The sequence below is a fragment of the Rhodanobacter spathiphylli B39 genome (assembly GCF_000264295.1).
GTDB classification, from domain to species: Bacteria; Pseudomonadota; Gammaproteobacteria; order Xanthomonadales; family Rhodanobacteraceae; genus Rhodanobacter; species Rhodanobacter spathiphylli.
Genome location: NZ_AJXT01000022.1, coordinates 1 through 49,401, shown reverse-complemented (window position 1 = coordinate 49,401; position 49,401 = coordinate 1). Strand labels below are relative to the sequence as shown.

Genomic DNA, 49,401 nt, shown 5'->3' with positions numbered 1-49,401 from the left:
TCGTTCAGCGGTGTCGTCGGTGTTCGGGGATCGGCCGAAACACGTTTGGACGTCCAGAATGTTAGTCAGGTTCTCTCCGGGTGGGTCTGACCCGTTGTTGCCGCGTTGCGCTGACGGTGAATCGAAAACAGGGGTTCCTCAAGCGAGCTGAGTTAGGCGGTGCATGGGATGCCGCTGGCTGGCACACGGGTCGTAGTCCACGTCGTGGGCCAGCATCACCCACAGCTGGCGCGCATGCTTGTTGGCGATGGCGACCAGTACCTTGCCGAACGACAGCCGCGCTGCCAGAGACCGAATCCACCGTTGTTCGGGCGTGGCCTTTTCCGTGGCGACCGCCTTGGCACGCTGCAGGCTGCTGCGCGCGCCCTGGATCAGCAGCGTGCGCAGGTAGCCATCACCGCGGCAGCTGATCGCGCCCAAACGTTGCCAGGATGCATTTCCCTGGACGGTATTGTTGAACCGATGTTGCCGTCTCGGACCAGGATACAGACCGCTCCCGGGACCTCAGTCGTTCAGCGGTGTCGTCGGTGCTCGGGGGTCGGCCGAAACGCGTCTGGACGTCCAGAATGCCAGTCGGGTTCGCTCCGGGCGGGTCCGACCCGTGGTTGCCGCGTGGCGCGGACGTGGAACGAAACGGTGTGGCGAAGGCACGCAGCTCAGGCCATGCCGGCCTGCCGATGCATGGGATTGTCCTGCGCGTCTATCTCGCACGCCGAAAACACGCTCTTCGCCCGCTCCACGCCGATGGTTATAGTGCTCGTGGAGACTGCCTCTTCCGTTGACGCTGGCGTTGCAACACCATCATGGCCGTCGGGGCCGAAAGGGCAGCAAGTCGCTTTCTTCTCGTTCGAGCGGATGCCGTACCGGCGTCGCTTGACTCAATTGTTCACGCACACTGGACACTTTGGAGGCACAGTGAAGGTTCGTCGGATTGTCACCAACATCGCCAGCACGGAATTGAACAAGGCCAACGTGTTCTACGGGAAGTTCCTTGGCCTCGACACGCTGATGGATCACGGCTGGATCAGGACTTTCGGCTCCGATGAAAAGATGACACTGCAGGTCAGCGTGGCTTCGGAGGGCGGATCGGGCACCTCGGTCCCCGACCTGTCCATCGAGGTTGATGATCTGTCTGCCGCACTGGAAAGAGCGAAGGAACTTGGCATCTCCGTGGAGTACGGTCCGGCAGACGAGCCCTGGGGCGTGCGCCGTTTCTACGTTCGCGACCCGTTTGGCAAGCTCGTCAATGTCCTTCAGCATCAATAGCCCTTCATCGGACATCCAGGGCCAGCGGAACCCCTGGACGGCCTTTCCAGTGCATCTTCCCGGTTGCGCTTGCCCGAAGCCCACCGGTTGATATGCGCATCCGTCGGAATCGGGCGGATCAGCCGCTGCGCATTTCCTTGTCGCTCGAACGTTCCGCCTGCTGTTCTGGTGGCGCCTTTTCGCCGCGGGCGGCGGACAGACCGTGGGTGAGTTCGGCGCCCATCAGCACGATAGTCGAGGCGTAGTAGACCCAGGTGAGCAGCACCACCAGCGCGCCCGCCGGTCCGTAGGCGCCGCCCACGCTGGCGTGGCGGATGTACAGGTCGATCGCGTACTTGCCGGCGATGAACAGCACGGTGGTCAGCAAGGCGCCGCGCCAGGCATCCGCCCACGCGATGCGCGCATCGGGCAGGACGCGATACATCGCGCCGAACGCCGCGATGAACACCAGCAGCGAAATCACCTGCTCGGCGATGCTCCAGATCCACGAATCCACCGGCACGAAGAAGCGGATCAGCGTGCTGACCACGAACGACACGATCAGCAGGAAGGTGACGCCGACCAGCAGCGCGATCGCCCGGGCGCGCGCCCACAGCCAGGCGGTGATGGCCTTGCCGGGCCTGGCCTGGACATCCCAGATGACGTTGAGCGCGCCCTGCAGCTGGGCGAAAACCACCGAGGCACTGAACAGCGTGATCAGCAGGCCCACCACCCCGGCGACGTTGCCGAGCGTCGGCCTGGACTTCGCGTTCTGCAGCACCAGGGTGATCGCGCCGGCGGCCTTTTCGCCCAGTATCCCGGCCAGCCCGTCGGTCAGCTGTTGCTGCCACTCCGGCCGCAACGCGGCCAGCAGCCACAGCAGCAACACGATCAGCGGCGCGAACGACAACGCAGAGTAGAACGCGATGGCCGCCGCGCGGGTCAGCAGCGCATCGTCGCCGATCCCTCCGATCGTCTTGCGCAGGATGCTGGCCAGTCGCGACAGCTGCATGGACTTCCCCGGTGGTTGATCGTTGGCGGCACGTCTACGAGGACCGCTTCTTCTTCAGCACGCTGAAGGAGCCGTCGCTTTCCAGGTACATCGCCCTGACCTCGTCGAGCCGCTCGACGTCGGACAGCCGCAACTGGGCGTCGATCTCCTGCTCGGTGAGGTTTTCCCGGCGCATGTTGCCGCGCTGCAGGCGACCGTGGCGGATCATGAGCACCGGCGGCGCATCGGTCAGTCGCGAGATCAGCGCGTAACGGCAGCCCAGGTAATCCAGCAGATAGTTCCAGCAGACCAGGGTGGCGATCAGGGTCGCGCCGTCGGCCACCGTCTGGCCGTCGCCGATCATGGCGTTCTGCGCCGCGTCGCCCAGCAGCACCACGAACAGGATGTCCGCGATCCCGGCCGATCCCGCGTTGCGGCGCAGGACGAAGCGGAAGATCACGAACAGGAACCAGTACATCAGGCTGCCCCGCACCAGAATCTCCAGGGGCGACATGCTGAACGCGAGAAAGGACATGTTCATCGGTCTGTCCACGGCTTGCCGCGCATTCGTGCGGACCCGAGCGAGCATCCGGCGGCGATGGTCACGGCGGGACAGCCGAGGCGGATGCCGGCGGGCATCGACGGATCAACCCGCACCCGTCTTGCGGCGGGACTCACTGTCGATGTCCTGCTGGTCTTCGCGCAGCTCGCGGTCGCGCTCTTTCCGGTGGGTGGCGTCCTTCTTCGCGACATCGTTGTCGTTGCGGTCGCCGTCGCCATGCCTGTGGTTTCCAAGCGGCCGACCATGTCTGCGCTCTCTTGTCGAAAGCTGCACCTTGCACGCGGTTGCATCAAGAAAGGGTGACCACAGACCCACCCGATCCGGCACCGGCACCGCCCGTCAAACCACGGCCGGCGCGGTAGCGTCATCGCCCATCGCCGACCGGGGAAAACTCCCTTCCCCGCCATGGCGCATAACGCCAGCCGGAAATGCCGATGCGCAGTCTGGCCATGGAAGTCGCGCGACGTGTGCAACGTGTATGGCTACTTCGACAACGACGCCAAGGTGAAGGCGCCGTTCGACGCGATGAAGCTGCGCCGGCGCCTGCAGGCCTGACAGCCGCCGACCGGGCTTCAGCGGACCGTGAACCGCTCGCCGTACTTGTCGGCGTGGGCGATCAGATAGGCGTTGAAGAACTCCTGGTCGCTGTAGCCCTCGCCCCGCAGCCGCTCCAGCAGGTCCGGGTCCATCTGGGAGCGGATTTGTGCCAGGTCATGGCGGCGTCCTTCATGGATGATGCCGCGACCTTCGGTGGCGCCCGTCGCCTCGACCTCGGGCACCTTCGCCGGCACGAAGGGCGAAACCGGATCGCTGGCCGGGAAGGTCTCTTCCAGCGCCTCGTCCTGGTTGTCGCTTTCCCTGGCCTTGCGTTGCGCACGCATGGCCGGCGTTTCCGGCGCGGCCGGAGCGCCCTTGCCGTCGGGATGTGCGGAGTCTTTGCGGTCATGAGCTGACATGGGGCGTCTCTGCCTGGGGAGGAGCTCGCAGCGTGCCGACCGCGCGGTTAAATCCCCATGTGCATTCCGTCGAGGGGCCGTGTCGTGCATCGGCTGCAATGGAACGTCCATGCCGGGCGTGACGTCGTCTGCGCAAACCTTGCACGACCCATTCACCGGCGCGCGGGCATTGTCCCCACTCCCCCAACCGGAGTTCCCCATGGACGCGATCACCCTGCTCAAGAACGACCACGATGCGGTGGAAAAACTGCTCGAGGAACTGGCGCAAAGCACGCCCCGCGCCGTCAAGAAGCGCACCGAACTGCTGGAGAAGATCCGGGTGGAGCTGAAGGCCCACACCACCATCGAGGAAGAGATCTTCTACCCCGCATTCAAGGCCAGTGGCAACCAGTCGGACGATGACAAGATGTATTTCGAGGCGTTGGAGGAACATCGCGCCGCCGGCGACCTGGTGCTGCCCGACCTGCTGGCCACGCCCGTGGGCAACGAGAAGTTTTCCGGACGCGCCAAGGTGCTCAAGGAATTGGTGACCCACCACGCGGACGAGGAAGAGAAGGAGATGTTCCCCCGCGCGAAGAAGTTGCTCGACAAGGCGACCCTGGCGTCGCTGGGCGAGAAGATGGCGATGCGCAAGGCCGAACTGGTCAAGCAGTTGAAGTCGGATCGGGGGTGAAACCCTGGCTTGGCGCGCCCGACGGACCGACTGGTGCGTGGTGGTGGCCGCTGGCGACGTTCCGCCCGCTTTCCCAGGGCCGTGCGGCAATCCGGTGACCGCGGCGGCGCACGCCGGTCCGCCCATTCTGCTGGCGTGATCGGCATTCCGTTTTCCTCAGGAAGGCTTACACTCGTCCGGGATTGCACGAGCACCGGGGCCAGGAAAGATGTCGTTCGAAAAGGGAAAGCGGGTCCTCGTGGTCGAGGACGATCCCGTCGTTGCCATGGTGGTGGAAGACAGCTTGCGCGACATGGGACTGGAGGTCTTCGTCGACCTCTCGCTCATCGATGCGCTGGGTGACATCGAAAGCGGCGATTTCGATGCAGCCCTGCTCGACGTGGGGTTGCGTGGCGAGACCGCGCATCCGGTGATGGTGGCGCTGCAGGCGCGAAACGTGCCGTTCATGGTGATGTCGGGCGGCGACCTGCAGGCTCTGGCGGCGGAGTTCCCCGGCGTCCGGATGATGTCGAAGCCACTGGACATGGCGTCGCTGTGCAACGCCGTGCGCGACCTGCTGGCCTGATTTGCCGGCCTGATTTGCCGGCCTGGCCTGCTGGCTGGAGCCGCCGGCGAACCGCTGACCGCCGGTGCGGCTCACGCGCTCACGAAAAGTCCCCGCCCCTGGCATTCCCCAGCATCCGGCGCAGCCGGTTGGCCAGCGCCTCGACGGTGAATGGCTTGGTGATCAGCTCCATGCCCGCGGCAAACCCTTCCGATGCCGAAGCATCGGACGCGTAGCCGGTCATCAGCAGGACCTTGAGGTCGGGCCGCAGGGCCCGCGACGCATCGGCCAGGGCCCGGCCATTCATGCCGGGCAGGCCGATGTCGGAAATCAGCAGGTGGACATCTTCGCAGGAGCGCAATGCCGCCAGCCCCGCCTCGCCGTCAGCGGCCTCCAGCACCACGTAGCCCAGTTGATGCAGCACCTCGACCACCACGTGCCGCACCACCTCTTCATCCTCCACCACCAGCACGATCTCGCCCTGGCCGGGCGCCTCCAGCGCGTGCCTCGCTGCACGCTCGGCATCCTGCCCCGGCTCGTCCAGGTGATACGGCAGATACAGCACCACGGTGCTGCCTTTGCCCGGCGTGCTGCGGATGTCGCAGTAGCCGTTCGACTGCCGCGCAAAGCCGTACACCATCGACAGTCCCAGGCCCGTGCCCTGGCCCACCGCCTTGGTGGTGAAGAACGGCTCGAACGCGTGGTCGATCACCTCGGGGGTCATCCCGACGCCGGTGTCGACGACCTCGATGCAGATGTAGCGGTCGCTGCTCACCTCGTGCCACTGGCGCGTCTTGACGTCGTCGGCGTTCACGTTGCGCGAGCGGATGATCAGCCGGCCGCCGCCGGGCATCGCGTCGCGCGCATTGATCGACAGGTTGAGCACGGCGCTTTCGAGCTGGTTGGGGTCGCACAGCGTCGGCCACAGGTCGGGCGCCAGATCGAACTCCAGGGTGATCTGCTCGCCCAGTGTGCGTTGCAGCAGGTCGGCCATCGACAGCATCAGCGGGTTGGCCTGCAGCGGTCGCGGGTCCAGCGGCTGGCGGCGCGAGAAGGCCAGCAGTCGATGGGTCATCGCCGCGGCGCGGCTGGCCGAGTTCAGCGCACCGTCGACGAAGCGCGCCACGTCGCCCGTCCTGCCCGCATCCACCCGCAGCTGGATCAGGTCGAGCGAGCCGATGATGCCTTGCAGGAGGTTGTTGAAATCGTGGGCAAGCCCGCCGGTCAGCTGGCCGACCGCCTCCATCTTCTGCGCCTGGCGCAGCTGTGCCTCGATCAGCACCTTCTCGCTGAGGTCGCGGATGAAGATGTTGGTGCGGTAGCCCTGATGCAGGGACAGCGTGCTGATGCTGATCTCCACCGGCATCCTGCGGCCGTCGCGGCTGACCATCTCGATCGACCGCACCGCGGCGCGCGGAGCTTCCTGCGCCGGCAGCAGGCGCAGGCTGTCCTCGAAGCGCTGACGGTCCTGCTCCGACACCACCAGCGCGGACAGCGGCTGACCGATGGCCTGTTCGCGCTCCCAGCCGAACAGGGTTTCCGCGCGCGGGTTCCAGCGGACGATCAGGCCACCCTCGTCCAGCTGCGCAAAGCCGTCCAGCGCGGTGTCGATCACGCCGCGGGCCAGGTATTCGCTTTCCACCAGCGCCGTCTCGGCCTGCATCCGCTCGGTGACGTCGCGGGTGATCTTGGCAAAACCGATCAGCCTGCCGCCATCGTGGATCGGGTCGACCACCACGCTGGCCCAGAAGCGGCTGCCGTCCTTGCGCACGCGCCAGCCTTCCGCGCTGTAGCGCCCTTCGCGGCGCGCGGTTTCCAGGGCCGCCGCCGGCATGCCGGCGGCGCAGTCCTCGGGTGTGTAGAAGCGCGAGAAATGGGTGCCGATGACATCCTCGGCGGTGTACCCCTTGATGCGTTCGGCCCCGGCGTTCCAGTTGGTGATCACGCCCTGCGGATCAAGCATGTAGATCGCGTAGTCGATCACGCTGCTCACCAGCAGGGCGAAATTGCGTTCGCTGCGATGCAGGTTCATCGACGTCGCTTCCGCCACGCGGATGCGTTCGGACACGCGCTGTTCCAGCCGCGCGTTGCGCCCCTGCAGGGCCTGCTCGGCTTCCTTCTGCTCGGTGAGGTCGAGCAGCATGTTCACGCCGCCACTGAGGCTGCCGTCGTCATCGAACAGCGGCGTGGGATATGTGGCCAGCGTGACCCGGCTGCCATCGGGCCGTTCGGCCACCACCATCTCCCCATGCAACGGCCGCGCCTCGCGGATCGCGATGGCCATCGGGTACTGCTCGCGTGGCAGCGGGTTGCCGTCGGGTCCGAGCAGCTTCCACGAGGCCGCCCAGTTCTCGCCCAGCGATGGGCGCCGTCCGGCGAGATCGACCGCCGCCTCGTTGAAGAAGGTGAGCCTGCCTTCGGCATCGGTGGTGTAGATCGCCACCGGCAGGGCCTGCAGCACCTGCCCGGACAACTGCTCGCGCTTGCGGATCGCGCGGCTCAAGCGGTTCTGCTCGGACACGTCGACGGTAAAGCAGCGCGAATGGACTAACTGGCCATCGACAAACCGGCCGCTGGAGCTGATCTGCACATGCCGCACGCGACCGTCCCCGCCCACCAGGCGGGCCGGATACCGGTCCACCGATTCCCCGCCGCGGATGCGTTCCAGCAACCGCGTCAGGCGGTCGCCGTCGGCGTCGAACTCGCCCAGCTTGTGGCCCACGTATTCGTCGCGCCGGTAGCCCAGCAGATCCAGTTCCGCCTGGTTCGCACGCAGGATCGTGCCGTCCGCCGCCACCAGGCGCAGTCCCACCGCGCCATTCTCGAAGAAGTCCTCCGCCTCGTCGCGCGCGCGGTCCAGCTGGAAACACTTCAGCAGCACGCCGGAAGGCAGCTCGCCCTCCATCAGGGCGGAGACGCTCACGGATGCGCGCAACTGCTCGCCCGTCGCGCTTTGCAGCACGATGTCGATGTCATCCGCCGCATCGCCGGGCCGTGCCGCACGCGGCGCGGCCCCGGCGACGGTCCACAGCGCGTGGTCACTGGCGCCGATCTGCAGCGCATCGCCCCACAGCCGGGCTGCCTTCGCGTTGCGGGCGAGCACCAGGCCGTTGCCGTCGCACAGATAGGCCGGCATCGGCATCGCCTCCAGCAAGGCCGGGAAAGATCCGGAGAAACCTCCCGCGCCAAACGTCCCCGCCATCCGACCCACCCCCATATCCTGTCTGTCGACCCGATTCGAAGGACTGGCTTCGAAGCGTCGCGGGATGCATTCACGACCCTCTCACGCGGCGTCTTCAATCTTCGATCTTCAACTATAACAACGCCTGCCCTCCACACCCCGCCAAGCATGCTGCCGTGATTGTCCACGCGATGTGTCGACCCGAACTGCTGATCGGTTGCGCCGGCTGGTCGATCCCCGCCGCCCAGGCCGATCGCTTCCCCGAGGGGAGCAGCCATCTCGAACGCTATGCACGGCGCTTCAACTGCGTGGAGATCAATTCATCGTTCTATCGCCCGCATCGACCGGCCACCTGGCAACGCTGGGCGGCCAGCGTGCCGCGGGATTTCCGTTTCGCGGTGAAGATGCCCCGCGCCATCAGCCATGAGGCGCGCCTGCGCCATGCCGAACCGGCGTTGCGGGACTTCCTGGCTCAGGTCGAGGAGCTCGGGACGAAGCTGGGTTGCCTGCTGCTGCAGTTGCCGCCGAGCCTCGCCTACCGGCCGCCGGAAGTGCTGCCCTTCCTCGATCAGCTGAGGCGCCTGCACGCGGGTTCGGTGGCGTGCGAGCCGCGGCATCCGTCTTGGTTCCATCCTGCCGTGGGCCGTGCGTTGCGTGAACGCGGCATCGCGCGGGTGGCCGCCGATCCTGCCCGGCAACCCCGGGCCGCCGTGCCGGCGGGCGACCACCATCTGCAGTATTTCCGTCTGCACGGCTCGCCGCGGATCTATTACGACGCGTACTCCGGAGCCGCCCTGCGCCGGATCGAGCGCCGCCTGCGACGCCCCGACCCGGCGCCGTCCAGGCACTGGTGCATCTTCGACAACACGGCACTGGGCCACGCGGTGGCCAACGCACTGGAACTGGCATCGCGTGTGGGCGATGTCACCGACGTCTGAGAGGTTGTGATTTTTTCAACCTCGAAGCCCGGCCACGGCGAGGGCATGGCGAGGGCATGGCGAGGGCATGGCGAGGGCATGGATGCCCGAGTTGAGGTAACGCAGGGAGCAGTTGCCCGATGCCCGAGTTGAGGCAACGCAGGGAGCAGTTGCCCGATGCCCGCGTTGAGGCAACGCAGGAGCAGTTGCGCGATGGCCGGCCGCGGATCGGTCACCCAGGTGACTGATTCGCGTGACCACGTCCGGGCACGTAGCGGACGTGCGATGGAAGAAAACCACAGGAAACGATTTTCTTCGCAGGCTCTGGGCGCTTCACCTTTCGTGCTCGTTGCCCGTTGCACGATGGCCATCCCCCATCTGCGGAAGCATCGATGCCGGAAGGCCCTTCCATCGTCATCCTGCGCGAACAGGCGGCCGCCTTCGCCGGGCGCACCATCCGCCGCGCCTCCGGCAACGCGAAGATCGACCTGCAGCGCCTGCCCGGTCGCCGGGTGCTGGCCTTGCGCAGCTTCGGCAAGCAGTTCCTCGTCGAGCTGTCCGGCGAGCTGAACGTGCGCGTCCACCTGCTGATGTTCGGCAGCTACCGCATCGACGAAGCACGGGACATCGCGCCGCGACTCGGCCTGGGTTTCGACGAGGGCGAGCTGAACTTCTACAACTGTTCGGTGCGTCTGCTGGAAGGTCGGCTCGACGAGCTGTACGACTGGCGTGGCGACGTGATGTCGGAACAATGGGATCCGAAACTGGCCAGGGCGAAGCTGCGCGCCATGCCGCACACCCTGGTGTGCGACGCCCTGCTCGACCAGACCGTGTTCGCCGGCGTCGGCAACATCATCAAGAACGAGGTGCTGTTCCGCATCCGCGTCCATCCGCTTTCCACCATCGGCGCGCTGTCGCCGTACAAGCTGGCCCAGCTGGTGGAGCAGGCCCGCGTCTACGCGTTCGAATTCCTGGCATGGAAAAAGGCTTTCGTGCTGGCCAGGCACTGGCTGGTGCACAACCGCGGGCGTTGCCCGCGCCACGACATTCCGCTGCAGCGCGGGTACCTGGGCAAGACCCATCGTCGCAGTTTCTTCTGCCCGCGCTGCCAGAAGCTGTACACGGACGACTGACCGGTGGCCGCATCCGGTTCGCACAAGGTGGTCCTTGTCGCCCTGGGCGGCAACCTGATGATCGCGATCGCCAAGTTCGTGGCCGCCGGGATCACCGGCAGCTCGGCGATGCTCAGCGAAGGCGTGCATTCACTGGTCGACACGGTCAACGAATTGCTGCTCCTCTACGGCTTGCGCCGCGCGGCGCGGCCACCGGATCGCACCCACCCGTTCGGCTATGGCAGGGAGCTGTATTTCTGGAGTTTCATCGTGGCCCTGCTGGTGCTGGCGATGGGCGCCGGCGTGTCGTTCTACGAGGGCGTGATGCACGTCCGCCAACCCGAACCGGTCGCACGGCCGCTGATGAATTACCTGGTGCTGGCGGTGTCGTTCGTGTTCGAAGGCAGCTCGTGGTGGGTGGCGCTGCGCGAGTTCCGCGCGCGCAAGGGCAGGCTGGGCTACTTCGAGGCGTTTCGTCTCAGCAAGGACCCCACCACGTTCACCGTCCTGCTGGAAGACAGCGCGGCCTTGCTGGGCCTGCTGGTGGCGCTGGCCGGGCTGGTCAGCGCGCAACTGCTCGATCAGCCCGCGCTGGACGGCGTCGCCTCGATCGGCATCGCCGCCGTGCTGTCGCTGTCGGCGATGCTGCTGGCCCGCGAGACCAAGGGACTGCTTATCGGCGAACCCGCCCATCCGGTGGTGGGCGAGGCGATTCTCGCCATCGCGGCGGGCGACGCCGGGGTGCGTTGCGCCAACGGCGTTCTCACCGTGCAGATGGGACCGAGCCAGGTGGTCGCCACGCTGAGCGCCGAGTTCGAGGACGCCCTGACCACGCCGCAGATCGAAGCCTGCATCAACCGCATCGAGAAGCAGGCCAAGCAGGCCCACCCCGAAATCGTCTCGCTGTTCATCAAGCCGCAGACCGCCGAGACCTGGCGCGCGCGGCGCCACATGATCGAGGCCGAAGGCCGGCACCGGGCCCCGTGAAGCAGCGGCGAAGTTCGTCCCGCTCTCGCCGGGCGCCACGCGTCGCCTGACCGTGCGTGCCAGGCTCCCGCGGCGCGTGCTGCACGTCGACCTGGAAGCCGGCAGCCTGTGGTGGTGAGCCGGGACACGCGACGGCGCACGGCCGCGCGATTCCCAGGCAACGCGCTCCGCTGGAGCCGCGAACCGGCCGGGCTCTGCGCGTCTAGCGTTCGCCCTGCTTCTTGGCCGGGCGCCCCCGCGGGATGCGGCGCGAGGCATCCGCATCCGCCGCAGCGGGCAGGTGCTTCTGCCATTCGAGCGGCTCGGGAACCGGCGGATGATGGCCGTCCAGCACCGGCGGAACCGATGAGGACGGAGGGCTGCGGGTGGGCTCGGCTTTCATGTCGATGCTCTGCGTGGCAAGGCTGCGAAGTTGCAAGACCTGGAAAGTTGCAGGACCTGGAAAGTTGCCGGGCCGGGAAACCCGGGGCCAGGCAACCGTCGACGCGCCACCCCGAAGAAAATGGCGCCGGCCCGACGGGATCACGCGCGGGTGGGTGGTTGCGGCGGATCGGCCGGTGGATCGGGCGGCGGCACTTCGGGCTCGGCCGGGGCCTGCGGCGAGGGTTCGCCGGGATCGGGATAGGTCGGCGGCGGCGGATCGGGTGGCCGGTACTCGGGATCGCCTGCGGATGCGCTGGCGGCCACGGCCACGGCGGGACAGTATGGATGCATGATCGGCTCTCGTGCGAGGTGCTGCCGATCCTCGCCCCTTGCGCGCCCAGCCCGCGTGATATTCGTGCAATGCCTTCGTGAGTGCCGTCGCCCGGGCCGGCCTCACGGCTGGATCGAAACCCGGGCATCAGCGCTGAGGACCCATCGGTGACCCCGCTGAACAAACGTCTGCGGCGCGAACGGGTGATCGACGATCGCCGTTGCACGCTGAGCATCGATCCCGCCGGTCTGAAACTGGTGGAGAAGGGCCACCGCAGGGACATGACGCTCGGCTGGAGGGAACTGCTCAACGGGGATGCCGCGCTCGCGGCGGCGTTGAAGGCGTCGCTGTCGTAGCAGCGGCTCCGTCCGCGCCCGCGCTTGCCGCGAATTTCATGGCGGGGAAGACATGCTCGCGCGACACCTTCGAACGGCCGCTCCATGAACCTGCTTGGCTGGACCGCATCCATCGGATTCCTCCTGCTGCTGATGTCGCTGGCGTCGGGCTGGATCAGGCATCTGCCGGTGACCACCTTCAGCCTCTATCTCGCTGCCGGCGTCGTGGCCGGCCCCTGGTGCCTGAAGCTGCTGGACATCGAACTCACCGCGCACGCACATGGCATCGCCCGGCTGACCGAGATCGCGCTGGTGGTGTCGTTGTTCATGACCGGGCTGAAGCTGCGCCTGGACTTTTCCGATCCGTCCTGGCGCACCGCCGCGCGACTGGCCCTGCCCGCGATGGTGCTGACCGTGGCAGGCGCTGGCGTGGTGGCGCACTGGCTGTTCGCGCTGTCGTGGCCGCTGGCCATGCTGATTGGCGCCATCCTCGCGCCCACCGATCCGGTGCTGGCCAGCATGGTCGCGGTGGACGACGCCAGCGATCGCGATCGCCTGCGCCTCGCGCTGTCCGGAGAGGCCGGCCTGAACGACGGCACCGCCCTGCCTTTCGTGGTGCTGGCCCTGCTGTTGCTGGGCGACCATGGCTCGGCCACCGCGCTGGGAAGATGGCTGGGCCTGGACTTCGCCTGGCCGCTGGTCGGCGGCCTGGGCATCGGTTTCGCACTGGGCTGGATGATCGGCTGGATCGGCGTGCGCATGAAGACCGCCAGCGCGGATGTCACGCCGAACGATTTTCTGGCGCTGGCCCTGATGGCGCTGTCGTATGCCGCGGCCACGGCGCTGTCGGCCTCCGGTTTCCTGGCCGCGTTCGCCGCCGGGCTCGGCCTGCGCCACGTGGAGCTGCACGTGGTCAGGCGCCACCCGAACCCGGACCTCGACCAGGACGACCAGCGCGGCACGGCAACCCATCCGCCAGCCGAAGTGCTCATCGATCCCCGCCGCCGCAATCCGGAACAGGCGCGCAAGCCGGTCGCGTCGATGGGCATGGTGGTCTCGGATGCGCTCTCCTTCGGCGACGCGCTTGAGCGGCTGATCGCTGCCGCGCTGGTCTTCCTGCTCGGCGCCGCGTTCGCCAACCACTGGCACCCCGCCGCCACGCTGCTGGCGCTGCTGCTGTTTGCCGTGGTGCGACCGCTGGCGATCTGGCTGGCGACGATCGGCTCGCAGATCCCCCGCTCGCGACGCCTGCTGCTCGGGTGGTTCGGCATCCGCGGCATCGGCAGCCTGAACTACCTGGCCTACGCCGCCACGCATGGCCTGGGCTCCGCAGCGACATCGGTGGTGGCGGAATTCGTGATCACCACGGTGGTGCTGAGCATCGTCCTGCATGGCATCACCACGCCGCCACTGATGGCGTGGCGACAGGCCGGCCTGCATCGGCGCAGCGCCTCGAGGTCCGTGAACACCGCGCGCAAGCCCTGAGTGCGGGCCCTCATTCACCTTCCTGCGACGCTGCCGATGCGATCTTCATGCGAGCTTGACAACAGGGGCCAGCTCGATGCTTGCCAACCGGGTTCTTCTGGTCGAAGACGACGCCGACACTCGCGAACTGACGGCGCTGTTGCTGGATCACGCCGGCTACGAGGTGATCGTGGCTGCCGATCTCGCCTCCGGCATCGCGATATCGCGGCAGCAGCCGGACATCAGCGTGCTGATGGCGGACATGTACCTGGGCCGCGGCCAGACCGGAACCTCGCTCATCCGCACCCTGCGTGACGACGGCCTGCGCATGCCCATCGTGCTCACGTCGGCCAACAGCGAGGCGTTCGCCGAGGCGCGCGAGCTGAACGTGACATTCCTGCCCAAGCCCTACGGCCGACAGACCCTGCTGTCGGTGGTGGCCAAGGCCAGCGCCGGCGAACTCTGAGGCAGCCGCCGAGCGTCGTCATCCTCATTGCACGCAGGCATCACGCGCGCTTCCCGTGGCGCGCGGTTTCATCAGCGCTCCCCGGCCACAGAGAACAACCATCATGTCGATGCGACCCTTGATGCGAGCGGCGGCTGGCCTGCTGCTGTCCGGCCTTGCCTTCGCCGCCTGTGCACAGTCCGGCCACGACAGGGCCCCGCTGGTGGCCAACGCCGCCGACAGCAAGTTCGTGGCAAGCGCGGCCAGCGATGGCCTGGCCGAAGTGGGGATGGGGCAGCTGGCGCTGGAAAAGTCCTCCGAGGCCCGGGTGAAACGGCTGGCCCGACGTATCGTGGACGACCACACCAGGGCCAATGAGCGGCTGCGGGCGCTGGCGCAGGCCAGGCAGGTCAGCCTGCCCGCGGCGCCCGGCGAAGAAGCACAAGAGTCGGCCAGCACCATGAAGGCGCTCGACGCAAGGAAGTTCGACAAGGCCTGGGCCGCGGCGATGGTCAGGGATCATCAGAAAGCCATCGCGCTGTTCACCACGGAAGCCGGGCGGACGGAGGACCCGGAGGTGCGCGCGTTTGCCCAGGCCACCCTGCCCACGCTGAAGACGCACCTGGAGCTGGCGCGTCAGTTGCAGGACCAGCTGGACATGTCCGCCAGCCGGGACGAAGCGATGAGCCATCACGCCACCATGGACGCCAGCTTCGACCACACTCGTCCCGCCGGTGCCGCCACGGCGGCCACACCTGCGCCGGCCGGTTCGATGTCGACCGGCGCCAATGGGAGCCACTGAATGAACACCACCGAAAAGCAGCGCTGCGCGCATCCCGCCTGTACCTGCGCGATTCCCGCCGGTGACGCCTATTGCAGCGAGCACTGCCGCAAGCGGGTGGAATCACCCACTTCCGACCAGGCCTCGGGCTGCCACTGCGGCCATGCCGATTGCCGGGGCGGCCAGGCGACGCCGTCGGCTCAGCGCGAGCCGAAGTAGTCGGCGCTGCGATACCAGTCCAGCACCTGGGCAGGCACCAGCGCGGACAGATCCATGCCGAGCGCCGCACAGGTGTCCAGCGCATCGCGCAACGCCGCGGCGCCGCGGCTGCTTGCCGCCATGGCCGGCGCGTTGAAGTAGGCGTACTCCAGCGCATCGAGCATCCGCGCGGACCAGCCGAACAGTGCTTCGGCGCGTTCGTCCAGGCGTGTCCGCAGCCACGTGCCCAGCGGTGCGTGCAAGGTGTAGCCCTGCTCGTCGCGCAGCCGGTGCGCCAGCGCCTCGGCTTCGGGCGCGATGCCGCGAAACCATTCGGTATGCCCCGCCGCGGCCTGGCGCACCACCAGCGGCGCCGGCGCCCGCTGTGCGGCGAACGTGGTGATGAACAGGCGCTCGACCTGGCGGGCCTCGCGCAGGCGTTCGGTGTCGATCAGCAGGCCGCGATCCAGATCGAAGAACTCGAAGAAGCGCCGGTGCAGGGTGCGGAAGCGCTCCAGCGGATCGCGCGAGTAGCCGACCTTGAGAATGTCCTCGTGGCGGCACGGCAGCAGGTAGACGAAGGTGCGTCCGCGGCTGACATGACGGGTGGGGGGCGCTTCGTCTTCCAGGGGAGGTCCTGTTCGCGTTCATCGGAGCGTGACAACGCCCGCCCCAGTCTCGATCGTTGTCACCCGGGCTGCAAGGCAACGCCGTGACGGCTCCGCTGCGCGGCGGCGTTGCTCAGGTGGCATCCGAGGGTGAATGACCCGTGTTGGCGTGACCCGTATAGGCGGACATGTCGGCGTCCCGGCCCGCTTTCACGGGCGGGTCTTTCGGCCGGTCCGGTGGCGTGAGCTCCTGACCGGTGTCGCCTTCCTTCCGCTGCCGATCCGTGAGCTGAGCGTTTCCGCTGCGGGTATCCCTGCTGTTGTCGGTGTCCGCAGCGCCGGCCTGCGGAAGGTTCGTGTTGCCCATCGTGTTTCTCCATGCATCTCATGGCCAGGGTCCGAAGTATTCCGCGATGGCCGTCGCCGGAGCGTGCATGCCGGGGGTGCATCCCGGCCGGATGGACCGACGCTTCGTCGGCACGCACAGAAGTCTCCACGCGGGCCCGCGGCGGCGCTCAACCCGCCTTGCGGGTCGCGGCACGCTTCTTGGCGGCCGCCTTCTTTGCGGTGGACTTCTTCCCTGCCGTCGACTTGTCCGCCGGCTTGTCCGTGCCCTTGCCGCGGGCGGCTTTGCCGGCGGATTTCGCGGCGGTCTTCCTGGCGGGCGTGCGCTTGTTGCTGGCCAGGCTCTTCTGCAGCAGCGACATGAAGTCGACCACGTTGGTGGTGGCGTTCTCCGGCATGTCGGCTTCGTCTTCCGATTCGGTGGTCACCACGCCCTTCGACTTCATCCGCTGCTCGATCACCTTGCGCAGGCGGTCGCGGAATTCGTCGCGGTACTCGGCCGGGTTCCACTCGTCGCTCATCGATTCGATCAGCTGTTCGGCCATCTGGATCTCCTTGGGCGAGATCCGGTATTCCGACGCGGCACCTTCGGGAATCCTGTAATCCTCCGCGTCGACCAGTTCCTGCGGATAGCGCAGCAGCATCAGCACCAGCGCGTTGCCGCGCGGCATCACCGCGGAAAGGTATTCGCGGGTGCGGATGACCACCCGCGCGATGCCGATGCGACCGGTGCGCTTGAGCACTTCACGCAGCAGCACGTAGCCCTTCTCCGCCTTTTTTCCCGGCACCAGGAAGTACGGCTTCTCGAAGTATTCCGGGCCGATCGAACCGGCCTCGACGAAGGCCTTCACGTCGACCACCTCGCGTCCGTCGGCCGCGGCGGACTTGATGTCCTCCGGCTCCAGCACGACGTAGCTGCCCTTGGCGTATTCGAAGGCCTTGACGATCTCCTTCCACGGCACCTCCTCGCCGGTTTCGGCATTGACGCGCTCGTAGCGCACCGGCGTGTTGCTGCGGCTGTCCAGCATGCGGAAATGCAGGTCGACGCTGCGTTCGCCGGACATCAGCGACACGGGGACGTTGAGCAGGCCGAATGAAAGGGTTCCGGTCCAGATGGGACGTGCCATGCGGGCGCTCTCCGGCAAGGGTTGGTCGGACCAGAACGCCGGCGCGTCGCGTTCTCACGCCGACGGCGGCACGCTCTGGCATTGTGCGCGGACTATCGCGGGGCCGGCGTGGACACGCTGTCAAATGCGCCCTGACCCTTGCTTCACCTGTGGCGTACGCGGCGACCGCTAGCGTGGCTTGCATCCCCACGCAACGGAGTACCGGACCATGGCAGCAACCAGGCGCACCGCCAAGACGGCCAGGGCGACGCTCGAGCGCCAGCGCGCGATCCAGGCCGCGACCGATCGCGACGACCAGCGCAAGAAGGCGTCCAGAAGTCCGGCGTCGAACAAGGCGGCCGCGAAAAAACCGGCAGCCGCAACGAAGAAGCCGGCAAACCCGCTGCCCCGGCAGCACCAGAAGAAGCCCGGCAGCGAACGGGATCTCGACCCGCGCCCCCAGTTCATGGCGCCCAACTACGCCGGCTCGGGCAAGCTGGCCGGGATGTCCGCCCTGATCACCGGCGGCGACTCCGGCATCGGCCGCGCGGTCGCCGTGCTGTTCGCCCGCGAAGGCGCCGACGTGGCCATCGTCTACCTCAGCGAGCATGCCGACGCCGAGGAAACCCGCGACTACGTCGAGGGCGAAGGCCAGCGTTGCCTGCTGATTCCGGGCGACGTCAGGGACCCGGCGTTCTGCCGCAAGGCGGTGGCGAAGACGGTGAAAGCGTTCGGCAAGCTGTCCGTGCTGGTCAACAACGCCGCCTTCCAAGAACACGCCGATTCGATCGAGGAGATCACCGACGCCCATTTCGACGAGACCCTGCGCACCAATCTGTACGGCTATTTCCAGATGGCCAGGGCCGCCTCGCCGCACCTGGGCAGCGGCTGCTCGATCATCAACACCGGCTCGGAGACCGGGCTGTTCGGCAACGACAAGCTGCTCGACTATTCGATGACCAAGGGCGGCATCCATGCGTTCACCAGGGCGCTGGCCGCGAACATGGTGTCGCGCGGCATCCGGGTGAATGCGGTCGCGCCCGGGCCGGTGTGGACGCCGCTGAATCCCGCCGACCAGCCGGCCGAACGCGTGCGCGAGTTCGGCAAGTCCAGCGCGATGGGTCGCCCCGCGCAACCGGAGGAACTCGCCCCCGCCTACGTGTTCCTCGCCGCGCCCTCGTGCGCCAGCTACATCTCCGGCGCGGTGCTGCCGGTGATGGGCGGACCGACCAGCTGACCCGGAGCGATCATGGGCAACCTGCGGGATTACCAGCGCAAGCGTGATTTTTCGAAGACGCGCGAACCGGCCGACAACGCACCGGGCAAGGCCAGCGGCCGGGCCATCTTCGTGGTGCAACTGCATCACGCCAGCCGCCGCCATTTCGATTTCCGCCTGCAAGTCGGCGATACGCTGAAGAGCTGGGCAGTGCCCAAGGGACCCAGCTACGACCCCGAGGTGAAACGCCTCGCGGTGGAGGTGGAAGATCACCCGATTTCCTACGCGGGTTTCGAGGGCGACATTGAACACGGCTACGGCAAGGGCCACGTCGACCAGTTCGACCTGGGCGTGTGGACCACCGAGGGCGACGCCGAGGCGCAGTTGCTGAAGGGTCACCTGCGCTTCGAGCTGTTCGGCAAGCGGCTCAAGGGCGGCTGGCACCTGGTGCGCAGCGGGCGCAAGGAGCGCCAGCCCGCGTGGTTCCTGATCAAGGCGAAAGACGCGTTCGCCGGCGACGTGGAAGCGGACGACCTGCTCGACGCGAAGATGACCCGCAGCACCCGTGCCGCCGCGAAAACGCCGGCCACCCGGGCGGCCGCGAAGAAATCCACCGCGCGCAGGAAGGCCGTGCCGAAAGGGAAGAAGGTGCCGCGACTGCGCCTGGCCAGGGCCGCCGCCGCGCTGGACGGCGCGCGCCCGGCCACCTCGGGCACGGAGTTCTTCAAGCCCGAGCTGGCGCGCCTGCGCGAGTTTCCGCCCGAGGGCGAGCAATGGCTGCACGAGGTGAAGTGGGACGGCTACCGCATCCTTGCCGCGATCGCCGATGGCGAGGTGAAGCTGTGGTCGCGCAATGCGCTGGCGTGGAACGATCGCCTGCCCGACATCGTGCAGGCGCTGGAATCACTGGGCCTGCAATCCGCCCGGCTCGACGGCGAACTGATCGCGCTCGATCCGCGCGGGCACAGCGACTTCAACGGCCTGCAGGCGACGCTGTCCGGCGAGGCGCAGTTGCCGCTGGTCTACATGCTGTTCGACCTGCCTCACCTCGAAGGCAGCAACCTGTCGCGGGTGCGCCTGGTGGAGCGCAAGCAGCTGCTGCAACAGCTGCTGGCCCACGCACCGAAACACCTGGCCTTCAGCAGCCATGCGATCGGCGACGGCGAAGGCGCGTTCCGGATGGCCACCGAACAGCAGCTGGAGGGAATCATTTCCAAGCGCGTCGATTCGGCTTACCGGCCCGGCCGCGGCGACGACTGGCTGAAGATCAAGCGGCTGGAAAGCGACGAGTTCGCGGTGGTCGGCTACACGCCGCCCAAGGGCAGCCGCAACGGTTTCGGGTCCCTGCTGCTGGCCAGGCCCGACCCGTCGGTGAAGGACGGCTGGGTGTACGCGGGCCGCGTGGGCACCGGCTTCAGCGACGAACAGCTGCGGCAACTGGGCAAGACGCTTGCCGACAAGGGCCGCAGGAAACCCACCGTGAAACTTGCCGCGATCGATCCGTTGCTGCGCGACGCGCACTGGGTCGAGCCGAAGGCCGTGGCCGAGGTGTATTACCGCGGCATCGGCAACAAGAACCTGTTGCGCCAACCGAGCCTGAAGACCATGCGTACCGACAAGACTGCCGCCGACCTCATCGACTCCGACCGCGCGCCCGCCGCGAAGGCGTCCGCTCGTCGCAAGCGCGCCACGGCCGCCGACATCACCATCACCCATCCCGATCGCGTGGTGTATCCCGGGGACGGCATCACCAAGCAGGAAGTGGCCGACTACTACGCCAGCGTGATGACCTGGTTCCTGCCCGGGGTGGTGAATCGTCCCACCTCGGTGATCCGTTGCCCGGAAGGCACCGAGAAGGCCTGCTTCTTCCAGAAGCACATGATCCGGGGACTGAAGCACGTGGGCAGCGCGAAGCTGAAGGAAGAGTCCGGCGCCCAGGCCACCTACATCTATCCGCGCGATGCCGATTCGGTGATCGAACTGGTGCAGTTCGGCGCGCTGGAGTTCCACCCCTGGGGCGCGACCATCGCGCAGCCGGACCAGGCCGACCGCGTAGTGTTCGATCTCGACCCCGGCGAGGACGTGGCCTGGGATCGCGTGGCGGCCGCCGCGCGGCTGGTGCACAAGCTGCTGGCGCAACTGGGGCTGGCGTCGTTTCTGCGCACCACCGGCGGCAAGGGCCTGCACGTGGTGGTGCCGCTCAACCCCGGTTGTCCGTGGCCGCAGGCAAAGGGCTTCGCCCAGGCCTTCGCCAGCTCGCTGGCGCAGGCCCATCCGCTGGAGTTCATCGCCACCGCCAGCAAGGCGCGGCGGGGCGGCCTGATCTACATCGACTACCTGCGCAACAGCCGCGGCGCCACCAGCGTGGCCTCGTACTCGCTGCGCGCGCGAACCGGCGCGCCGGTGGCGATGCCGCTGCGCTGGAACGAACTGGGCAAGCTGAAGAGCGGCCACGACTTCGACATCCATTCCGCGCCGAAGCGGCTGGCGCGCCTGCGCAGCGATCCGTGGGAAGGCATCGACGAGCTGCGGCAGAACCTCGACGAGGTGATGGACAAGCTCGGCTGAACACCGCCCTCGTCCATGGCCTTACACGGTGGCGCCCAGCGCGTCGATGATGGCGTCGGCGAAGGCCGGGATGTCGCCGGGCTTGCGACTGGTGATCAGCTGGCCATCGCGCACGACTTCGCTGTCCTGCCAGTGCGCGCCGGCATTTTCCAGATCCTTGCGCAGCGACGGCCATGAGGTGACCTGGCGGTTCCTGACCAGGCCGGCGTCGATCAGCGTCCACGGCCCATGGCAGATCGCCGCCACCGGCTTGCCCGCGTCGTCGAAAGCCTTGATCAGGGCGATGGCGGCCGGTTCCAGCCGCAGCTTGTCCGGGTTCATCACGCCGCCGGGCAGCACGATGGCGTCGTACGGCTCGGGCGTGGCGTCTTTCAGCGCCACGTCCACCGCCACCTGCTCGCCCCAGTCGCCCTTGCTCCAGCCCCTGATCTGGCTGGCGCCACCCGGCGCGATCACGTCGGTCTGCGCGCCGGCCTGTTCCAGCAGGCGCTTCGGCTCGGTCAGTTCGGACTGCTCGAAGCCGTCGGTGGCGAGGATGGCGATGCGGCGACCGGTGAGATTGAAAGACATGACGTGCTCCATGATCGAAAGCCGCAGCATGTTCGACGCACCGTACAACCGACGTCGCCTTGCCGTGAGCAACGCGTGACCGGTGCGGGCGCCGGTGCGTTGACAACCCATGCACCGGTGGCCTGCGATGGTGCTTCCGCGTTTCGGCGACCATGCCGCGGAAACGCCGCATCCCCCCACTTGCACGGGCACAACGACATGTCGATCTCACTGCCGACGGGGCTCCGCTCGTGATCGCGCTGGCGACATCCGTCGAGCACGTGCCCACGGGCCGCCTGGCGAGGCTGGCCCGGCGAACCGGGGCGTCGCGATGAACCGCCGGCGAGTGGCCCTGCGCGTGTTGTTGCTGGGCCTGATCGCGGTGCTGGTCGCCGGGTTCTGCCTGGCCATCACCCACCAGGAGGCGCGTCCGGACGACCGTTCGCCGGCGAGCGCCAGCCCGCAACCCTGAGCCGCCAACAGCGCAGCTAACCGGCGCGCAGGAAGCGCAGCACCCGCTGCTCCAGCTGGCGCGGATGCGCCGCGACGGCCGGCGTGATCGCCCGCTGCAGGCTGCCGTCCAGCCAGCCTTCCAGCACGCGCGGATGGATGTAGGAACCGCGGCACACGGCCGGCGTGTTGCCCAGGATCGCCGCGACTTCGGCGACCGCTTTCGCCAGTGCGCTGCGCCGCGCCTGCTCGCCACCCTTGCGCGGCAGCGGCGTGCCGGCGAGGATGCGCGCCGCGTGCACGGTGCCGCCCCAGGTGCGGAAGTCCTTGGCGCTGAATCCATGCTCCCGGCCATCGCTGCAGGCTGCATGCAGGTAGTCGTTGACCATGCCCGAATCCACCGGCTGGCGCCGGCCATCGTCATCGATGTACTGGAACAGCCGCTGCCCAGGCAGTTGCTGCACGCGGCGCACGATCCGCACCAGTCGCCGGTCGCCCAGTTCCACCTCGCGCTCCTGCCCGCTCTTGCCCCGGAAGGCGAAGCGCAGCCGCCCGCGCTGCGCGCGCACGTGGCGCGTGCGCAAGGTGGTGAGTCCGTAACTGCGGTTGTCGCGGGTATAGCAGTCGTTGCCGATGCGGATCAGGGTCTCGTCGAGCAGCCGCACCAGCAGGGCCAGCAGGGCCAGCAGCTTGTCGCGAGGCAGCCCGTCCAGGGCCAGATCCCGCCGCACGCGCCGGCGCAACCCGGGCAGCGCCTTGCCGAAGGCGGTGACCCGGTCGAACTTGCCCAGGTCGCGGTACTCGCGCCAGCGCGGGTGGTAGCGGTACTGCTTGCGCCCGCGGGCGTCGTAGCCGGTGGCCTGCAGATGGCCGCGCGGATGGCTGCAGATCCACACGCGGGTATACGCCGGCGGTATCGCCAGCGCGCGGATGCGCGCCAGCTCGTCGCGATCGGTTACCGCCCGGCCATCCGCGTCGTGGTAACTGAAACCCTTGCCCCGCCGGCGCCGGCTCAGCCCCGGCTGCGCATCGCTGACATGGAGCAGACCCATCGCACGCGTTTCGATTCGCGGGTCGGGAGCGTTCGCATGCGCAGGATCCTTGGCCATTCGCGCCGAGTATGCGCAGGCCGGGTCAACGACAGGTGAGCCTGCCGCACAAAAGGAAAAGCCCATGCGGTGCATGGGCTTTCCGGCTTGCCGCAGGTTGGCGCGGATCAGAACGGAATTTCGTCATCCGCAAAGCCGCTGTCGGCCGGAGCCGGCGCCTGCCGCGACTGGTTGCCGTAGTTGTCGCCGCCGCGCGACTGCGACTGGCCGCCACCGTAATTGCCGCCGCCCTGGCGCTGGCCGCCGCCGCTCTGCGGACGCTCGCGCTGGTAGCCACCACCGCCGCCACCGCCACTGCCACCTTCATTGCTGCCCAGCATCTGCATCTCGCTGGCGATGATGTCGGTGAAGTATTTCTCGACGCCGTCCTTGCCGGTGAACTTGTCGGTGCGGATCGAGCCTTCGATGTAGACCTGGCGCCCCTTCTTCAGGTACTCGGCGGCAATCTCGCCGAGGCGGCCGAAGATCTTGATCCGGTGCCACTCGGTGCGTTCCTGCTTCTCGCCGGACTGCTTGTCGGTCCAGGACTCGGAGGTGGCCAGGCTGAAGCTGCAGATGCTGGTGCCGCTGCCGGTGCTGCGCAGTTCCGGGTCCGAGCCCAGGTTGCCGACCAGAATGACCTTGTTGATGCCACGTGCCATGGATGTGTCCTCGGTTGAGCCGGCCGCAAATTTCTCGATGGGTTGCGGCCGGAGTGATGAAACTGGCTGGATATCATACCTGCGACCGGGCCCAGATCCAGAGCGGTGGAACCTGAACGGATCGTCGGCCGCATGCCTCGCTGGCGGTCGGCCCAGGCTCGCGCAGCAGTCATTGCCGGGCAGCCGCATCTCCGGCACCCGGCGTGGGCCTGTTCATGGTTCGGCTTCCGGCGGCGATGGCAGCGGCAGGCTGATGCGGATGATGGTGCCGATGCCATCGCCGGGCAGCGCCTCCACACTGCCGCCGTGCGCACCGATCATGCCGCGGCAGATGGCCAGGCCAAGCCCGGTGCCCTGCGGCGCACGGTCACCGCGCGACACCGAATAGAACATGTCGAAGATGCGCGCGCGTTCGTCCTCGGGAATGCCGGGCCCACGATCGGCCACGTCGATCAGCAGGCTGCCATCGGCGCAGCGGGTCGTCACCCGTACCACCTCGCCCGCGGGCGAGAAACGCGCGGCATTCTCCAAGATATTGAACAAGGCCTGTTCGATCAGCGCCGCGTGGACATGCAGCAGCACCGGCCCGGCGGGCATCAGGATTTCCACGTGGAGATCGGGAAACAGCTTGCGCAGACGCGTCACCGCGGCGGCGACGATTTCCGCGCTGTCGGTCCAGTCGCGGTTGAGCTTCAGCGTGCCGTGGCCGAGGCGGGTCATGTCGAGCAGGTTCTGGATGTAGCTGTCCAGCCGCTGCCCTTCGGCAAGGATCGCGTCCAGCAAGGCGCGTCGATCCTCCGCCGGCAACTTCTGCTCGTAGCTGATCAGGGTTCCGGCGGCACCGATCATCGAGGCCAGCGGCGAGCGCAGATCATGCGAGACGGACGACAGCAGCGCACTGCGCAGGCGCTCGGTTTCGCCCTGCACGCGGGCGCCTTCCAGCTCGTCGGAGAGCCGCGCGCGCTCGAGCGCCTGGCCGATGTCCTGCGCCATCGCCAGCGCCAGGCTGCGGCGTTCCGGATCGGGTTCGCCGCCCGCCGGGGCGAAGCGCAACCCGGCCACGCCCAGCGGCCGTGCCTCGCTGCCCAGCGGCAGCATCCAGCATGGTGCGCCGTTGAGCGTGTCGGTGTAGCGGCCGGCCTGTTCGCCGTGACGGTCGCTCCAGTCCGCCGCGGCCAGGTCCTGCGGGCTGAGCTCGCCCTGCGGCGGCGCGCTGGCGACCACTCGCAGCACCTGCCCGGCATCGCGGGCCAGGATCACCGCCTCACCCTGCAGCGCATGCGCCAGCGCCTTGCAGCCCGCTTCGCGGATGCCGCTGGCGTCGGTGCTGCTGGTCAGCTGCTGGCCCAGCGTCAGCAGCGCACGCGCGTGCGCATGCGCCGCGCGCAGCGATTCCACCTGGCTGGCCAGTCGCGTCGCCAGCCGGCTGCACAGCAGCGCGGCGACCAGGAACAGCGTCACCGCCAGCACGTCGTCGACATTGGCGATCGCCAGCGTGTAGCGCGGCGCCGCGAAAAAGAAGTTGTAGCCGAGAAAGCACAGCATGGCCGCATAGACGGCCACGGCCATGCGCGTGCGCACCGCCACCGCCAGCACGGCGGTAAGGAAGATCAGCGACAGGTTGGCCACCGCCAGATAGCGGTCGGCCACGAACGCCAGCCCGAACGCGACCAGCGTGGCGAGCGTGGCGTACAGGTACTCGCCGCGCGAACCGCGTTCGCGCGGCAGCCGCAGCCGCCGGCGCGCCTTCGCCCGCTCGACCGGGGTGGCGATGATGGTCAGTTCCATGTGGGCGCCGCGGCGCAGCAGCCGCTGGGTGAGCGAGATGCCCAGCATGCGCGCCAGCGGTCGCTCGCGGGTGCGGCCCAGGATGATCTGGCCCACGCCCTCCCGGTCGGCGTGTGCCAGCAGCTCGTCGGCGATCGCATGGCCGCGCAGGATGATCGCCTCGCCGCCGAGCCGCCGCGCCAGCCGCATCGCGGCATCCAGCCGTTCGCGCCGGGCCGGCTCCAGCCGCGCGCCGGTGTCGACCCAGGCCACGCTCCACGGCGCGCCCCGCCGCTCGGCGATGCGGCGAGCCACGCGCACCAGATAGTCGCTCTGGCCGTGGCCGTCGATCGCCGCCAGCACGCGCCGGCGCACGGTCATCGCGCTGCCGCGCGCCAGCATGTGCTCGCGCAGGTCGCTGTCGACGTGGCCGGCGATGGTCTCCAGCGCCAGCTCGCGCAGGGCGGCCAGGTTGGTCGGCGAGAAGAACGCGTTCAGTGCCGCCGCCGCGGTCTCGGGCACGTAGACCTTGCCCTGCTTCAGGCGGCCGATCAGCTCGCGCGGCGGCAGGTCGACCAGCACGATGTCGCGCGCGCGGTCGAGGAACGCATCGGGCACCGTCTCGCGCACGGTGATGCCGGTGATCCGTCGCACCTGGTCGTTGAGGCTTTCCAGGTGCTGCACGTTCAGCGCGGTATACACCTCGATGCCGGCATCGAGCAGCTCGGCGATGTCCTGCCAGCGGCGCTCGTGCCGGGCACCGGGCAAATTGCGGTGCGCCAGTTCGTCCACCAGCAGCACCGCCGGCCGGCGCGCCAGCGCGGCATCCAGGTCGAAATCGGTGAAGTCGCGATCGTTGTACTTCAGCGCGCGGCGCGGCAGCACCTCCATGCCCTCCATCAGCGCGGCGGTCTCGGCGCGACCGTGGGTCTCGACCAGGCCGACCACCACGTCCACGCCCTGGCGCTTCAGCTCGCGCGCGGCCGACAGCATCGCGTAGGTCTTGCCCACGCCGGGCGCAGCGCCCAGGAAGATCTTCAGCCGGTGCTGACGTTCTTCCTGCGCGGTGCTGAGCAGCGCATCGGCGCGGGCTTCACGGGACGGTTCGGTCATCGGGGTTTCCCGCCTGCAGCATCGGCGCCGGCAGCCACGTCCACACCCGGGAACAGTCCGGCGATCATGGCGCCCCCGCGTCCAGCGCCAGATTGAGCTTGAGCACGTCGACCCGCGGCTCGCCCAGCAGGCCCAGTTGGCGCCCCTGCGTGCAGCGCTGCACCAGCGACCGCACCCGGGCCACATCCATGTGCCGCAGCCGGGCCACGCGGGCCAACTGGTACTGCGCGGCGGCGGGGCTGATCTGCGGATCGAGGCCGCTGCCCGAGGCGGTCACCAGGTCCACCGGCACCGGCGCGGCGTTGCCCGGATCGGCCGCCCGCAGCGCGGCGATGCGCTGCTTCACAGCGTCGGCCAGCGCCGGGTTGGTCGGTCCCTGGTTGGAAGCGGACGATGCGCTGGCGTTGTACGGGTTCGGCGCGGTGGCCGACGGCCGGCCCCAGAAATACTTCGGGTCGGTGAATGACTGGCCGATCAGCGCTGAGCCCACCGGCTTGCCGTCGCGCTCGACCAGGCTGCCGTTGGCCTGGTGCGGAAAGATCAACTGTGCCAGCCCGGTGGCGGCCAGTGGATACAGCACGCCGGTGATCACCGTCATCAGCAACAGCAGGACGAAGGATTGACGCAACAGTTTGCTCATGGGTAGTCACCGCTCTTATCGAAAGTGCGGCCATGGATGGCCGCTCGTGGCACGTCGCGATCATGGATAGATCGCACTAGAAAGTTCCCTGCAGCATCACGAAGCCCCGCGAACCGCCGACATTGCGCGTGTCACCCGCGTCGAGGAAGCTGGAAGTGCGGCGGTAGAAATCCGCGTTGGTGGCATGGGTGAGGCCCGCACTCAACGACCAGTGCGTGGCGACCTGATATTTCAGCGTGGCGCCGAAATCGCTGTAGCCGGGGTCGCGCGCACCGTTGGCCAGCGGCGTGGCCAGGGTGGTGGTGCAGTGGGTATGCCCGGCATGCAGTGCCAGGCTCCATGCATCGTTCAACGGAAACGTGGCGTCCAGCTGCAGATAGCCGGTGCCCTTCGAATCGCCGCGATAGCCCTGCTGCGTGTCCACGCCGAAATAATCGGTGAGCGAATGGCTGTACTTCAGCGTGAACTGCTTCCAGGTCAACGCGCCGTTGGCCTCGACGGTGTCGAGCGAGCGCGATGGCAGGCCAGCCTGGTCGAGGTTGGCGCCCGGATACACATAGCCGTACAGGCCCGCGCGCCACGACCAGTCGCTGTTGATGGACTGGCCGTAGCTGGCATACAGGTCCAGCTCCATCGCGCCGCCGGGGTAGCTGCGCTCGCTGATGCTGGAAGCCCAGAAGCCGGCCGCGAAGCCGTCAGGACTGGCGTAGTCGGCGCCGCCCTGGACCGCCGGCCGGCCCCAGCTCTGGGTGAGGCCGCGGAACATGTAGTCGCTGGTCAGCGCGACATTGCCGCTGACCGGGCTGGCCGGCGCGCCGTCGGCGTGCACCGCGGCGAGGCCGGCGAGGGAGAACAGGGCTGCGGCTGCAGCGAGGGAACGCACTTTCATGGGGAAAACTCCGGCGTCGAACCCGAGGCGGGCGACGCGCAAGGTGGCCAGGGGAAACGGCATCAGATGCCGGCGTAACCGCCGAGGACATAGTCGTCGTCGGCTGCACTCGCGCCAGCACAAGCCGCGCGCCGCAGCTGCACGACCTGCGCCGGGTGCGCGGCCGTCGGCAGCGTGATCACCACGTCGCAGCCGGCATCGTCGGCGGACAGGCGCAGCTCCACGTCGGGATGGCTGGCGTCGGGAAGGGAGACGGATACTTTCAGGGTCTGCATGACTTCGCATTCCGGCAGGGGTTTCGCGCGGCCGGCGCCCGCCGGCCGCACGATCAATCGACCCGGACCAACGGGTCAGGCCACGTGCAGCAGCACCAGCAGCAGGTCGATCAGCTTGATGCCCGCGAACGGCACCACCACGCCGCCGAGCCCGTAGACGAGCAGGTTGCGGCGCAGCAGCGCGCCGGCGCCGAGCGCGCGGTACTTCACGCCCTTCAGTGCCAGCGGGATCAGGAAGATGATGATCAGCGCATTGAAGATCACCGCGGACAGGATCGCGCTCTGCGGCGTGGCCAGGTGCATCACGTTGAGCGTGTTCAACGCCGGATACGTGGTGGCGAACGCGGCCGGGATGATCGCGAAGTACTTGGCGATGTCGTTGGAGATCGAGAACGTGGTCAGCGCGCCGCGGGTGATCAGCATCTGCTTGCCGATCTCCACCACCTCGATCAGCTTGGTCGGGTTGGAGTCGAGGTCGACCATGTTGCCGGCCTCCTTCGCCGCCTGGGTGCCGGTGTTCATCGCCACCGCCACGTCGGCCTGGGCCAGTGCCGGCGCATCGTTGGTACCGTCGCCGCACATCGCCACCAACCGGTTCTCGGCCTGGATGTCGCGGATCAGCTTGAGCTTGGCTTCCGGCGTGGCCTCGGCGAGGAAGTCGTCGACGCCGGCCTCGGCCGCGATGGCCGCTGCGGTGAGCGGGTTGTCGCCGGTGATCATGATGGTCTTGATGCCCATCTTGCGCATCTCGGCGAAGCGCTCCTTGATGTCCGACTTGACGATGTCCTTCAGCTCGATCACGCCCAGTGCGCGGTCGCCTTCGGTGACGATCAGCGGGGTGGCACCACGGCGCGCGATGTCCTCGGCGATGCGCTTGACCAGCGGCGGCAGGTGGCTGTTCTGCCCTTCGAGATATTTTTCCACCGCGTCCAGTGCACCCTTGCGGATGCGCCGGTCGCCGAAGTCGATGCCGCTCATGCGTGTCTGCGCGGTGAACGGCACGAACTGCGCCTCGTCCTCGGCAAGCTGCCTTTCCTGCAGGCCGTACCTGTCCTTCGCCAGCACGATCACGCTGCGGCCTTCGGGCGTCTCGTCGGCCAGCGAGGCCAGCTGCGCGGCCCCGGCCAGCACGTTTTCGGCTATGCCCGGCGCCGCATGGAACGCCACCGCCTGGCGATTGCCCAGGGTGATCGTGCCGGTCTTGTCCAGCAGCAGCACGTCGACGTCGCCGGCCGCTTCCACCGCGCGGCCGGAGGTGGCGATCACGTTGGCGCGGATCATCCGGTCCATCCCGGCGATGCCGATCGCCGACAGCAGCGCGCCGATGGTGGTGGGGATCAGGCACACCAGCAGCGCGATCAGCACGGTGAGCGTGATCGGGTTGCCCGCGCCGGCCGCCTGCACGCTGTAGATCGAATACGGCAGCAGCGTGGCGCAGGCGAGCAGGAAGATCAGGGTGAACTTGGCCAGCAGGATGGTCAGCGCGATCTCGTTCGGCGTCTTGCGTCGCTTGGAGCCTTCCACCATCGCGATCATGCGGTCGAGGAAGCTCTCGCCCGGATTGCTGGTGATGCGCACCACCAGCCAGTCGGACAGCACCTGGGTGCCACCGGTGACCGCGCTGCGGTCGCCGCCGGATTCGCGGATCACCGGCGCGGACTCACCGGTGATCGCGCTCTCGTTGACGCTGGCCGCACCGACCACCACCTCGCCGTCGCCGGGAATCTGCTCGCCCGCCTCGACCAGCACGTGGTGGCCGGTGCGCAGCTCGCTGGAAGGCACGAAGGTGATCGCGGCATCGCGATCGGGCGACGCCAGCTTCTTCGCGATCACGTCCTTGCGCGAACTGCGCAGCGCATCGGCCTGCGCCTTGCCGCGGCCTTCGGCCAGCGCCTCGGCGAAGTTCGCGAACAGCAGGGTGAACCACAGCCACAGGCTGACCCAGAAGATGAAGCCGGTGGGCGCCTCGCCGTGACCGGCGAGCGCCTGCAGCCACAGCGCCGTGGTCAGCACGCTGCACACGAACACCACGAACATCACCGGGTTGCGGAACTGCATCCGCGGCGACAGCTTGCGGAACGAATCGGCCATGGCCGTGAGAATCAGCACGCGGTTGAAGCCGCTTGCCGTTTGGGTTTGGGAAGTCATTGGATCAGTGCCCCATGGCGGACATGAGTTGCTCGGCGATCGGCCCCAGGGCCAGCGCCGGCAGGAAGGTGAGTGCGCCGACCACGATCACCACGCAGGCCAGCAGCGTGACGAACAGCGGCGTGTGCGTGGGCAGCGTGCCGGCCGATTCGGGCACGTGCCGCTTGGCCGCGAGCCCACCGGCCATCGCCAGCATCGCCACGATCAGCGGGAAGCGCGCCAGGAACATGCATGCGCCCAGCAGCACGTTCCAGAACGGCGTGTTGGCCGAGAGCCCGCCGAACGCACTGCCGTTGTTGTTCGACGCCGAGCTGACCGCGTACAGCATCTCGCTGAAGCCGTGCGCACCGGGGTTGGCGACGCCCGCCACGCCGGCCGGCACCATCACCGCGATCGCCGTGCCGATCACCACCAGGGCGCACGGCAGCAGCACCGCGAGGCTGGCCATCTTCATCTCGTAGGCCTCGATCTTCTTGCCCAGGTATTCCGGCGTGCGGCCCACCATCAGGCCGGCGATGAACACCGCCACCACGGCGAAGGCGAGCATGCCGTACAGGCCCGAACCGACGCCGCCGAAGATCACCTCGCCCAGTTGCATCAACCACATCGGCACCAGCCCGCCCAGCGGCGTGAACGAGTCGTGCATCGCGTTCACCGAACCGTTCGAGGCGGCGGTGGTGGCGGTCGCCCACAACGTGGAGTCGGCGATGCCGAAGCGGGTTTCCTTGCCTTCCATGTTGCCGCCGGCCTGCAGCGCCGAGGCGTGCTGGTCGACACCGAGATGGGCAAGCAGCGGGTTGCCCGCCTGCTCGGCGGCGGTACAGGCCAGCAGCAGCGGGATGAAGATCACCAGCATCACCGCCAGCAGCGACCAGCCCTGGCGACGATCGCCGACCATCTGGCCGAAGGTGTAGCAGAGCGCGGAGGGGATCAGCAGGATCGACAGCAGCTCGAGGAAGTTGCTCAGCGGCGTGGGGTTCTCGAACGGGTGCGCCGAGTTCACGTTGAAAAAGCCGCCACCGTTGGTGCCCAGCTGCTTGATCGCGATCTGCGAGGCCGCCGGCCCCATCGGCAGGGTCTGCGAGGTGACCACCGCCTGCGTGGTCACCTCGTGACCGGCTGCGTCCTTCGCGGTCGTTGAGTAACTGCTCGCCTGCACCACCGGCACGTCGACGTACGGCTTGAAGTTCTGCACCACACCCTGCGACACCAGCAGCAGCGACAGCAGCAGCGACAGCGGCAACAGCAGGTACAGCGTGCTGCGCGTGAGATCGACCCAGAAGTTGCCGATGCCGGTCGCGCTGCGCCGGGCAAAGCCGCGCACCAGCGCCACCAGCACGGCAATGCCGGTCGCCGCAGAGAGGAAGTTCTGCACCGCCAGACCCAGCATCTGGGTCAGGTAGCTCATCGTCGACTCGCCACCGTAGCCTTGCCAGTTGGTGTTGCTGGCGAAGCTGATCGCGGTGTTCATCGACGAATCGGCCGACACCGCCCCGAAATGCTGCGGGTTGAGCGGCAGCCAGCCCTGCAGGCGCTGCAGGGCATACACCGCCAGCAGGCCGAGCAGGTTGAACAGCAGCACCGCCAGTGCATAGCGTTTCCAGCCCATGTCCTCGTCGGGCGCGATGCCGCACAGGCGATAGATGGCGCGTTCCACGCGGCCGCCGAAACGGGTGACGCGATTGGGCGCATCGGCAAAGACGTGCGCCATGTAGCTGCCGAGTGGTTTCACCAGCAGCAAGAGCACGACCAGATAGAGGCCGAGCTGGAGGTAGTCGTTGGTGGTCATTCGAACCACTCCGGCTTGAGCAGGGCTACGCACAGGTAGCCGGCCAGCGCCAGCGCGATCAGCGCGGCGAGCACGTAAAGGACATTCATGGGCGGCAACTCACGCAGGCATGACGGAAGGGGGAAAGGCAGGCGGGCATCACTTGCGCGGGCCCAGCCGATCGCAGATCAGCGCAAAGCCCAGCGTGGCGGCGCACAGCACCAGCAGGAACAGCAGATAGACGGCATCCATCGACGTCGACTCCTCGGGAGAACGACGCGCACTTTAGGAATGGCCGTATAAGAAAGGGGTAGCAATCCGGCCGCCGGCCGTATAGATCGCGTAAATTTTTTTGCAGGTCCCGCGACGGGGATCAGGCGATCGAATGCAGGCCTGCCTCCGCCACCGCCGGCAGGCGCTCGACCCGATAGCCGGCCGCGTCCCACGCCTCCAGCCCGCCCAGCAGCGGACGCACCCGGCGGTAGCCCTGGCCGATCAGCACCTTGGCCACGCGGGCGGCGGAGACCTCGTTGGGGCAATTGCAGTAGACCACCAGCTCGTGATCGAACGGGATGTCGTTCACGCTGCGGTCGATGCCATGCTCGTCCAGCAGCAGGGCGCCGGGCAGCACCCGGGTATCGAGCAGGCGCGAGCCCGGTGCCCGCACGTCCAGCACCACCGGCGCCCGGGCGGACTGCATCGCCTGATGCAGTTCGTCCACCGAGATGCGCGCCATGCGCAGCGTGCGCAGCAACTGCCGGCGCTGCCACCAGCGCGCCAGCACGTACAGCGCCAGCAGCACCAGCATCGCCTCCAGCGCCAGCGTGCCGGCGTTGGCGATGGCGGCCAGCAGGTCGTCGATCTGGGTCGCGAACGCGTAGCCCAGGCTGATCGCCACCGCGGCCCACAGCAGCGAGCCGATGCCGTCGAACAGCAGGAACCTGGACAGCGGCAGCCCCATCGCACCGGTCAGCGGCGGCGCCACCGTGGCCAGTCCCGGAACGAACTTGGCGATCAGCAGGATCTGCCCGCGCCAGCGCTGGAAGTGCAGTTCGGAGCGTTCCACGCAGGAATCGGGCGACAGCGAAATGCGGCACAGCAGCCGCATCACGCCACCGCCGTAGCGCCTCCCCGCGGCAAACCACACCGCGTCGCTGAGCAGCGCGGCGGCCACCGCGACCGACAACACCGCGGCCACGCCCATCTGCCCGCCGGCCACCAGCGCACCGGCCACCACCAGGGTCGGCACCGCCGGCAGCGGCGCGCCCAGCTGGGTCACCAGCACATTGAGGAACACCAGCAGCACGCCGTATTGCGCCATCAGCGCGATGATTTCATGAGCCATCGGAGCGCCACCCCATGCAGCGAAGTCGCCGTGGCCACATGATTGGGCCGCCGATCCGCCATTGCAAACCCGGTGCAGGCCGAACGCCGGCGGTGCCGGGACAAGCGCTACGCGGGTTGGGCTTCGCCTGCGGCCTGGCGGCCCATCCGGCGCGCGCCGGCAATCACCAGCGGCAGCCACAGCACGGTGAACGCCGCGGCGCAGACGAACACACCATCCGGCCCGAGCCGGCCCAGCGCCATGCCGCCCAAGGTGCCGCCCACGAACGCGCCGATGAACTGGCTGGTCGAATACGCACCCATCGCGGCGCCGCGCAAATGCTCCGGCGCCAGCCGCGAGACCAGGCTGGGCAGCGCGGCCTCCAGCAGGTTGAACGCGGAGAAGAACACCGCGGCGGCCACGCCGAAGGCGGCCAGGTGGCTGCCCGAAAACGCAAAACCCAGCAGGGCCAGCCCGATCGCCACCACGCAGACCATCACGATGCGCAGGCTCTGCGCCACCTCGCGCATGTGATGCAGGCTTGCGCCCATCACGAACGCCGCCACCGTCATCACCGGCAGGTACAGCTCCCAGTGCCGGCTCACCGGCAGGTGCAAGGTGTTCGCCAGCAGCAACGGCAAGCCCACGAAGCTGGCGGTGAGCAGCGCATGCAGGAAGAACACCGAGCCGTTCAGCACCAGCATGCGGCCATCGCGCAGCATCGCCAGCACGGCGCCGAAGCCGGCCGCGGCGGGTGCCCGCGCACGTTCCGGCGTGGGCACGATCAGCCACAGCAGGATCAACGACAGCAGGGCCAGGATCGAGGTGGCGCCGAACAGGCCGGGCAACCCGGCGACCGCCTCCAGCGGCGGCCCCAGGATCAGCGCCAGCAGGAAGGCCAGTCCGATCGACACGCCGATGATGCCCATCGCCTTGCCGCGGTTCTCCTCGGCGGTGAGGTCGGCCACCAGCGCGATGCCGGCGCCCGCTACCGCACCCATGCCCTGCACCGCGCGACCGATCACGATGCCGGTCAGCGTGTGCGACATCGCCGCGATCAATCCGCCGATGGCGAACAGGATCAGGCCCAGGGTAATCGCCGGCTTGCGTCCGATCCGGTCGGACAGCAGCCCCAGCGGGATCTGCAGCAGCACCTGGCCGATGCCGTAGACGCCCAGCGCCAGCCCGATCATGAAGCCGGTGGAACCGGGCATCGCCTTCGCGTACAGCGAGAACACCGGCATGATCAGGAACAGACCGAACAGGCGCAGGCTGATCACGCAGGCCAGGGTCAGCGCGCTGCGCAGTTCGGAATGCGAGAGTTTGCTCACCGGAAACCGGACATCGAAAAAGTCATGGCCGGCATTATAAGCGGAGGGCCTGTCGCCCGTTTGCGGCGACATGTCGCGGCGCAAGTTCCTGCAGCCCGTATAATCGCCGCCTACGCCGCTGTGATGCCTCCATGAATTCGATGCCCGCCGACGCTCCCCGACCCGCCGACTTCGCCCAGGTGCGCGACCTCGCCGCCGCCGACATGCAGCGGGTCGATGCACTGATCCGCCAGCGGCTGTCCTCCGACGTGGTGCTGATCAACCAGATCGCCGACCACATCATCGCCTCCGGCGGCAAGCGTCTGCGCCCGATGCTGCACGTGCTGGCCGCCGGCGCCGCCGGCTACCGCGGCGAACATCACACCAAGCTCGCCGCGATCATCGAATTCATCCACACCTCGACCCTGCTGCACGACGACGTGGTCGACGAATCCGACCTGCGCCGCGGCCGCAAGACCGCCAACGCGTTGTGGGGCAACGCCGCCAGCGTGCTGGTCGGCGACTTCCTCTACTCGCGCTCGTTCCAGCTGATGGTGGAACTGGACGACATGCGCATCATGCGCATCCTCGCCGACACCACCAACACCATCGCCGAAGGCGAGGTGCTGCAGCTGCTCAACATCGGCAACGCCGACGTCAGCGAAGCGGCTTACCTGGCGGTGATCGAACGCAAGACCGCCGTGCTGTTCGCCGCCGCCACCGAACTGGGCGGCATCCTCGGCGGCCTGCCGGAAAACCAGATCGCCGCGCTGCGCCGCTACGGCATGGAACTGGGCTACGCCTTCCAGATCGCCGACGACCTGCTCGACTACACCAGCGACGCCGGCACCCTGGGCAAGAACATCGGCGACGACCTCGCCGAAGGCAAGCCGACCCTGCCGCTGATCTACGCACTGGAAAAAGCCAGCGCGGAACAGGCGCAGTCGCTGCGCCACGCGATCGAGCACGGCGGTCTGGATTCGCTGGACCGCATCATCGCCGCCATCGGTGAATCGGGCGCGTTGGAGCGCACCCGCGAGCGTGCCCTGCAGCATGCCGACGCGGCGCGCGAAGCGCTGGCCATCCTCGCGCCTTCGGCGCACCGCGACGCCCTGGCCACCCTGGCCGACTACTCGGTGCAGCGCACGTTCTGAGGCGCCATCGAGGCGCTGCGCGTTTGCACGATGCCTGTTCGTGCGCCCGCACATTTGCGCGTCCACGTGTCTGTAGGCACATCCGTGGGAACCCATATCCATACTCCCCATTCCGGCGAAGGTCGGCATCGTGCTTGCTGTTGGGATGACGTTTTTGCTTGCCCTTGTGCATCAGAGCCAAAGCTTTCGTGCGCCTGCGGCGCCCGAGCCACCTTTCTCTGTGTGGCCAGAGAAACGTGGCCCAAAGAGAGGCCACCCCGCTTCCGCGCCTCGCAGGCATCCTGCCTGCGAGGTTCGCGTGCGGGTTACGGGGTTTGTCGACAGGGCATCCTGCCCTGACGCCAAACTGACCGGCATCCATGCCGGTCACCCTGCGGGCTGATCCTCCACCCGCCCGCCGCTGCAGAGGGGCCCCGGGTAGAGCAGCGGGCCATCGTGGCCCGCACTTTTCAGAAGAGCCGGATCAAGAGCAAAGCCGCGGCGACCGGAGCTTTTGCTCTGGTTTTTTGCTTTTGCTTTTCAGCTTCATCACCGAGTGCGGGCCACGATGGCCCGCTGCTTTACCGGGGTCCCTTGTGCGGCGGTGAGACGGGGTCGGCAGGCCGCGCAGCGGGCGTTGCCACGGATGGCAACGCCTTTTCGCACGGGCAGGAGGCCCGTTCGAAAAGCCCGGCCCCGGCTCACGGACTTGTTGGGCAGGATGCCCAACAAGCGCCAAGCGGGGGGTCGTTTTCTCTTGGTTACTTCTCTTTTGGACAAGCAAAAGAGAAGTAACTCGCCCTCCGAAGGAGGACGAAAGCTTTTGCTCTGACGCACAAGGCCACGCGAAAGCCCCGCTCAAAAACAGCAAGCGCGATGCCGGCCTCCGCCGGAATGACGAACGCGCAGGGCGCCATTACAAGGAGGGAAGCAGGCATCGCCTCGTTCCAACCGGAGCCGGGCGCAGGAAACGCCCCTCACCCACCTCCGTGGGATCACCAGAGAAACCCACCGTTCACGCCCTGATGCTGGCAGCCGCGCCGCCGATCGGCCAGACTTCGCCCCATGTCCTGCTTGCGCCCAATCCGCTGGCTGTGGTGCCTCGCGGCAATGCTGTTGCCGCTGGCGGCGGTGCATGCCGCGGAAAATACCTGGCGCTATGACACGGTGCACAGCCAGGTCGTCTTCAGCATCAGCCACAACGGCTACTCGCGGCCGTTCGGACGGCTGCACATCGCGCGCGGCTGGCTGCGTTTCGATCCTCGGGACTGGAGCAGCGCCGCGACCGAGCTGGATGTCGACCTGGCTGGCGTGGACATGGGCGATGCCGGCTGGAACAGGGCCGTGTGCAAGTCGTCCCTGCTCGATTGCGCGGGCCAGCGCTACGCGCATTTCGTCAGCACCGGTGTCGAGCGCAAAGATGAAAGGCACGGAGTCCTGCATGGCCGGTTGACCCTGCGCGGCGTCACCCGGCCGCTGGACCTGGCGTTCACCTTCAACCGGGCGGCCAGGACGATTTACGAAACCCATGAAGTCATCGGCTTCTCGGCCACCGCGATGCTTGACCGCAACGACTACGACATCACCGCCAACCCCAACTCGATCGGCGCGCAGGTCAGCGTGTGGCTGGAGCTGGAGGCGGTCCGTGACGACCACGCCATGACATCCGGCAAGGAGAATCCATGAGCCTGCGCAGCAACGAACGCCAATGGGGTTCGGTCGCGAAGTTCTTCCACTGGACCATCGCGCTGGCGATCCTCGGCAACGGCACGTTCGGCCTGCTGATGGACCTGGCCCACTCGCCGATGCAGAAGATCAACTGGCTGGCCCTGCACAAGTCGATCGGCCTCACCGTGCTGGCGCTGGTGCTGCTACGCGTGCTCTGGCGCTGGCGCGACGGTCGCCCGCGGGAAGAGGCGGCGCCGCGCTGGCAGCAATGGAGCGCGCGCATCGTGCATGCGCTGTTGTACCTGCTGATCGTGGCGATTCCGCTCAGCGGCTGGTGGTTCAACTCGGTCACCGGCAAGCCGCTGCAATGGTTCAAGCAGTTCAACCTGCCCGCGCTGGCGGCGAAGAACGACGAACTGCGCCACTTCGCGCACGGCGTGCACGAGTACCTGTTCTGGTTCCTCATCCTGCTGCTGGTGGCCCATGTCGGCGCCGCGCTGAAGCATCATGTATTCGACCATGACAACGTGCTGCGCCGGATGCTGCCGTTTGGCCGTCCGACTTCCCGAGGAGACCGCTCATGAAACGACTTGCCATCCTGCTCGCCCTGGCCCTGCCCCTTGCTGCCGCAGCCACCGACTACACCGTGCAACCGGCATCGAGCACGCTCGGTTTCAGCAACACCTTCCAGGGCGAATCGTTCGACGGCAAGTTCGGCCGTTGGACCGCCGCGATCAGCTACGACGCCGCGAACCTCGCCAGCTCGAAGTTCGACGTCGAAGTGGACCTGGCCAGCGTGAAGACCGGCGACGGCGATCGCGACAGCGCCCTGCCCGGCTCGGATTTCTTCGACGTGGCGAAATTCCCCAAGGCGCACTTCGTCACCACCGGCTTCCGCCAAGTCGGCGCCAAGGTGATCGCCGATGGCACGCTCACCCTGCACGGCATCAGCAAGCCGGTGAGCCTGGACGTGACGTTCACGCCGCAGGCCGGCGGCGCCACGCTGGACGTGGCCGGCACGGTGAAGCGGCTGGATTTCGGCGTGGGCACCGGTGACTACGCCGACACCTCGGTGATCGGCGGCGACGTGAAGGTCACCGCACATCTGCAGCTGGCGGCGAAGTAAGGCGCCCGATGCCGAACGACAGCCTGTGGCGGCGTCTGCGCGGATGGGTCGGCAGCGGCCGCACCGAACGGGCCACCACGCCGCCCGCGCGCGCGAACGCCGGCTCCGCCCAGGTCGCCGACAGCCTGCGCGCCCTGCTGGATGACCCGGGCATCCCGGCGTCGGTACGCAGCGAACTGGCCGCGGATTTCAGCCGCGTCGAGCAGATGCTGGACAAGCTCCAGCGTGGCGAACTGCACGTGGCCGTGTTCGGCCGCGTCTCCGCAGGCAAGTCGGCGCTGGGCAATGCGCTGCTCGGCCGCGAGGCGTTCGCCGTGGGCGTCCTGCACGGCACCACCACCGATGCCGAGCACGCCATGCTGGACGAGGCCCAGCACGACGGGCTGGTGCTGATCGACACGCCCGGCATCAACGAGCTCGACGGCGAGGCCCGCGAGAAACTCGCATTCGAGGTGGCCGAGGTCAGCGACCTGGTGATCTTCGTCTGCGACGGCGACCTTACCCGCGAAGAACTCGATGCGCTGAAAAGTCTTGCCGCGACCCAGCGCCCGCTGCTGCTCGCACTGAACAAGGCCGACCGCTACGGCCGCGACGAACTGGACGGCCTGCTCGAACACCTGCGCCTGCGCGTGGCCGGGCTGGTGCGCGCCGAAGACGTGCTGGCGGTGGCGGCCCACCCGGCCCCGCAACGAGTGGTCGAAGTCGACGCCCGCGGCCACGAACAGCAACGCGAGCAAGCGCGCACGCCGGACGTCGCCGCGCTGCGCGAGCGCCTGCTGGCGATCGCCGCCCGCGAAGGCAAGACGCTGTCGGCGATCAACGCCGGCCTGTACGCCGGCCGGCTCACCGACCAGGTCAGCGCGCGCATCGCCGAAACCCGCAAGGCGGTGGCGGCGAAGCTGATCCATCACTACTGCATCGCCAAGGGCGTCGCGGTCGCGTTGAACCCGATCCCGGTCGCCGACCTGCTGGCCGCCGCGGGACTGGATGCGGCGATGGTGGTGCAACTGTCCCGCGTCTACGGCCTGCCGCTGACCCGCGCCGAATCCGGCCGGCTGGTCGCGGTGATCTCCGCGCAACTGGCCGCCCTGATGGGCGCGATCTGGGGCATGCAACTGGTCGCCTCGGCCTTGAAGGGCGTCAGTGCCGGCTTGTCCGTCGTGGTCACCGCCGCGGCGCAGGGCGCGCTGGGCTGGTACGCCACCGTGCTGATCGGCCGCGCCGCGGAGCGTTACCTGGTCGGCGGAAAATCCTGGGGCGAAGCGGGCGCCAAGCGCGCCGTCGCCGACATCGTGGCCAGCCTCGATCGCGATTCGATCCTGCGCGAGGCGCGCGAGGAAATCCTGAAGCGCTTGAAAAGCCGGCGCGGGTAGCCGCTTTGCTCCTCCCCCTGCTTGCAGGGGACAAATCGGCAGGACTGCCGATTTGTGCGGCGTGAGCCGCCCGAAGGGCGAGGGCCACGGAGGGCCCGAGTACAGGTAGGGAGGGGGTCGCTTTTGACCTTGCAATCACGATCAAGAGCGAACCCCACCCCAACCCTCCCCTGCTGCGCAGGGGAGGGAGCTCACTTCGCCAGGAACCTGCGCACCGCCGCCGCATCGAACGGCCAGTCCAGTTCGCGCCCGTCGCGCGTATCGCGCAGCACCGGCACGCGCGTGCCATAGCGTTGCTCCAGTTCGGCCGAATCGTCCACCCACTCGCTGTCGAACTCCGGCGCGCGCGCCTCGGCCATCACCGCCAGGGCGAGGTCGCACAGGTGACAGTAGTCGCGCTGGTACAGGATCAGGTCGGACATGCGGCTGCGAATGGCTGGGGACGCCGCGTAGAATAACCGGTCAACCCACACCCAAGCAGCGCACTCATGGCCGTCAGCGTATTCGACCTGTTCAAGATCGGCATCGGACCCTCCTCCTCGCACACCGTGGGCCCGATGCGCGCCGCCGCGCGCTTTGCCGAGCGCTGGCTGGACGAGAAGGGCGTGCTCGACCGCGTGACCCGGGTGCGCGCCGAACTGTACGGCTCGCTGGCGATGACCGGCCGTGGCCACGGCACCGACAAGGCCGTGCTGCTGGGCTTCGAGGGCCAGCATCCGGACACCGTCGACGCCGACCAGATCCCCGCCGCGCTGGAGCGTATCCGCGGCACCGGGCGCATCCGCCTGCTCGGCAGCCACGAGATCGCGTTCGACGAGAAATCCGACCTGGTCTTCAACAAGCGCCAGAAGCTGCCGTTCCACACCAACGGCATGCGCTTCTCCGCCTACGACGCCGACGGCAACGAACTGGCCAGCCGCGACTACTACTCCGTCGGCGGCGGCTTCGTGGTCAACACCGACGAGGCGGCCGAAGACCGCATCGTGGCCGACACCACCGCCCAGCCCTACCCGTTCACCAGCGGCGACGAAATGCTGGCGCTGTGCAAGCAGCACAAGCTCACCATCGCCCAGCTGATGATGGCGAACGAGAGCGTGTGGCGCCCGGAAGCGGAAACCCGCGCCGGCCTGCTGACCATCTGGCAGGCGATGAAGGACTGCGTCGAACGCGGCCTGCGTTCGCCCGGCACCCTGCCCGGCGGCCTGAAGGTCACACGTCGCGCGCCGGCGATGCTGGAAGACCTGCGCAACCAGCCCGAGGCCGCGCTGAAAGATCCGCTGACCATCCTCGACTGGGTCAACCTCTACGCACTGGCCGTCAACGAGGAAAACGCCGCCGGTGGCCGCGTGGTCACCGCGCCCACCAACGGCGCCGCCGGCATCATCCCCGCCGTCGGCCATTACTACCTGCGCTTCTGTCCCAAGGCTGACGACGAAGGCATCATCGAATACCTGCTCACCGCTGCCGCCATCGGCATCCTGTACAAGGAAAACGCCTCGATCTCCGGCGCCGAAGTCGGCTGCCAGGGCGAAGTCGGCGTGGCCTGCTCGATGGCCGCCGGCGGCCTCACCGCCGCGCTCGGCGGCAACGTGATGCAGGTGGAGAACGCGGCCGAAATCGGCATGGAACACAACCTCGGCCTCACCTGCGACCCCATCGGCGGCCTGGTGCAGATCCCCTGCATCGAACGCAACGCGATGGGCTCGGTGAAAGCCATCAACGCCAGCCGCATGGCCCTGAAAAGCGACGGCAAGCACCGCGTCTCGCTGGACAAGGTGATCAAGACCATGCGCGATACGGGGCGCGACATGAAGGACAAGTACAAGGAAACCTCGCGCGGCGGGTTGGCGGTGAACGTCATCGAGTGTTGAGGCAGAGTCGCGGAATTTTCGCCGACAAAAAGCGAAGGGCTTTCGGGCGCCGCAGGCGCACGAAAGCTTCGGCTCTCGATCATTGCGATAACAACCGACGCGCAGCGGCTCAAGAAGCCGGATCAAGAGCCATCCTTTCCCTCAGGAAAGGGAGCAAAGCGGGCTCCATGACCACCGACAGGTGACATTCCTCGCCCGATTCTGCAACCATCGACCCCTTTACGGCGTGCTCAGCGCCGCTACGGGAGCCCGTTATGACCCAAGAACGCGCGATTCGCCGCGACGTCGGCCCGTTCGCCCTGATGCTTACCGGCCTGGGCTCGATCATCGGTTCGGGCTGGTTGTTCGGCGCCTGGCGCGCGGCGCAGATCGCCGGGCCCGGTGCGATCTGGGCGTGGGTGCTGGGCGCCGCGATCATCATGACGATTGCGCTGACCTATGCGGAACTGGGCGCGATGTTCCCCGAGTCCGGTGGCATGGTGCGCTACGGGCATTACTCGCACGGTTCGCTGGTCGGCTTCATCGCGGCCTGGGCGAACTGGATCGCGATCGTCTCGGTGATCTCGGTCGAGGCCGAGGCGTCGGCGCAATACATGTCGTCGTGGAAGTGGCAGTGGGCCAAGGACCTGTACCACTCGGTGCCCGGCGGCCACGGCGAATTGAGCACCAACGGCCTGCTGATCGCGGCGGCGCTGGTGGTGATGTACTTCCTGTTCAATTTCTGGAGCGTGAAGCTGTTCGCCCGTTCGAACACGGCGATCACGCTGTTCAAGCTGATCATCCCCGCGCTCACCGCAGTGCTGCTGATCATGACCGGCTTCCATCCGGAGAACTTCAGCGTCGGCATCCACGGCGAGCTGCACAAGACCGATTTCCCGTCGATCCTCACCGCGGTGGCGATCGCCGGCATCGTGTTCAGCTTCAACGGTTTCCAGAGCCCGGTGAACCTGGCCGGCGAAGCGCGCAACCCGGGTCGCAGCATTCCGTTCGCGATCGTCTGCTCGATCGCGCTGGCCACGGTGGTCTACGTGCTGCTGCAGGTCTCGTTCATCGGCGCGGTACCGCGCGAGATGCTGGCCAACGTGGGCTGGCACGGGATCGACTTCTCGTCGCCGTTCGCGGATCTGGCGATTATCCTGGGTCTGCAGTGGCTGGCGACCTTGCTGTTCATCGACGCGGTGATCAGCCCCAGCGGCACCGGCATGACCTACACCGCGACCACCGCGCGCATGCTCTACGGCATGGAGCGCAACGGCACGCTGCCGAAGATCCTGGGTCGGGTGCATCCGAAGTGGGGCGTGCCGCGCCCGGCGATGTGGGTGAACCTGGCGGTGTCGTTCCTGTTCCTGTTCTTCTTCCGCGGCTGGGGTTCGCTGGCGGCGGTGATCTCGGTGGCCACGATCATCTCCTACCTCACCGGCCCGGTCAGCGTGATGACGCTGCGCCGCACCGCGCCGGAATTGCACCGCCCGTTCCGGCTGGCCGGCCTGCCGATCCTGGCCGGCATCGCCTTCATCATGTCGACCGAGCTGCTGTACTGGGCGAAGTGGCCGCTGACCGGCGAGATCATCCTGCTGATGGTGGTCGCGCTGCCGGTGTACTTCTACTACCAGGCCAAGGCCGGCTGGCACGACTTCGGCCGCCAGATGAAGGGCGCCTGGTGGCTGGTCTGCTACCTGCCCGCGCTGGCCGTGGTGTCGTGGGCCGGCAGCACCACGTTCGGCGGCAAGGGTTACCTGCCGTATGGCTGGGACCTGCTGCTGGTCGCGGTGATCGGCCTGGCGTTCTACCTGTGGGGCGTGAAGTCCGGCTGGCGCACGCCGTCGGTGGAGGCGGCGCGGATGGAAGCGCATGACGATCCGGATGCGCCGCTGGTGCCGCCGGACGAGGAAACCGCCGAGCGGGTCACCGGGCACTGAAACCAGCCCCTTCGTTCCACAACAGCGCGCAGCCATTGGCTGCGCGTTTTTGTTTTCGCGCCGCGCCCATGTCGAAAATGCCCGTGGCCATTCGTCGCCATGGCAGACCCGCGCAAACCGCCACGCCGCCCAACCCGAGGAATCGCCCATGTCACCCAAGGCCAGCCGCTCGCTCAACATGCTGTGCTTCGCCGCCCTGCTCGCTTTCGGCTCGGCGGCCAGCGCGGCCACGGTCCAGTACAACATCGATCCCGATCACACCTATCCCAGTTTCGAGGCCGACCACATGGGCGGCTTGTCGGTGTGGCGCGGCAAGTTCAACCACAGCAGCGGCACGGTGATGCTGGACAAGACCGCCGGCACCGGTTCGGTGGACGTCACCGTCGACATGAAGAGCGCTGACTTCGGCCAGGATCAGCTCAACGCCGGCACGCAGGGCGAGGAACTGTTCGACACGGCGAAGTATCCGCAGGCGCACTACACCGGCAAGCTGGTCGATTTCGTCAACGGCGCGCCGACCCGGGTCAGCGGCCAGCTGACCCTGCACGGCGTCACCCATCCGCTGGACCTGAAGATCAACAGCTTCAAGTGCATGCCGCACCCGATGTTCAAGCGCGAGGTCTGCGGTGCCGATGCGCTGGCCACGTTCAAGCGCGACGCTTACGGCATGGACGCGGGCAAGGACTACGGTTTCGACATGACGGTGACCTTGCGCATCCAGGTCGAGGCGCTCGCCGCACCGGCAAGCTGAGCGACCTCAACCCAGCGCCAGCACGTCGCCCAGCAAGGCCTGCGCGGTCACTTCCGGGCCGGCGCCCGGGCCCTGGATCACCAGCGGCTGGGTGTTGTAGCGGGTGGTGGTGAGGGCGAACTGGTTGTCGGTGCCGTACAGGCGCGCGGCGGGATGGGTCAGCGGCACTTCGGCCAAGCCGACGCGGGCCTGGCCGCGCTGGTTCAGGCAGGCGAGGAAGCGCAGCACGCAGCCGCGCGAGCTGGCCTCGGCGTGGCGGGCGGCGAGGGCGGCGTCCAGCTCGTCCAGCCGCGCCATGAACGCCTCGGTGTCCAGCGCGCGCAAGGACGGCGGCACCAGGCCCTCCACCTGCACCTCGTCGGTGCCCAGGGCGTAGCCCGCGTTGCGGGCAATGATCAGCAGCTTGCGCGCCACGTCCTCGCCGGACAGGTCCGAGCGCGGGTCGGGTTCGGTGTAGCCAAGCTGGCGCGCCTCGCGCAGCAGTTCGGAGAACGGGCGGCGGCCGTCGTACTGGTTGAACAGCCACGACAGCGAGCCGGAGAAGACGCCTTCCAGGGTCAGCAGTGCGTCGCCGCAATGGCGCAGCCGGCGCAAGGTCGACAGCACCGGCAGGCCGGCGCCCACGGTGGCCGAGTCGCCGTAGCGCCCCCCTTGCGCCAGCGCGGCCTGCAGCGCGCGCCAGCCGGACAGCTCGCCGCCGGCCAGCGCCTTGTTGGCGGTGACCACGTGATAGCCCTGCGCCAGCCATTCGGCATGGCGCGCGGCCAGGGTCGCGCTGGCGGTGGCGTCGATGATCACCCTGACCGGCGCGCCGCTGGCGTCCAGCGCCGCCCGCAGGCCGGCATCGTCGCGTGGTGCGCCGTGCTGGTTCAGCTGTTCGCGCAGGTTGCGCTGGGCCAGCCGGGCCGGCTCGGTCTGCTGGCGCCGCGAATTGGCCGCGCCGACCAGCCGCAAGGTGCTGGCGGACGAGGTGTTCAGCAGCTTCAGCAAGGCGCCGCCGACCACGCCGGTGCCCAGCAGGACGACGGCAATCGCGGGCGCGGACCCCGACCGCGGAAACAGGACCGGATCGGCCGGCACCGCGCTCATGCAGGCACCCGGCGTTTGGACGTCTTTACGGCGATGGCGCGCTGCAGCCCCGCGTCCAGATCGCGCAGCAGGTCGTCGCCATCCTCGATGCCCACCGACAGCCGCAGCAGGCTGTCGGAAATGCCGGCGGTGCGGCGCGCCTCCGGCGCCATCGAGGCGTGGGTCATGCTGGCCGGATGGGCGACCAGGCTCTCCACCCCGCCCAGCGATTCGGCCAGCGAGAAATGTTGCAGGCCATCGACGAAGGCCTCGACCTGGGCCACGTCGCCGTCCAGCTCGAAGCTCAGCATGGCGCCGAAGCCCTGCTGCTGGCGACCCGCCAGCACGTGGCCGGCGTGGCTGGCCAGGCCCGGGTAATACACCGTGCGCACGGCCGCGTGGGCCTCCAGCCGTTCGGCGATGCGGGCGGCGCTTTCCTGGTGCTGGCGCAGGCGCACGCCGAGGGTGCGCAGGCCGCGCAAGGTGAGGTAGCTGTCGAACGGCGCGCCGGTGAGGCCGTTGCAGTTGGCCCACCACTTCAGCTGCTCGGCCACCGCCGCGTCGCGCGCCACCACGGCGCCGCCGACCACGTCGCTGTGGCCATTGATGTACTTGGTGGTCGAATGCACCACCACGTCCGCGCCCAGCAGCAGGGGTTGCTGCAGCGCCGGCGACAGGAAGGTGTTGTCCACCACCAGCAGGGCGCCCACCGCATGCGCGGCCTGCGCCACGTGGCGGATGTCGGTGATCCGCAGCAGCGGGTTGGATGGGGTTTCCACCCACACCAGCGCCGGGTGGCGCGCCAGGCCGGCGGCCAGCGACACCGGATCGGTGAGGTCGGCGAACTCGACGCTGAAGCGGCCCTTCTTCGCCCAGGCATCGAGCAGGCGCCAGGTGCCGCCGTAGCAGTCGTGCGCCGCCAGCACGGTGGCGCCGGCCGGCACCAGTTCCAGCGCCAGCGCCACCGCCGACATCCCGCTGGAGGTCACCACCGCGCCCACGCCCTGCTCCAGGTCGGCCAGTGCGTCACCCAACAGGTCGCGGGTGGGGTTGCCGCTGCGCGAATAGTCATAGGCGCGCTTGCGGCCGAAACCGGCGAAGCTGTAGTTGGTCGACAGGTGCAGGGCCGGCACCACGGCGCCGTGCTGGGTGTCGCTCTCGATGCCGGCGCGCACGGCGCGGGTACAGGGGGCGGTGGTATCGCTCATGACAATCTCCGGATCGTATGCGTGGTGTTCTTGTCGCAGGGGGGCGATGCCCATCGGCGCGTTGAGGAGCGAGCAATGCCCGCCCTACAGGGCTAGCGCTTCGCGCAGCAGGGGTGCGAGTTGTTCGGGTTCTTTCAGGAAGGCGTCGTGGCCGTACGGCGACTCGACCACTTCCAGCGTGGCCGGGCCGCGCAGGCGACGCTGCAATTCGCACAGGTCGGCCAGCGGCACCAGCCGGTCCGACGGGAAGCCGATCAGCGTGGTCGGCGTGGGCACCTGCTCGGGCGCCACGTCGTGCAGGTCGATCGACTCGGACAGGGCGAGGAACCGCTCGGCGTCGAAGCGCTCGACGAAGCGGCGGCCCTGGTGTTCCAGGTAGTCCTCGACCGGGAAGTGGAAGCGATCGTCGCGGAATGCCGGGGCGCCGGCGAAGCGGCGGCCGAATTCGGCGCTGCCGCGGTAGGTGGTGATCGCCAGCTGCCGCGACAGCGCCAGCGCCTCGTCGACGTGGCCGCTGGCCTGGCCCAGCCGCACGATGCCGCGCTGCACGCTGCGCTGGGCGGTGCTGAGCGGATGGGCGCGATGGGCGCCGGCCAGCAGTACCAGCCGTTCCAGCCGGCGCGGATGGCGGGCGGCGAAAGCCAACCCCACCATCGCGCCATAGGACGAGCCGACGAAGGCATGCACCTGGGCCAGGCCAAGCTCGCGCAGCAGCGCGGCCAGCGCGTCGGCCTGGTCTTCGCTGGAGATGGACGCGGTGCCCAGTTGCACCGGGGTCAACCAGTCGATCGCCAGCACCCGGCAGCGGGTCAGGTCGATCGCCGCACCGTCGCCGACCAGCTCCTGCCACCAGCCCGGGACCGTCGTGCCGGCCGGGGCGCTGACGTCGCGATCGGCCGAGATGCCACCCTGCACGATCACCGTGGGCGCGCCTGCCGCGCCGTGCCACGCATAGCTGACCTCGACCGCGCGCGCGCCGACGCCGTACCTGGGGCTGAGCTGCAGCCGGCGCGTGCCGCGCTGGGCAGTGAGGCGGGCGCGGGGCTCGACTGACGACGGGGACGCGCTGTCGGCGGCGCCGCTGCAGCGCGTCTCGATACAGCGGGCTTCGGGCAGGAAGGTCATCTCGCACTCTCCGGTCGGCATCGCCCTGCGAGCTACCGGAAAGGTCGTCATCCATGGCACGACGGCAGCACGCCGCGAACCGGATCACGCCCATCTACCGGTGGATGCCGAAGCATCCCCGCAGGAGTTGGCACCGTGGCGGAAACATTCCGCAGGTTGCCCCGGCTTCAAAGGGCCTGTCCCTCAGCCGGTCTCGATGAGTGAGGCGGATCTTGAGGCCTCCAAGATCACCTGTCAATAGACGTCTAAACATCTAGACGTATATATGGACATGTCCGGAAAAATAGCGATAGGGCGACTTTCGACCAGGCATCCGTCCCACTGAACCGCCTGGCAACCGCGGCATCCCGACCGGCGCAAGGCCGTCGCCGCGCCTTCCGCGTCCTGCTAACGTATGCCGATGACTCCCCACCCCGACACGTCCGCCCTGCACACCCGGCTGCAGCGCGACGGCTTCGCCTTCGTCACCGCCGAGATCATGCGCGACCTGCTGCCCGCCTCGGCACTGACCGACTGGCCCGCCTTCGTCGCCAGCTGGAACGACCTGGCGCCGGACAGCTACCTGGCCGCCAGCGGTCGCCATCGCCGCCGCCGGCATGCCACCTTCTCCGCCGACGCCGGATACGGCGTGCGCGCCGAAGCGCACCAGCCGCATTACCAGAGCCTCCACTACAACCCGCTGCAGGGCGACATCCTGCGCTGGTTCGAGCCGGTGCTGCCGGCGATCGCCGACGGCGCCAGCCTGCGCCGCATCCTCGCGTTCTGCCACGAGCGCTTCGGCGCGCTGGCACCGCAGGTGCGCCACTGGCACGTCGAGGTGCACCAGTTCCGCATCGAGGCCCGCGCGGACGAGGCCGGCGAACCCACCCCCGAAGGCGTGCACCGCGATGGCGTCGACTACGTGCTGGTGCTGCTGATCGACCGCGAGAACATCGAGCGCGGCACCACCACCATCCACGCGGCCGATCGCCGCGAAGTCGGCCAGTTCACCCTGACCCACCCGCTGGACGCCGCCCTGGTCGACGACCACCGCGTCTTCCACGGCGTGACCGCGGTGACCCCGCTCGATCCCGCGCAAGCGGCGCATCGCGACGTGCTGGTGGTGACCTTCCGGCGCGACGCCGCACCGCGCTGAGAGGTTGTGATTTTTTCAACCTCGAAGCCCGGCCACGGATGGCCGGACGCGGATCGGTCACGCAAGTGACTGATTCGCGTGAGCACGTCCAGGCATGTACCGGACGTGCGATA

General features: G+C 68.1%; 49 protein-coding genes, 1 pseudogene and 1 riboswitch. Of the genes and pseudogenes, 24 read left to right on the top strand and 26 right to left on the bottom strand.

The window, feature by feature from the left end; all coding sequences use genetic code 11:
* Positions 1-138: 138 nt before the first annotated feature.
* Positions 139-423, bottom strand: a pseudogene (locus UU7_RS09625) (IS110 family transposase); the annotation flags it as partial.
* A 492-nt stretch (positions 424-915) separates the two neighbouring features.
* On the opposite strand from UU7_RS09625, the gene UU7_RS09620 reads away from it, so the two are divergent.
* Entirely contained in the window at positions 916-1,266 is a 351-nt protein-coding gene (locus UU7_RS09620) for a VOC family protein (RefSeq protein WP_007807762.1), read from the top strand.
* 118 nt (positions 1,267-1,384) lie between these two features.
* On the opposite strand, the gene UU7_RS09615 is transcribed toward UU7_RS09620, so the two are convergent.
* Both UU7_RS09615 and UU7_RS09610 read right to left on the bottom strand, forming a co-directional pair.
* Positions 1,385-2,257, bottom strand: coding sequence for a YihY/virulence factor BrkB family protein (locus tag UU7_RS09615; RefSeq protein ID WP_007807761.1), 873 nt, complete (start codon positions 2,255-2,257; stop codon positions 1,385-1,387).
* Between the two features lie 34 nt (positions 2,258-2,291).
* Positions 2,292-2,777, bottom strand: coding sequence for a DUF421 domain-containing protein (locus tag UU7_RS09610; protein WP_007807760.1), 486 nt, complete (start codon positions 2,775-2,777; stop codon positions 2,292-2,294).
* A gap of 84 nt (positions 2,778-2,861) precedes the next feature.
* Between UU7_RS09610 and UU7_RS09605 the strand changes: the two genes are divergently transcribed.
* Positions 2,862-3,101, top strand: coding sequence for a hypothetical protein (locus tag UU7_RS09605; RefSeq protein WP_157582119.1), 240 nt, complete (start codon positions 2,862-2,864; stop codon positions 3,099-3,101).
* 269 nt (positions 3,102-3,370) lie between these two features.
* On the opposite strand, the gene UU7_RS09600 is transcribed toward UU7_RS09605, so the two are convergent.
* On the bottom strand, positions 3,371-3,754 hold the full coding sequence (locus tag UU7_RS09600; protein WP_040673216.1) for a hypothetical protein: 384 nt from the start codon (positions 3,752-3,754) through the stop codon (positions 3,371-3,373).
* Positions 3,755-3,953: 199 nt separating this feature from the next.
* Between UU7_RS09600 and UU7_RS09595 the strand changes: the two genes are divergently transcribed.
* Together UU7_RS09595 and UU7_RS09590 are read left to right on the top strand one after the other, a co-directional pair.
* Positions 3,954-4,427 carry a PA2171 family ribosome-binding persister protein gene (locus UU7_RS09595; protein ID WP_007807754.1) on the top strand — a complete coding sequence of 158 codons (474 nt, stop codon included), beginning with the start codon at positions 3,954-3,956 and terminating at the stop codon, positions 4,425-4,427.
* Positions 4,428-4,635: 208 nt separating this feature from the next.
* Positions 4,636-4,992, top strand: a complete 357-nt coding sequence (locus UU7_RS09590) for a response regulator (protein ID WP_007807751.1) — start codon at positions 4,636-4,638, stop codon at positions 4,990-4,992.
* A gap of 79 nt (positions 4,993-5,071) precedes the next feature.
* Here the strand turns inward: UU7_RS09590 and UU7_RS09585 are convergent, their stop codons facing one another.
* Positions 5,072-8,173 carry a PAS domain S-box protein gene (locus tag UU7_RS09585; RefSeq protein ID WP_162098645.1) on the bottom strand — a complete coding sequence of 1,034 codons (3,102 nt, stop codon included), beginning with the start codon at positions 8,171-8,173 and terminating at the stop codon, positions 5,072-5,074.
* Positions 8,174-8,343: 170 nt separating this feature from the next.
* On the opposite strand from UU7_RS09585, the gene UU7_RS09580 reads away from it, so the two are divergent.
* From UU7_RS09580 to UU7_RS18365, 3 genes are all read left to right on the top strand, one after another.
* Positions 8,344-9,090, top strand: coding sequence for a DUF72 domain-containing protein (locus UU7_RS09580; RefSeq protein ID WP_007807748.1), 747 nt, complete (start codon positions 8,344-8,346; stop codon positions 9,088-9,090).
* Between the two features lie 371 nt (positions 9,091-9,461).
* Entirely contained in the window at positions 9,462-10,202 is a 741-nt protein-coding gene (locus tag UU7_RS18370) for a DNA-formamidopyrimidine glycosylase family protein (protein WP_007807747.1), read from the top strand.
* A 3-nt stretch (positions 10,203-10,205) separates the two neighbouring features.
* A complete protein-coding gene (locus tag UU7_RS18365) occupies positions 10,206-11,168 on the top strand; it encodes a cation diffusion facilitator family transporter (protein WP_007807745.1) in 963 nt (320 codons plus the stop codon).
* A 202-nt stretch (positions 11,169-11,370) separates the two neighbouring features.
* Here UU7_RS18365 and UU7_RS09565 read toward each other — a convergent pair whose 3' ends face one another.
* Complete coding sequence (locus tag UU7_RS09565) at positions 11,371-11,550, bottom strand: hypothetical protein (protein ID WP_157582113.1); 180 nt, start codon at positions 11,548-11,550, stop codon at positions 11,371-11,373.
* A gap of 140 nt (positions 11,551-11,690) precedes the next feature.
* Positions 11,691-11,882, bottom strand: a complete 192-nt coding sequence (locus UU7_RS18360; protein ID WP_007807742.1) for a hypothetical protein — start codon at positions 11,880-11,882, stop codon at positions 11,691-11,693.
* A 147-nt stretch (positions 11,883-12,029) separates the two neighbouring features.
* Between UU7_RS18360 and UU7_RS09560 the strand changes: the two genes are divergently transcribed.
* The 5 genes from UU7_RS09560 (at position 12,030) to UU7_RS09540 (ending at position 15,106) form a co-directional block, all read left to right on the top strand.
* Positions 12,030-12,218: a hypothetical protein gene (locus UU7_RS09560; protein ID WP_007807740.1), complete on the top strand. Its 189-nt coding sequence runs from the start codon at positions 12,030-12,032 to the stop codon at positions 12,216-12,218.
* 84 nt (positions 12,219-12,302) lie between these two features.
* A complete protein-coding gene (locus tag UU7_RS09555) occupies positions 12,303-13,682 on the top strand; it encodes a cation:proton antiporter (RefSeq protein ID WP_007807739.1) in 1,380 nt (459 codons plus the stop codon).
* A 76-nt stretch (positions 13,683-13,758) separates the two neighbouring features.
* Positions 13,759-14,127, top strand: coding sequence for a response regulator (locus UU7_RS09550; RefSeq protein ID WP_007807737.1), 369 nt, complete (start codon positions 13,759-13,761; stop codon positions 14,125-14,127).
* Positions 14,128-14,230: 103 nt separating this feature from the next.
* The gene (locus UU7_RS17415; RefSeq protein WP_007807735.1) at positions 14,231-14,908 is read left to right on the top strand and encodes a DUF4142 domain-containing protein; all 678 of its coding nucleotides are present in this window, start codon (positions 14,231-14,233) and stop codon (positions 14,906-14,908) included.
* Positions 14,909-15,106 carry a hypothetical protein gene (locus UU7_RS09540; RefSeq protein WP_007807733.1) on the top strand — a complete coding sequence of 66 codons (198 nt, stop codon included), beginning with the start codon at positions 14,909-14,911 and terminating at the stop codon, positions 15,104-15,106.
* Here UU7_RS09540 and UU7_RS18985 read toward each other — a convergent pair.
* From UU7_RS18985 to ku, 3 genes are all read right to left on the bottom strand, one after another.
* On the bottom strand, positions 15,088-15,633 hold the full coding sequence (locus UU7_RS18985) for a GIY-YIG nuclease family protein (RefSeq protein ID WP_338000498.1): 546 nt from the start codon (positions 15,631-15,633) through the stop codon (positions 15,088-15,090). The two genes, UU7_RS09540 and UU7_RS18985, sit on opposite strands and share 19 nt — an antisense overlap.
* A 193-nt stretch (positions 15,634-15,826) precedes the next feature.
* Positions 15,827-16,060, bottom strand: a complete 234-nt coding sequence (locus UU7_RS09530) for a hypothetical protein (RefSeq protein WP_007807727.1) — start codon at positions 16,058-16,060, stop codon at positions 15,827-15,829.
* 148 nt (positions 16,061-16,208) lie between these two features.
* Positions 16,209-17,165 carry a non-homologous end joining protein Ku gene (ku, locus tag UU7_RS09525; RefSeq protein ID WP_007807725.1) on the bottom strand — a complete coding sequence of 319 codons (957 nt, stop codon included), beginning with the start codon at positions 17,163-17,165 and terminating at the stop codon, positions 16,209-16,211.
* Between the two features lie 208 nt (positions 17,166-17,373).
* On the opposite strand from ku, the gene UU7_RS09520 reads away from it, so the two are divergent.
* Positions 17,374-18,381: an SDR family oxidoreductase gene (locus UU7_RS09520; RefSeq protein WP_007807722.1), complete on the top strand. Its 1,008-nt coding sequence runs from the start codon at positions 17,374-17,376 to the stop codon at positions 18,379-18,381.
* Positions 18,382-18,393: 12 nt separating this feature from the next.
* Positions 18,394-20,928 carry a DNA ligase D gene (ligD, locus tag UU7_RS09515; protein ID WP_007807721.1) on the top strand — a complete coding sequence of 845 codons (2,535 nt, stop codon included), beginning with the start codon at positions 18,394-18,396 and terminating at the stop codon, positions 20,926-20,928.
* A 21-nt stretch (positions 20,929-20,949) separates the two neighbouring features.
* On the opposite strand, the gene UU7_RS09510 is transcribed toward ligD, so the two are convergent.
* Positions 20,950-21,498 carry a type 1 glutamine amidotransferase domain-containing protein gene (locus tag UU7_RS09510; RefSeq protein WP_007807718.1) on the bottom strand — a complete coding sequence of 183 codons (549 nt, stop codon included), beginning with the start codon at positions 21,496-21,498 and terminating at the stop codon, positions 20,950-20,952.
* Positions 21,499-21,808: 310 nt separating this feature from the next.
* Between UU7_RS09510 and UU7_RS18350 the strand changes: the two genes are divergently transcribed.
* Complete coding sequence (locus UU7_RS18350) at positions 21,809-21,949, top strand: hypothetical protein (protein WP_157582111.1); 141 nt, start codon at positions 21,809-21,811, stop codon at positions 21,947-21,949.
* A 16-nt stretch (positions 21,950-21,965) separates the two neighbouring features.
* Here UU7_RS18350 and UU7_RS09505 read toward each other — a convergent pair whose 3' ends face one another.
* From UU7_RS09505 to UU7_RS09460, 11 genes are all read right to left on the bottom strand, one after another.
* Entirely contained in the window at positions 21,966-23,036 is a 1,071-nt protein-coding gene (locus tag UU7_RS09505; protein WP_007807717.1) for a DNA topoisomerase IB, read from the bottom strand.
* Between the two features lie 107 nt (positions 23,037-23,143).
* Positions 23,144-23,677, bottom strand: coding sequence for a single-stranded DNA-binding protein (ssb, locus tag UU7_RS09500; RefSeq protein ID WP_007807715.1), 534 nt, complete (start codon positions 23,675-23,677; stop codon positions 23,144-23,146).
* A 213-nt stretch (positions 23,678-23,890) separates the two neighbouring features.
* Positions 23,891-26,557, bottom strand: coding sequence for a sensor histidine kinase (locus UU7_RS09495; protein WP_007807713.1), 2,667 nt, complete (start codon positions 26,555-26,557; stop codon positions 23,891-23,893).
* A gap of 64 nt (positions 26,558-26,621) precedes the next feature.
* Positions 26,622-27,197 (bottom strand): potassium-transporting ATPase subunit KdpC, encoded by a 576-nt coding sequence (gene kdpC / locus UU7_RS09490; protein WP_007807711.1) that lies wholly within the window; start codon positions 27,195-27,197, stop codon positions 26,622-26,624.
* Between the two features lie 76 nt (positions 27,198-27,273).
* Complete coding sequence (locus UU7_RS09485) at positions 27,274-28,086, bottom strand: TorF family putative porin (protein ID WP_007807708.1); 813 nt, start codon at positions 28,084-28,086, stop codon at positions 27,274-27,276.
* A gap of 62 nt (positions 28,087-28,148) precedes the next feature.
* Positions 28,149-28,361 (bottom strand): hypothetical protein, encoded by a 213-nt coding sequence (locus UU7_RS09480; RefSeq protein WP_007807706.1) that lies wholly within the window; start codon positions 28,359-28,361, stop codon positions 28,149-28,151.
* Between the two features lie 75 nt (positions 28,362-28,436).
* A complete protein-coding gene (gene kdpB, locus UU7_RS09475) occupies positions 28,437-30,509 on the bottom strand; it encodes a potassium-transporting ATPase subunit KdpB (RefSeq protein ID WP_007807704.1) in 2,073 nt (690 codons plus the stop codon).
* A 4-nt stretch (positions 30,510-30,513) separates the two neighbouring features.
* Positions 30,514-32,298: a potassium-transporting ATPase subunit KdpA gene (gene kdpA / locus UU7_RS09470; protein WP_007807703.1), complete on the bottom strand. Its 1,785-nt coding sequence runs from the start codon at positions 32,296-32,298 to the stop codon at positions 30,514-30,516.
* Positions 32,295-32,387 (bottom strand): K(+)-transporting ATPase subunit F, encoded by a 93-nt coding sequence (kdpF, locus tag UU7_RS17675; protein ID WP_083845966.1) that lies wholly within the window; start codon positions 32,385-32,387, stop codon positions 32,295-32,297. The genes kdpA and kdpF overlap by 4 nt, the downstream gene beginning before the upstream one ends.
* 263 nt (positions 32,388-32,650) lie before the next feature.
* A complete protein-coding gene (locus UU7_RS09465) occupies positions 32,651-33,622 on the bottom strand; it encodes a DedA family protein/thiosulfate sulfurtransferase GlpE (RefSeq protein WP_007807701.1) in 972 nt (323 codons plus the stop codon).
* Between the two features lie 107 nt (positions 33,623-33,729).
* On the bottom strand, positions 33,730-34,932 hold the full coding sequence (locus tag UU7_RS09460) for an MFS transporter (protein ID WP_040673212.1): 1,203 nt from the start codon (positions 34,930-34,932) through the stop codon (positions 33,730-33,732).
* 131 nt (positions 34,933-35,063) lie between these two features.
* Between UU7_RS09460 and UU7_RS09455 the strand changes: the two genes are divergently transcribed.
* The 5 genes from UU7_RS09455 to UU7_RS09435 all read left to right on the top strand — a co-directional run bounded on the left by UU7_RS09455 (position 35,064) and on the right by UU7_RS09435 (position 40,211).
* Positions 35,064-36,065, top strand: a complete 1,002-nt coding sequence (locus UU7_RS09455) for a polyprenyl synthetase family protein (RefSeq protein ID WP_007807697.1) — start codon at positions 35,064-35,066, stop codon at positions 36,063-36,065.
* A gap of 1,044 nt (positions 36,066-37,109) precedes the next feature.
* Positions 37,110-37,730, top strand: coding sequence for a YceI family protein (locus UU7_RS09450; RefSeq protein WP_040673210.1), 621 nt, complete (start codon positions 37,110-37,112; stop codon positions 37,728-37,730).
* Positions 37,727-38,296 (top strand): cytochrome b, encoded by a 570-nt coding sequence (locus UU7_RS09445; RefSeq protein ID WP_007807691.1) that lies wholly within the window; start codon positions 37,727-37,729, stop codon positions 38,294-38,296. The genes UU7_RS09450 and UU7_RS09445 overlap by 4 nt, the downstream gene beginning before the upstream one ends.
* Positions 38,293-38,838, top strand: coding sequence for a YceI family protein (locus UU7_RS09440; RefSeq protein WP_007807690.1), 546 nt, complete (start codon positions 38,293-38,295; stop codon positions 38,836-38,838). Before UU7_RS09445 ends, UU7_RS09440 begins: the two co-directional genes overlap by 4 nt.
* A gap of 8 nt (positions 38,839-38,846) precedes the next feature.
* On the top strand, positions 38,847-40,211 hold the full coding sequence (locus UU7_RS09435) for a GTP-binding protein (protein WP_007807688.1): 1,365 nt from the start codon (positions 38,847-38,849) through the stop codon (positions 40,209-40,211).
* Between the two features lie 191 nt (positions 40,212-40,402).
* On the opposite strand, the gene UU7_RS09430 is transcribed toward UU7_RS09435, so the two are convergent.
* A complete protein-coding gene (locus tag UU7_RS09430) occupies positions 40,403-40,633 on the bottom strand; it encodes a glutaredoxin family protein (protein ID WP_007807686.1) in 231 nt (76 codons plus the stop codon).
* Positions 40,634-40,699: 66 nt separating this feature from the next.
* On the opposite strand from UU7_RS09430, the gene UU7_RS09425 reads away from it, so the two are divergent.
* From UU7_RS09425 to UU7_RS09415, 3 genes are all read left to right on the top strand, one after another.
* Entirely contained in the window at positions 40,700-42,082 is a 1,383-nt protein-coding gene (locus tag UU7_RS09425; protein ID WP_007807684.1) for an L-serine ammonia-lyase, read from the top strand.
* 254 nt (positions 42,083-42,336) lie between these two features.
* On the top strand, positions 42,337-44,001 hold the full coding sequence (locus UU7_RS09420; RefSeq protein ID WP_007807683.1) for an APC family permease: 1,665 nt from the start codon (positions 42,337-42,339) through the stop codon (positions 43,999-44,001).
* A gap of 148 nt (positions 44,002-44,149) precedes the next feature.
* A complete protein-coding gene (locus tag UU7_RS09415; protein ID WP_007807681.1) occupies positions 44,150-44,752 on the top strand; it encodes a YceI family protein in 603 nt (200 codons plus the stop codon).
* A 6-nt stretch (positions 44,753-44,758) separates the two neighbouring features.
* On the opposite strand, the gene UU7_RS09410 is transcribed toward UU7_RS09415, so the two are convergent.
* The 3 genes from UU7_RS09410 to metX form a co-directional block, all read right to left on the bottom strand.
* Positions 44,759-45,841, bottom strand: a complete 1,083-nt coding sequence (locus tag UU7_RS09410; protein WP_007807679.1) for a homoserine dehydrogenase family protein — start codon at positions 45,839-45,841, stop codon at positions 44,759-44,761.
* Positions 45,838-47,028: a cystathionine gamma-synthase gene (metB, locus tag UU7_RS09405; RefSeq protein ID WP_007807677.1), complete on the bottom strand. Its 1,191-nt coding sequence runs from the start codon at positions 47,026-47,028 to the stop codon at positions 45,838-45,840. Before metB ends, UU7_RS09410 begins: the two co-directional genes overlap by 4 nt.
* Positions 47,029-47,112: 84 nt before the next feature.
* Positions 47,113-48,153 (bottom strand): homoserine O-succinyltransferase MetX, encoded by a 1,041-nt coding sequence (metX, locus tag UU7_RS09400; RefSeq protein WP_007807676.1) that lies wholly within the window; start codon positions 48,151-48,153, stop codon positions 47,113-47,115.
* Positions 48,154-48,240: 87 nt separating this feature from the next.
* A riboswitch (SAM riboswitch) is annotated at positions 48,241-48,356 on the bottom strand.
* A gap of 197 nt (positions 48,357-48,553) precedes the next feature.
* Between metX and UU7_RS09395 the strand changes: the two genes are divergently transcribed.
* Positions 48,554-49,288 (top strand): 2OG-Fe dioxygenase family protein, encoded by a 735-nt coding sequence (locus UU7_RS09395; protein WP_007807675.1) that lies wholly within the window; start codon positions 48,554-48,556, stop codon positions 49,286-49,288.
* Positions 49,289-49,401: the final 113 nt, after the last annotated feature.

Coding starts and splice junctions, on each gene's coding strand:
- UU7_RS09540 (WP_007807733.1), top strand. CDS start 14,909: ATGAACACCACCGAAAAGCAGCGCTGCGCGCATCCCGCCTGTACCTGC.
- UU7_RS09585 (WP_162098645.1), bottom strand. CDS start 8,173: ATGGCGGGGACGTTTGGCGCGGGAGGTTTCTCCGGATCTTTCCCGGCC.
- UU7_RS09530 (WP_007807727.1), bottom strand. CDS start 16,060: ATGGGCAACACGAACCTTCCGCAGGCCGGCGCTGCGGACACCGACAAC.
- UU7_RS09565 (WP_157582113.1), bottom strand. CDS start 11,550: ATGAAAGCCGAGCCCACCCGCAGCCCTCCGTCCTCATCGGTTCCGCCG.
- metB (WP_007807677.1), bottom strand. CDS start 47,028: ATGAGCGATACCACCGCCCCCTGTACCCGCGCCGTGCGCGCCGGCATC.
- UU7_RS09415 (WP_007807681.1), top strand. CDS start 44,150: ATGTCACCCAAGGCCAGCCGCTCGCTCAACATGCTGTGCTTCGCCGCC.
- UU7_RS09600 (WP_040673216.1), bottom strand. CDS start 3,754: ATGTCAGCTCATGACCGCAAAGACTCCGCACATCCCGACGGCAAGGGC.
- UU7_RS09590 (WP_007807751.1), top strand. CDS start 4,636: ATGTCGTTCGAAAAGGGAAAGCGGGTCCTCGTGGTCGAGGACGATCCC.
- UU7_RS09430 (WP_007807686.1), bottom strand. CDS start 40,633: ATGTCCGACCTGATCCTGTACCAGCGCGACTACTGTCACCTGTGCGAC.
- kdpC (WP_007807711.1), bottom strand. CDS start 27,197: ATGAGCAAACTGTTGCGTCAATCCTTCGTCCTGCTGTTGCTGATGACG.
- UU7_RS09610 (WP_007807760.1), bottom strand. CDS start 2,777: ATGAACATGTCCTTTCTCGCGTTCAGCATGTCGCCCCTGGAGATTCTG.
- UU7_RS09510 (WP_007807718.1), bottom strand. CDS start 21,498: ATGTCTTTCAATCTCACCGGTCGCCGCATCGCCATCCTCGCCACCGAC.
- UU7_RS09605 (WP_157582119.1), top strand. CDS start 2,862: ATGCCGGCGGGCATCGACGGATCAACCCGCACCCGTCTTGCGGCGGGA.
- UU7_RS18360 (WP_007807742.1), bottom strand. CDS start 11,882: ATGCATCCATACTGTCCCGCCGTGGCCGTGGCCGCCAGCGCATCCGCA.
- metX (WP_007807676.1), bottom strand. CDS start 48,153: ATGACCTTCCTGCCCGAAGCCCGCTGTATCGAGACGCGCTGCAGCGGC.
- UU7_RS09595 (WP_007807754.1), top strand. CDS start 3,954: ATGGACGCGATCACCCTGCTCAAGAACGACCACGATGCGGTGGAAAAA.
- UU7_RS17415 (WP_007807735.1), top strand. CDS start 14,231: ATGTCGATGCGACCCTTGATGCGAGCGGCGGCTGGCCTGCTGCTGTCC.
- UU7_RS09550 (WP_007807737.1), top strand. CDS start 13,759: ATGCTTGCCAACCGGGTTCTTCTGGTCGAAGACGACGCCGACACTCGC.
- ku (WP_007807725.1), bottom strand. CDS start 17,165: ATGGCACGTCCCATCTGGACCGGAACCCTTTCATTCGGCCTGCTCAAC.
- UU7_RS09425 (WP_007807684.1), top strand. CDS start 40,700: ATGGCCGTCAGCGTATTCGACCTGTTCAAGATCGGCATCGGACCCTCC.
- UU7_RS09505 (WP_007807717.1), bottom strand. CDS start 23,036: ATGGCCAAGGATCCTGCGCATGCGAACGCTCCCGACCCGCGAATCGAA.
- UU7_RS09450 (WP_040673210.1), top strand. CDS start 37,110: ATGTCCTGCTTGCGCCCAATCCGCTGGCTGTGGTGCCTCGCGGCAATG.
- UU7_RS09465 (WP_007807701.1), bottom strand. CDS start 33,622: ATGGCTCATGAAATCATCGCGCTGATGGCGCAATACGGCGTGCTGCTG.
- UU7_RS09495 (WP_007807713.1), bottom strand. CDS start 26,557: ATGACCGAACCGTCCCGTGAAGCCCGCGCCGATGCGCTGCTCAGCACC.
- kdpA (WP_007807703.1), bottom strand. CDS start 32,298: ATGACCACCAACGACTACCTCCAGCTCGGCCTCTATCTGGTCGTGCTC.
- UU7_RS18370 (WP_007807747.1), top strand. CDS start 9,462: ATGCCGGAAGGCCCTTCCATCGTCATCCTGCGCGAACAGGCGGCCGCC.
- kdpF (WP_083845966.1), bottom strand. CDS start 32,387: ATGAATGTCCTTTACGTGCTCGCCGCGCTGATCGCGCTGGCGCTGGCC.
- UU7_RS09440 (WP_007807690.1), top strand. CDS start 38,293: ATGAAACGACTTGCCATCCTGCTCGCCCTGGCCCTGCCCCTTGCTGCC.
- UU7_RS09455 (WP_007807697.1), top strand. CDS start 35,064: ATGAATTCGATGCCCGCCGACGCTCCCCGACCCGCCGACTTCGCCCAG.
- UU7_RS09435 (WP_007807688.1), top strand. CDS start 38,847: ATGCCGAACGACAGCCTGTGGCGGCGTCTGCGCGGATGGGTCGGCAGC.
- ligD (WP_007807721.1), top strand. CDS start 18,394: ATGGGCAACCTGCGGGATTACCAGCGCAAGCGTGATTTTTCGAAGACG.
- UU7_RS18350 (WP_157582111.1), top strand. CDS start 21,809: ATGAACCGCCGGCGAGTGGCCCTGCGCGTGTTGTTGCTGGGCCTGATC.
- UU7_RS09410 (WP_007807679.1), bottom strand. CDS start 45,841: ATGAGCGCGGTGCCGGCCGATCCGGTCCTGTTTCCGCGGTCGGGGTCC.
- UU7_RS09485 (WP_007807708.1), bottom strand. CDS start 28,086: ATGAAAGTGCGTTCCCTCGCTGCAGCCGCAGCCCTGTTCTCCCTCGCC.
- UU7_RS09520 (WP_007807722.1), top strand. CDS start 17,374: ATGGCAGCAACCAGGCGCACCGCCAAGACGGCCAGGGCGACGCTCGAG.
- UU7_RS09615 (WP_007807761.1), bottom strand. CDS start 2,257: ATGCAGCTGTCGCGACTGGCCAGCATCCTGCGCAAGACGATCGGAGGG.
- UU7_RS09445 (WP_007807691.1), top strand. CDS start 37,727: ATGAGCCTGCGCAGCAACGAACGCCAATGGGGTTCGGTCGCGAAGTTC.
- UU7_RS09480 (WP_007807706.1), bottom strand. CDS start 28,361: ATGCAGACCCTGAAAGTATCCGTCTCCCTTCCCGACGCCAGCCATCCC.
- kdpB (WP_007807704.1), bottom strand. CDS start 30,509: ATGACTTCCCAAACCCAAACGGCAAGCGGCTTCAACCGCGTGCTGATT.
- UU7_RS09395 (WP_007807675.1), top strand. CDS start 48,554: ATGACTCCCCACCCCGACACGTCCGCCCTGCACACCCGGCTGCAGCGC.
- UU7_RS09420 (WP_007807683.1), top strand. CDS start 42,337: ATGACCCAAGAACGCGCGATTCGCCGCGACGTCGGCCCGTTCGCCCTG.
- UU7_RS09580 (WP_007807748.1), top strand. CDS start 8,344: ATGTGTCGACCCGAACTGCTGATCGGTTGCGCCGGCTGGTCGATCCCC.
- ssb (WP_007807715.1), bottom strand. CDS start 23,677: ATGGCACGTGGCATCAACAAGGTCATTCTGGTCGGCAACCTGGGCTCG.
- UU7_RS09555 (WP_007807739.1), top strand. CDS start 12,303: ATGAACCTGCTTGGCTGGACCGCATCCATCGGATTCCTCCTGCTGCTG.